56 protein-coding genes and 3 pseudogenes (1 of these 59 running past the window's edge) are annotated in these 55,670 nt (G+C 70.7%); 36 read left to right on the forward strand and 23 right to left on the reverse strand.

Annotation, left to right across the window (positions count from 1 at the left end):
- The 3 genes from ACFZDC_RS10480 to truA all read left to right on the forward strand — a co-directional run.
- A partial coding sequence (locus ACFZDC_RS10480; RefSeq protein WP_308812713.1) for a DNA-directed RNA polymerase subunit alpha C-terminal domain-containing protein occupies positions 1-314 on the forward strand: 314 nt, incomplete at its 5' end.
- Positions 315-430: 116 nt separating this feature from the next.
- Complete coding sequence (gene rplQ / locus ACFZDC_RS10485; RefSeq protein WP_391322216.1) at positions 431-931, forward strand: 50S ribosomal protein L17; 501 nt, start codon at positions 431-433, stop codon at positions 929-931.
- A gap of 108 nt (positions 932-1,039) precedes the next feature.
- On the forward strand, positions 1,040-1,879 hold the full coding sequence (gene truA, locus ACFZDC_RS10490; protein ID WP_391322218.1) for a tRNA pseudouridine(38-40) synthase TruA: 840 nt from the start codon (positions 1,040-1,042) through the stop codon (positions 1,877-1,879).
- 3 nt (positions 1,880-1,882) lie between these two features.
- On the opposite strand, the gene ACFZDC_RS10495 is transcribed toward truA, so the two are convergent.
- From ACFZDC_RS10495 to ACFZDC_RS10520, 6 genes are all read right to left on the reverse strand, one after another.
- A complete protein-coding gene (locus ACFZDC_RS10495) occupies positions 1,883-3,913 on the reverse strand; it encodes an SGNH hydrolase domain-containing protein (RefSeq protein WP_391322220.1) in 2,031 nt (676 codons plus the stop codon).
- A 39-nt stretch (positions 3,914-3,952) separates the two neighbouring features.
- Entirely contained in the window at positions 3,953-5,053 is a 1,101-nt protein-coding gene (locus ACFZDC_RS10500; RefSeq protein WP_391322222.1) for a sugar phosphate nucleotidyltransferase, read from the reverse strand.
- Positions 5,054-5,067: 14 nt separating this feature from the next.
- Positions 5,068-6,300: a glycoside hydrolase family 113 gene (locus ACFZDC_RS10505; RefSeq protein WP_391322224.1), complete on the reverse strand. Its 1,233-nt coding sequence runs from the start codon at positions 6,298-6,300 to the stop codon at positions 5,068-5,070.
- A gap of 20 nt (positions 6,301-6,320) precedes the next feature.
- Positions 6,321-7,772 carry a glycosyltransferase family 2 protein gene (locus tag ACFZDC_RS10510; protein ID WP_391322226.1) on the reverse strand — a complete coding sequence of 484 codons (1,452 nt, stop codon included), beginning with the start codon at positions 7,770-7,772 and terminating at the stop codon, positions 6,321-6,323.
- A gap of 277 nt (positions 7,773-8,049) precedes the next feature.
- Positions 8,050-9,405, reverse strand: a complete 1,356-nt coding sequence (locus ACFZDC_RS10515) for a glycosyl hydrolase (RefSeq protein ID WP_391322228.1) — start codon at positions 9,403-9,405, stop codon at positions 8,050-8,052.
- A gap of 100 nt (positions 9,406-9,505) precedes the next feature.
- Positions 9,506-10,381, reverse strand: coding sequence for a hypothetical protein (locus ACFZDC_RS10520; RefSeq protein ID WP_391322229.1), 876 nt, complete (start codon positions 10,379-10,381; stop codon positions 9,506-9,508).
- A gap of 297 nt (positions 10,382-10,678) precedes the next feature.
- Between ACFZDC_RS10520 and rplM the strand changes: the two genes are divergently transcribed.
- The 4 genes from rplM to ACFZDC_RS10540 all read left to right on the forward strand — a co-directional run bounded on the left by rplM (position 10,679) and on the right by ACFZDC_RS10540 (position 13,942).
- The gene (gene rplM / locus ACFZDC_RS10525; RefSeq protein ID WP_037680366.1) at positions 10,679-11,122 is read left to right on the forward strand and encodes a 50S ribosomal protein L13; all 444 of its coding nucleotides are present in this window, start codon (positions 10,679-10,681) and stop codon (positions 11,120-11,122) included.
- Positions 11,123-11,164: 42 nt separating this feature from the next.
- Entirely contained in the window at positions 11,165-11,677 is a 513-nt protein-coding gene (gene rpsI, locus ACFZDC_RS10530; RefSeq protein ID WP_100827765.1) for a 30S ribosomal protein S9, read from the forward strand.
- 179 nt (positions 11,678-11,856) lie between these two features.
- The gene (gene glmM / locus ACFZDC_RS10535) at positions 11,857-13,215 is read left to right on the forward strand and encodes a phosphoglucosamine mutase (RefSeq protein ID WP_391322232.1); all 1,359 of its coding nucleotides are present in this window, start codon (positions 11,857-11,859) and stop codon (positions 13,213-13,215) included.
- 202 nt (positions 13,216-13,417) lie between these two features.
- On the forward strand, positions 13,418-13,942 hold the full coding sequence (locus ACFZDC_RS10540) for a hypothetical protein (RefSeq protein WP_391322234.1): 525 nt from the start codon (positions 13,418-13,420) through the stop codon (positions 13,940-13,942).
- Here the strand turns inward: ACFZDC_RS10540 and ACFZDC_RS10545 are convergent.
- The 4 genes from ACFZDC_RS10545 to ACFZDC_RS10560 all read right to left on the reverse strand — a co-directional run bounded on the left by ACFZDC_RS10545 (position 13,939) and on the right by ACFZDC_RS10560 (position 16,989).
- On the reverse strand, positions 13,939-14,889 hold the full coding sequence (locus ACFZDC_RS10545; protein WP_391322236.1) for a DUF389 domain-containing protein: 951 nt from the start codon (positions 14,887-14,889) through the stop codon (positions 13,939-13,941). The two genes, ACFZDC_RS10540 and ACFZDC_RS10545, sit on opposite strands and share 4 nt — an antisense overlap.
- A gap of 22 nt (positions 14,890-14,911) precedes the next feature.
- A complete protein-coding gene (coaA, locus tag ACFZDC_RS10550) occupies positions 14,912-15,880 on the reverse strand; it encodes a type I pantothenate kinase (protein WP_391322238.1) in 969 nt (322 codons plus the stop codon).
- Between the two features lie 17 nt (positions 15,881-15,897).
- Complete coding sequence (locus tag ACFZDC_RS10555) at positions 15,898-16,395, reverse strand: CPCC family cysteine-rich protein (protein ID WP_391322240.1); 498 nt, start codon at positions 16,393-16,395, stop codon at positions 15,898-15,900.
- Between the two features lie 108 nt (positions 16,396-16,503).
- A complete protein-coding gene (locus ACFZDC_RS10560; RefSeq protein ID WP_391322242.1) occupies positions 16,504-16,989 on the reverse strand; it encodes a hypothetical protein in 486 nt (161 codons plus the stop codon).
- 175 nt (positions 16,990-17,164) lie between these two features.
- On the opposite strand from ACFZDC_RS10560, the gene glmS reads away from it, so the two are divergent.
- Positions 17,165-19,012 carry a glutamine--fructose-6-phosphate transaminase (isomerizing) gene (glmS, locus tag ACFZDC_RS10565; RefSeq protein WP_391322244.1) on the forward strand — a complete coding sequence of 616 codons (1,848 nt, stop codon included), beginning with the start codon at positions 17,165-17,167 and terminating at the stop codon, positions 19,010-19,012.
- Positions 19,013-19,036: 24 nt separating this feature from the next.
- Positions 19,037-19,522 carry an NUDIX domain-containing protein gene (locus ACFZDC_RS10570; RefSeq protein ID WP_391322246.1) on the forward strand — a complete coding sequence of 162 codons (486 nt, stop codon included), beginning with the start codon at positions 19,037-19,039 and terminating at the stop codon, positions 19,520-19,522.
- A gap of 1 nt (position 19,523) precedes the next feature.
- Here ACFZDC_RS10570 and ACFZDC_RS10575 read toward each other — a convergent pair whose 3' ends face one another.
- The gene (locus ACFZDC_RS10575; protein WP_391322248.1) at positions 19,524-19,709 is read right to left on the reverse strand and encodes a DUF397 domain-containing protein; all 186 of its coding nucleotides are present in this window, start codon (positions 19,707-19,709) and stop codon (positions 19,524-19,526) included.
- Positions 19,710-19,717: 8 nt separating this feature from the next.
- A pseudogene (locus ACFZDC_RS10580) lies at positions 19,718-20,083 on the reverse strand (Scr1 family TA system antitoxin-like transcriptional regulator); the annotation flags it as partial.
- Positions 20,084-20,095: 12 nt separating this feature from the next.
- Here ACFZDC_RS10580 and ACFZDC_RS10585 point away from each other — a divergent pair.
- From ACFZDC_RS10585 to ACFZDC_RS10615, 7 genes are all read left to right on the forward strand, one after another.
- On the forward strand, positions 20,096-20,437 hold the full coding sequence (locus ACFZDC_RS10585) for a hypothetical protein (RefSeq protein ID WP_391322838.1): 342 nt from the start codon (positions 20,096-20,098) through the stop codon (positions 20,435-20,437).
- A 100-nt stretch (positions 20,438-20,537) separates the two neighbouring features.
- Positions 20,538-20,909, forward strand: coding sequence for a holo-ACP synthase (locus ACFZDC_RS10590; RefSeq protein ID WP_391322249.1), 372 nt, complete (start codon positions 20,538-20,540; stop codon positions 20,907-20,909).
- Between the two features lie 45 nt (positions 20,910-20,954).
- Positions 20,955-22,388: an NAD(P)H-hydrate dehydratase gene (locus tag ACFZDC_RS10595; RefSeq protein ID WP_391322251.1), complete on the forward strand. Its 1,434-nt coding sequence runs from the start codon at positions 20,955-20,957 to the stop codon at positions 22,386-22,388.
- A 107-nt stretch (positions 22,389-22,495) separates the two neighbouring features.
- Positions 22,496-23,662, forward strand: coding sequence for an alanine racemase (gene alr / locus ACFZDC_RS10600; protein WP_391322252.1), 1,167 nt, complete (start codon positions 22,496-22,498; stop codon positions 23,660-23,662).
- A 131-nt stretch (positions 23,663-23,793) separates the two neighbouring features.
- Positions 23,794-25,062: an alpha/beta fold hydrolase gene (locus ACFZDC_RS10605; protein WP_391322254.1), complete on the forward strand. Its 1,269-nt coding sequence runs from the start codon at positions 23,794-23,796 to the stop codon at positions 25,060-25,062.
- Positions 25,019-25,540, forward strand: a complete 522-nt coding sequence (gene tsaE / locus ACFZDC_RS10610; RefSeq protein WP_391322256.1) for a tRNA (adenosine(37)-N6)-threonylcarbamoyltransferase complex ATPase subunit type 1 TsaE — start codon at positions 25,019-25,021, stop codon at positions 25,538-25,540. Before ACFZDC_RS10605 ends, tsaE begins: the two co-directional genes overlap by 44 nt.
- 141 nt (positions 25,541-25,681) lie before the next feature.
- Positions 25,682-25,852 carry a hypothetical protein gene (locus ACFZDC_RS10615; protein WP_391322257.1) on the forward strand — a complete coding sequence of 57 codons (171 nt, stop codon included), beginning with the start codon at positions 25,682-25,684 and terminating at the stop codon, positions 25,850-25,852.
- 30 nt (positions 25,853-25,882) lie between these two features.
- Here ACFZDC_RS10615 and ACFZDC_RS10620 read toward each other — a convergent pair whose 3' ends face one another.
- Positions 25,883-26,437 (reverse strand): hypothetical protein, encoded by a 555-nt coding sequence (locus ACFZDC_RS10620; protein ID WP_391322259.1) that lies wholly within the window; start codon positions 26,435-26,437, stop codon positions 25,883-25,885.
- 113 nt (positions 26,438-26,550) lie between these two features.
- On the opposite strand from ACFZDC_RS10620, the gene tsaB reads away from it, so the two are divergent.
- The 4 genes from tsaB to ACFZDC_RS10640 are packed head-to-tail and all read left to right on the forward strand — an operon-like array spanning position 26,551 to position 29,078.
- Entirely contained in the window at positions 26,551-27,207 is a 657-nt protein-coding gene (gene tsaB, locus ACFZDC_RS10625) for a tRNA (adenosine(37)-N6)-threonylcarbamoyltransferase complex dimerization subunit type 1 TsaB (protein ID WP_391322261.1), read from the forward strand.
- A complete protein-coding gene (rimI, locus tag ACFZDC_RS10630) occupies positions 27,204-27,734 on the forward strand; it encodes a ribosomal protein S18-alanine N-acetyltransferase (RefSeq protein ID WP_391322263.1) in 531 nt (176 codons plus the stop codon). The genes tsaB and rimI overlap by 4 nt, the downstream gene beginning before the upstream one ends.
- Positions 27,727-28,812 (forward strand): tRNA (adenosine(37)-N6)-threonylcarbamoyltransferase complex transferase subunit TsaD, encoded by a 1,086-nt coding sequence (gene tsaD / locus ACFZDC_RS10635; RefSeq protein WP_391322265.1) that lies wholly within the window; start codon positions 27,727-27,729, stop codon positions 28,810-28,812. Before rimI ends, tsaD begins: the two co-directional genes overlap by 8 nt.
- Entirely contained in the window at positions 28,809-29,078 is a 270-nt protein-coding gene (locus tag ACFZDC_RS10640; RefSeq protein ID WP_391322267.1) for a hypothetical protein, read from the forward strand. The genes tsaD and ACFZDC_RS10640 overlap by 4 nt, the downstream gene beginning before the upstream one ends.
- Positions 29,079-29,264: 186 nt before the next feature.
- On the opposite strand, the gene ACFZDC_RS10645 is transcribed toward ACFZDC_RS10640, so the two are convergent.
- Positions 29,265-30,143 carry a hypothetical protein gene (locus ACFZDC_RS10645; RefSeq protein WP_391322269.1) on the reverse strand — a complete coding sequence of 293 codons (879 nt, stop codon included), beginning with the start codon at positions 30,141-30,143 and terminating at the stop codon, positions 29,265-29,267.
- Positions 30,144-30,534: 391 nt separating this feature from the next.
- On the opposite strand from ACFZDC_RS10645, the pseudogene ACFZDC_RS10650 reads away from it, so the two are divergent.
- The 5 genes and pseudogenes from ACFZDC_RS10650 to ACFZDC_RS10670 all read left to right on the forward strand — a co-directional run.
- Positions 30,535-30,663, forward strand: a pseudogene (locus ACFZDC_RS10650) (endo-1,4-beta-xylanase); the annotation flags it as partial.
- Between the two features lie 79 nt (positions 30,664-30,742).
- Positions 30,743-31,069, forward strand: a pseudogene (locus ACFZDC_RS10655) (LytR family transcriptional regulator); the annotation flags it as partial.
- Between the two features lie 72 nt (positions 31,070-31,141).
- On the forward strand, positions 31,142-32,512 hold the full coding sequence (locus ACFZDC_RS10660; protein WP_391322271.1) for an FG-GAP-like repeat-containing protein: 1,371 nt from the start codon (positions 31,142-31,144) through the stop codon (positions 32,510-32,512).
- 110 nt (positions 32,513-32,622) lie between these two features.
- Positions 32,623-32,979, forward strand: a complete 357-nt coding sequence (locus ACFZDC_RS10665) for a YciI family protein (RefSeq protein WP_391322272.1) — start codon at positions 32,623-32,625, stop codon at positions 32,977-32,979.
- 45 nt (positions 32,980-33,024) lie between these two features.
- On the forward strand, positions 33,025-34,284 hold the full coding sequence (locus ACFZDC_RS10670) for a sigma-70 family RNA polymerase sigma factor (RefSeq protein WP_391322273.1): 1,260 nt from the start codon (positions 33,025-33,027) through the stop codon (positions 34,282-34,284).
- Between the two features lie 174 nt (positions 34,285-34,458).
- On the opposite strand, the gene ACFZDC_RS10675 is transcribed toward ACFZDC_RS10670, so the two are convergent.
- The gene (locus ACFZDC_RS10675) at positions 34,459-35,634 is read right to left on the reverse strand and encodes a methyltransferase domain-containing protein (protein WP_391322275.1); all 1,176 of its coding nucleotides are present in this window, start codon (positions 35,632-35,634) and stop codon (positions 34,459-34,461) included.
- 91 nt (positions 35,635-35,725) lie between these two features.
- Here ACFZDC_RS10675 and ACFZDC_RS10680 point away from each other — a divergent pair, with 91 nt between their 5' ends.
- The 5 genes from ACFZDC_RS10680 (at position 35,726) to ACFZDC_RS10700 (ending at position 40,654) form a co-directional block, all read left to right on the forward strand.
- On the forward strand, positions 35,726-36,658 hold the full coding sequence (locus ACFZDC_RS10680; RefSeq protein WP_391322276.1) for a polysaccharide deacetylase family protein: 933 nt from the start codon (positions 35,726-35,728) through the stop codon (positions 36,656-36,658).
- Between the two features lie 191 nt (positions 36,659-36,849).
- Positions 36,850-37,656 carry a polysaccharide deacetylase family protein gene (locus ACFZDC_RS10685; protein ID WP_391322278.1) on the forward strand — a complete coding sequence of 269 codons (807 nt, stop codon included), beginning with the start codon at positions 36,850-36,852 and terminating at the stop codon, positions 37,654-37,656.
- A 358-nt stretch (positions 37,657-38,014) separates the two neighbouring features.
- Positions 38,015-38,323, forward strand: coding sequence for a co-chaperone GroES (gene groES, locus ACFZDC_RS10690; protein ID WP_057584642.1), 309 nt, complete (start codon positions 38,015-38,017; stop codon positions 38,321-38,323).
- Between the two features lie 120 nt (positions 38,324-38,443).
- Positions 38,444-40,072: a chaperonin GroEL gene (groL, locus tag ACFZDC_RS10695; protein WP_391322280.1), complete on the forward strand. Its 1,629-nt coding sequence runs from the start codon at positions 38,444-38,446 to the stop codon at positions 40,070-40,072.
- Positions 40,073-40,312: 240 nt separating this feature from the next.
- Complete coding sequence (locus ACFZDC_RS10700) at positions 40,313-40,654, forward strand: hypothetical protein (RefSeq protein WP_391322281.1); 342 nt, start codon at positions 40,313-40,315, stop codon at positions 40,652-40,654.
- Positions 40,655-40,916: 262 nt separating this feature from the next.
- Here the strand turns inward: ACFZDC_RS10700 and ACFZDC_RS10705 are convergent, their stop codons facing one another.
- The 5 genes from ACFZDC_RS10705 to ACFZDC_RS10725 form a co-directional block, all read right to left on the reverse strand.
- Complete coding sequence (locus ACFZDC_RS10705; RefSeq protein ID WP_391322283.1) at positions 40,917-41,414, reverse strand: DUF3293 domain-containing protein; 498 nt, start codon at positions 41,412-41,414, stop codon at positions 40,917-40,919.
- Between the two features lie 468 nt (positions 41,415-41,882).
- Positions 41,883-42,098, reverse strand: coding sequence for a hypothetical protein (locus ACFZDC_RS10710; RefSeq protein ID WP_391322285.1), 216 nt, complete (start codon positions 42,096-42,098; stop codon positions 41,883-41,885).
- Between the two features lie 320 nt (positions 42,099-42,418).
- Positions 42,419-43,126, reverse strand: a complete 708-nt coding sequence (locus ACFZDC_RS10715; RefSeq protein WP_391322287.1) for an ester cyclase — start codon at positions 43,124-43,126, stop codon at positions 42,419-42,421.
- A 74-nt stretch (positions 43,127-43,200) separates the two neighbouring features.
- Complete coding sequence (locus tag ACFZDC_RS10720) at positions 43,201-43,974, reverse strand: SDR family NAD(P)-dependent oxidoreductase (protein ID WP_391322289.1); 774 nt, start codon at positions 43,972-43,974, stop codon at positions 43,201-43,203.
- A gap of 53 nt (positions 43,975-44,027) precedes the next feature.
- Entirely contained in the window at positions 44,028-44,696 is a 669-nt protein-coding gene (locus ACFZDC_RS10725; RefSeq protein ID WP_391322290.1) for an MOSC domain-containing protein, read from the reverse strand.
- An 80-nt stretch (positions 44,697-44,776) separates the two neighbouring features.
- On the opposite strand from ACFZDC_RS10725, the gene ACFZDC_RS10730 reads away from it, so the two are divergent.
- Positions 44,777-45,676 carry a LysR substrate-binding domain-containing protein gene (locus ACFZDC_RS10730; protein WP_391322292.1) on the forward strand — a complete coding sequence of 300 codons (900 nt, stop codon included), beginning with the start codon at positions 44,777-44,779 and terminating at the stop codon, positions 45,674-45,676.
- A 91-nt stretch (positions 45,677-45,767) separates the two neighbouring features.
- Here the strand turns inward: ACFZDC_RS10730 and ACFZDC_RS10735 are convergent, their stop codons facing one another.
- A complete protein-coding gene (locus tag ACFZDC_RS10735) occupies positions 45,768-46,097 on the reverse strand; it encodes a WhiB family transcriptional regulator (protein ID WP_391322294.1) in 330 nt (109 codons plus the stop codon).
- A gap of 381 nt (positions 46,098-46,478) precedes the next feature.
- On the opposite strand from ACFZDC_RS10735, the gene ACFZDC_RS10740 reads away from it, so the two are divergent.
- From ACFZDC_RS10740 to ACFZDC_RS10755, 4 genes are all read left to right on the forward strand, one after another.
- Positions 46,479-47,090, forward strand: a complete 612-nt coding sequence (locus ACFZDC_RS10740) for a response regulator transcription factor (RefSeq protein WP_003948568.1) — start codon at positions 46,479-46,481, stop codon at positions 47,088-47,090.
- Between the two features lie 784 nt (positions 47,091-47,874).
- The gene (locus ACFZDC_RS10745; RefSeq protein ID WP_391322296.1) at positions 47,875-48,462 is read left to right on the forward strand and encodes an RNA polymerase sigma factor ShbA; all 588 of its coding nucleotides are present in this window, start codon (positions 47,875-47,877) and stop codon (positions 48,460-48,462) included.
- A 160-nt stretch (positions 48,463-48,622) separates the two neighbouring features.
- Positions 48,623-50,128, forward strand: coding sequence for an IMP dehydrogenase (gene guaB, locus ACFZDC_RS10750; protein WP_391322298.1), 1,506 nt, complete (start codon positions 48,623-48,625; stop codon positions 50,126-50,128).
- A 115-nt stretch (positions 50,129-50,243) separates the two neighbouring features.
- Positions 50,244-51,368: a GuaB3 family IMP dehydrogenase-related protein gene (locus ACFZDC_RS10755; protein ID WP_391322300.1), complete on the forward strand. Its 1,125-nt coding sequence runs from the start codon at positions 50,244-50,246 to the stop codon at positions 51,366-51,368.
- 230 nt (positions 51,369-51,598) lie between these two features.
- Here ACFZDC_RS10755 and ACFZDC_RS10760 read toward each other — a convergent pair whose 3' ends face one another.
- Entirely contained in the window at positions 51,599-52,807 is a 1,209-nt protein-coding gene (locus tag ACFZDC_RS10760; RefSeq protein ID WP_391322302.1) for a nucleotide sugar dehydrogenase, read from the reverse strand.
- Positions 52,808-53,088: 281 nt separating this feature from the next.
- On the opposite strand from ACFZDC_RS10760, the gene ACFZDC_RS10765 reads away from it, so the two are divergent.
- On the forward strand, positions 53,089-54,798 hold the full coding sequence (locus ACFZDC_RS10765) for an FAD-dependent oxidoreductase (protein ID WP_391322304.1): 1,710 nt from the start codon (positions 53,089-53,091) through the stop codon (positions 54,796-54,798).
- 154 nt (positions 54,799-54,952) lie between these two features.
- Here the strand turns inward: ACFZDC_RS10765 and ACFZDC_RS10770 are convergent, their stop codons facing one another.
- A protein-coding gene (locus ACFZDC_RS10770) for a serine hydrolase (RefSeq protein WP_391322306.1) crosses the window boundary here: on the reverse strand, positions 54,953-55,670 show its 3' portion. It continues 344 nt past the right edge of the window; the window shows 718 of its 1,062 coding nt (coding positions 345-1,062); the start codon falls outside the window, past its right edge — the gene reads right to left on this strand; its stop codon occupies positions 54,953-54,955.

A 55,670-nucleotide genomic window follows, 5' to 3' on the forward strand; every position in this document is an offset into this window, starting at 1 on the left:
CCCCCACGGACGCCGCCCTGGCCGCCGACCTCGCGCTGCCGATCGAGGAGCTCGAGCTCACGGTCCGCTCCTACAACTGCCTCAAGCGTGAGGGCATCCACTCCGTGGGTGAGCTCGTCGCCCGCTCGGAGGCCGACCTCCTGGACATCCGCAACTTCGGTGCGAAGTCCATCGACGAGGTCAAGGCGAAGCTGGCCGGCATGGGCCTGGCCCTCAAGGACAGCCCGCCCGGATTCGACCCGACCGCCGCCGCCGACGCCTTCGGCGCCGACGACGACGCGGACGCCGGGTTCGTGGAGACCGAGCAGTACTGATCGGTTCCTTTTCCGGGGGTCTCACGCAGACCCCCGGATCTCCGACGGGCAACCGCCCGCTCGGATACTGACTCCGGTACCTGACACGGCCGGAGCAGACACACAGGAGAAGAACAATGCCGAAGCCCACCAAGGGTGCCCGTCTGGGCGGCAGCGCCGCGCACGAGAAGCTGCTCCTCGCGAACCTCGCGAAGTCGCTGTTCGAGCACGGCCGTATCACCACCACCGAGGCGAAGGCCCGCCGCCTGCGCCCGTACGCCGAGCGTCTGATCACCAAGGCGAAGAAGGGCGACCTTCACAACCGCCGTCAGGTGCTCCAGGTCATCACGGACAAGAGCATCGTCCACACGCTCTTCACCGAGATCGGCCCGCGGTACGAGAACCGTCCGGGTGGCTACACCCGCATCACCAAGATCGGTAACCGCCGTGGCGACAACGCGCCCATGGCCGTCATCGAGCTGGTCGAGGCGCTGACGGTGCAGCAGAACGCCGTGGGTGAGGCCGAGGCCGCCACCAAGCGCGCGGTCAAGGAGGCCGACGAGGCCAAGGCCGAGGAGGCCAAGGTCGAGGAGACCGAGGCCACCGAGGCTCCGGCCGAGGAGTCCAAGGACGCCTGAGGCTCTGCCTGACGCTGGAAGCGGGCTCGCCCTTCGGGGCGGGCCCGCTTTCACGCTTTTCAGAAGGCTCTGGCCTGACCGGACTCAGAGCTTTGAGAGGATCTGTTTGTGAGTGAAGTACAGCCCGGGCACGTCCGTATCCGCCTCGACCTCTCCTACGACGGCACCGACTTCCACGGCTGGGCCAAGCAGGCCGGCGGCAGGCGGACCGTGCAGGGGGAGATCGAGGACGCCCTGCGCACGGTGACGCGGTCGAAGGAGACGTACGAGCTGACCGTGGCCGGGCGGACGGACGCCGGTGTGCACGCGCGCGGCCAGGTGGCGCACGTCGATCTGCCCGAGGAGCTGTGGGCGGAGCACCGCGAGAAGCTGCTCAAGCGGCTCGCCGGGCGGCTGTCCAAGGACGTACGGGTCTGGCGGCTCACCGAGGCCCCGGAGGGGTTCAATGCCCGGTTCGCCGCGTCGTGGCGGCGGTATGTGTACCGGGTCGGGGATCGGCCCGGGGGAGTGGACCCGCTGCTCCGCAACCATGTGCTGTGGCACGACTGGGAGTTGGATGTGCCCGCGATGGACGCCGCAGCCAAGTCCCTGGTGGGCGAGCATGACTTCGCGGCGTACGCGAAGAAGCGCGAGGGGGCGACGACGATCCGGGAGATCCTCGACTTCGGGGTGCGCCGCAGCGTGGGCGGCATTGTCGAGATCGAGGTCCGCGCCGATGCCTTCTGCCACAACCAGGTGCGGTCCATGGTGGGGGCGTTGTTGTTCGTGGGCGATGGGCACCGCGGGGTGGAGTGGCCGCGGAAGGTGCTCGACGCGGGGGTGCGGGACAGCGCCGTACATGTCGTACGGCCGCACGGGCTGACCCTGGAGGAGGTCGCGTACCCGGCGGCCGACCAGCTGCTGGAGAGGCAGCGGCAGGCACGCCGGGTACGGGTGCGGACGGTCTGAGGGTCAGCCGGCGAGGGCCTTCTTGAAGGTCGGCTCCAGGAACGGTTCGAGGGACTTGGCGTAGCCGCCGGTCATGTGGCTGTTGTCCCAGTAGACGACGTGCCCGCCGATCACCGTCGGGCAGTAGCCGTTCGCGCAGAAGGCGGGGAGCGGGTTGATGACCGTGGCCCCGTACTGCTCCGCGACCTCGCGTTCCAGCTTGCGGAAGTCGGGCAGGTCCACGGCGGTCTCGGACTTCAGGGTGCACTCGGCCGGGTTGGCCGAGTGCTCCGCCAGGCAGTCCGGGACGTTGAAGGTCGGCTTCGGGGTGTCGGCCAGATAGACCAGGTTCGAGTCCATGGCCCTGAGCTTCTTGAAGGTGTCCTCGGCGCCGGCGCGCACGGTGGTGTACTGCACGCGGTTGGCCACCACGATGACGTCGGGCTTGAGCTTCTTGATGTAGGCGAGAGCGGTCTTGCGCCATGCCGGGCACTCGGTGTACTCGCGCCCCAGGTCCTCACGCGTGATCTTGTAGACCTCGGGGGAGCAACCGCTCTTGATGACCGTGACGACCTTGACGTGCAGCTTCAGGCCGAGCGTGTTGAAGGCGTTGCCCCACTGGTAGGCGTGCGAGTCGCCGAGCAGCACCATGGTCCGCTTCGACGTCTTGTCGCCGATCACGCAGTCGTCGTGCGGGGTGAAGCTGGTGACCAGCAGCTGGTCAATACAGCCGTGGTCGCCCCGGTCGTTCGGGGACTTCAGCAGAGCGCTCTCGCTGATCTTGGGGGCGCTGCGCTGGCTCACCGCCTGCTCCACGGACTTGGTGCCGTCGAACCCGGTGAGGGCAGCGGCGGTGCCCGCGGTGCCGAAGGACAGGTTGAGCGGTACCTGGAGCGCGACCACCATGGCCACGGCGGAGGTGGCCGTCAGGGTGCCGCCGGTGAGGATGCCCCGCCAGGGGCGGACGACCAGCTTCACGTTCTCCCGGAACCGCTTCTCGACGATGTAGTGCGTCGCGATGGCGATGAGGAAGGAGAGGACCGCCACCCGGAAGCGGTCGGAGTAGCCGAACTCCCAGCTGATCATGTGCGGCCAGAGGATCAGCAGCGGCCAGTGCCACAGGTACCAGCCGTAGCTGACCTTGCCGACGAAGTCGAAGACCGGGTTGTCGAGGAGCCGCTCCACACCGAGGCGGGGGTTGGCGCAGCCGCCGGCGATGATCAGCCACGCGCCGAGCACGGGACCGAGGACGGCGTACCCCGGCAGCGGGGTGTTCTCCGTGATGAGCAGGCCCGTGACCAGGGTGGTGGCCAAGCCCAGCCAGGAGACGACCGCGGCCAGTCCCCGCGGCATGCGGGAGATCACGGGGGCCCAGAGCGCGAGCAGGACCCCGAAGGCGAGTTCCCAGATGCGTGACTGGGTGCCGAAGTAGGCCAGCGGCTGGTTGGGGGTGGTCTCGGTGTAGCCCAGGTAGAACGAGCCGCCCACCACGGCCATCAGGACCACACCGACCAGGATGCGGTTGCGGCGGAACATGAGCCGGCTGAGCCAGGCCACGACGACGAGCACGATCGGGGCGGCGAGGTAGAACTGCTCCTCGATGCCCAGTGACCAGAAGTGCTGGTAGGGCGACTGGCTGCCGTCGCTGGCGAAGTAGTCGGTGCCGTTCTCGGCCAGCCGCCAGTTGATGACGCTCAGCGAGGCGGCGAGTCCGTCGTCCATGTAGCTGCGGAAGCTGAACGGGCTCGCGTAGAGCCAGGACAGGACGCCGGTGGCGACGATGGTGAGGGCGGCGCCCGGTGCCAGGCGGCGGAAACGGCGGGCCCAGAACTTGCTCAGGGACACCTTGCCGGTCTTGTCGATCTCGGCGAGCAGCTGGCTGCCGATGAGGAAGCCGCTGAGCACGAAGCTGACGTCCACACCGCCGTGGATGTCGAGGATGCCGGTGTGCATGCAGACGACCATGATGATGGCGACGGCACGCAGGCCCTGGATGTCCGGCCGGTACTTGCGAAGGCGCTCTGTCTCCGCGGCCGTTGAACGATGGCTGGTCACGTCTCTCCAGTAATCCAGTAACTGTCCGGGCCGGCGGCTTCAGTGGACCGTCGGGCAGGCGGCAGCCGTACCGCTGACGCGCACGCCCTGGGCGGGGATGCGGATGCCGCACGACAGCCGCAGCTGGGCGGGCAGTTCGTTCTGGGCGCCGACGTGGGTGTGGCAGCCCACCACGACCTCACGAAGAATCGATTCGCTGCCGATCGAGGAGTCGTGGTCCACCACGGACTCGTGCACCCGGGCGCCCTCGGCGACGGTGACGTTGGCGCCGATGATGGAGCGGTCGACGACCACGTGCGGACCGATGACGGCATGAGGGCCGACCGTCGAGCCGCCGGTCACGCGTGCGGTCGGGGCCACCACGGCGGTGGGGTCGATCAGGGCCTCGGCCGGAGGTCCCAGCAGGGGCGAGGCCGCCCTGCCGGTGATCAGGTCGGCGGAGCCGTGCACGAAGGCGAGCGGGGTGCCGAGGTCGCGCCAGTAGTCGTCGGTGGTGTGGCCGAAGACCCGCCCGCCGCCCGCGACGAGCCGGGGGAAGGTCTCCTGCTCGACGGAGACCTCCCGGTCGCCGGGGATGGCGTCCAGGACGGACCGGCGGAAGACGTAGCAGCCCGCGTTGATCTGGTCGGTGACGCACTCCTCCGGCGTCTTCGGCTTCTCCAGGAAGGAGAGCACCCGGCCCGCCTCGTCGGTGGGGACCAGGCCGAAGGCGCGCGGGTCGGCGACGCGGGTGAGGTGCAGTGTCACGTCCGCGTCCCGGGCCTCGTGGTGCGCCAGTAGGCCGCCCAGATCGACGCCGGACAGGATGTCGCCGTTGAGGACGAGGACCGGGGCGTCCGGCGCGTCGCCGCGCAGCAGCCGCCCGGCGTTGCGGATCGCCCCGCCCGTGCCGAGGGGGATCTCCTCCACGGCGTACGAGATCGCAAGGTCCTGGGAGAAGTCCTTGAACTCCTCCTCGAAGAGGCTCGCGAGGTACGAGGTGGCGAAGACCACGTGCTCGACGCCGGCTGCCGTCAGCTTGGCGATCTGGTGCCGGATGAAGGAGGCACCCGCGACCCGGAGCAGCGGCTTGGGAGTGTGGTTGGTCAGCGGTCGCAGGCGGGTTCCCTTGCCGCCCACCAGGATGATGGCTTCCTGCATGATTCCTCGCTCGGTCAGCTCGTGGTGCCGGTGCCGGGGCCCGCGTAGTCGGAGGCGAAACAGGTCTTGATGGCCTTCTCGCTGAGGGGACGGCCCGCGAAGTCGAGCCGGGAGGCGGTCTTGTCGTCCGGCGGGGTGTTCGGGTCGTCCTCGAAGTGGATCGACCACCAGTACACGCCCTGCATGTGCCGCTCCTCGACGACCTGGCAGACGGCCTTGTACCAGTTGGCCTGCACCCGGGGATTGACGGCCCGCCTGGCGTAGAAGTCGCCGGGGGCGTGGTAGGCGCCGTTCATGGCGCCGATGCCGGTCTCGGAGATGAGGATCTTCGGCAGCGGGCCCGTGGCCTTCCGGTCCAGCCACTTGTTCCAGCCCGCGACCAGCTCCGAGACGGGTGCCGTGTCCGGCACCTTGACCGGGAAGTAGGCGTCGATGCCAAGGTGGTTGACCGGCATGCTGATCCGGCCCGAGACGTAGTTGTCCCAGTTGGCGTCGTAGGAGACCTGGCCGGAGAAGCTCTGCTCGGCGTGGGAGACCAGGGTCTCCCAGCCCGGGTCGCCCTCCAGGGAGTTGAGTTCGGTGCCGATGACGAAGGTGTTCGCCTTCGCGTCCTCGGAGGCCTGGAGATACGGGGTGAGGAACTTCTTGTACGAGGCGAACCAGGCGGAGCGGAAGGCGGGATCGATGTTGCCGCGCCAGCCGTTGCCCTGCTTCAGGGTCCCCTCGTCCAGGATCGGGCGGACCGTGGTGCGGAAACCGGCGTCCCGGAACACGTTCAGCACCCGCTGGAGCCGCTCCGGGGAGGGCGTCTTGGCGCCGACCGTGAGCGCGTTGGAGGTGGAGTTCTGGATGAAGAAGGGGAAGGAGACGGACACCGAGTTGGCGCCCAGGCCGATGAGGTACTTGGCGTGCTTGCGGGCCTGGTTCTCGATGAACGTGTCGGACCGTTTCTTCTTCTCCTCCTCCCAGTAGAGCTGTACGCCCCACTGCGCCATGCCCTTCTTCCAGGGCTTGGCGACCCGGAGGGCATCGGTGGCCGAGGAGGGGGAACCGGACGGGGCGGACGCCGTACCCCCGGAGTGGCCGGACGAGGCGGAGGAGTCCTTGTCGTCGCCGGTCACGATCTTGGGCAGGGCCGAGCCCGACTCCCAGCGCACCGGGTGGTTGCCGAGGACGAAGGGGGTGCCCAGCACGAGGGTGAGAACGGTCACCGGGAAGATGGCGAGCAGGGGCAGTCGCGAACGCATGTCAGGTGTCTTCCGGAGAGTCAGGCGGGCTTGGCGATCACGACGAACTTGTTCTCCTCGCGCCGGACGAACCTCAGGAAGCCCTTGAAGCCGCCGAGTCCTTCCAGCACGGAGAAGACCGGGATGAGAGCGACCACGACGATCGGCTCCCACCACTTGCGCCGGCCGCTGACCGAGGAGAGGGCGTTCAGCCGCAGCCCCTCCCAGTACGTCCAGATGACATACGCGAAGTTGAGGGCCCACAGGATGACCACGGACTGGGTCACGGGCGAGGTGTTCATGTCGTTGATGAGCCAGCCGAAGAGCAGCACGGCCGCGATGTGCTGGAGCGGGCCGAGGATCCAGGTGGCCACGCAGATCGACAGGAACCAGCGGTAGCGCCAGGGCACGGCCTTGTTGCAGCACAGCGCCACCAGGCCCCAGGCCCACCGGTCGCGCTGCTTGACGAAGTCCTCCGCGGTGGCGGGGGAGGCGCCGTAGCAGCGGCCGTTGAACCAGTCGCTGCGCCCCGGGTACATACGGCAGAAGGTCAGGGCGAGACGGGCGTCCTCGACGATCTCCTTGGGCCCGAAGTCCCAGCCGATGGTGGCCTCGATGGACGCGCGCAGCACCAGCAGCTCGCCGTGCACGCCGGCGGCCGGGGTGCCCATGCCGGTCAGCGCGCGGAAGCGGGCGATGTCGTCGGCGGGCCGCACCGCGTCGGCGAGCCAGGTGAACAGGTTGACCGCGTTCTCGCGGGGGTACGTGAGGATGCCCTGGGCCATGTGCTTGGCCTCGTCGGGGTGGGCGCGGCGCTGCCGGTTGATGAACTGGGCGAGCGAGGAGGCCGTGTCGGGCCCCACACCCGTGTCGTCGTCCATGTGCAGCACCCACACGTGGTCGAGGGTTTCGCCTTCCTCGATGCGCAGCTCGTGGGCGTAGTGGTTGGCGCGGGCCTTGAAGCGGGTGCCGTTGGCGGGGACGTAGTCCTTGGGGACGGTGATCACCCGGATCAGCGGGTGGGAGTCGGCGAGCCGGTCGATGTCCTCCGCCGCCTCGCAGCCCTCCTCGGTGAGGATGTCGACACGCATGTACGGGAACCACTCCGGCAGGTGCTCGACGTACGAGAGGATCGAGCGCTCCAGCGCCGGGTAGGTGTCGTGCCGGCCGATGGTCGGGCACAGGACGATCAGGAAGTCCTGTTCGGCCGGTGCCGCGGGGACCATCCGGCCACTGCGGCGGATCCGGCGGCGGATCAGGAGGGCACCCTGGATGCCCACCATGACACCGGCCACCGGCAGGGACCAGACGATGGTCAGGATCCAGCTCAGCGGTGACGAGCTGGGCTGGTAGGTCCACAGCCCGAAGGCGACCAGCAGGACGAAAGGCAGCAGGAACGGGAGGATTCCCGGCTTCCACGCCGCGGTGCGCTTGGCTAGCTTCTGATGGTGCCGCGAATGCGGCACACCCCCGTCGACCAGTGTCGATGCCATGACGACTGCGGAACTCCTGTGAGAGCGGTGGTGCGTTGAGGCATCGACGGATCTCGGCCACGACAGCGCGAGCGCAGCGTGACAGCCGCAGGGTTCCGGGTCCATCCCCCTCAACGCCTTCTCGGGCGCTCGGTCACTGGCCGCTCAGATGCCCCCCCAGGCGCCCGTGCCACTGACCAATAGACCTCAAATCCTTGCATGCATGGGCCATACAGGGAACGTATGTGGGGGAGATGTGTTCAAAAGTTAATCAATTTACGGTGTCGTGTGATGCTCGTCACTTGAGGTCGGTGGCTTGGATCCGATGGCCGCCGGTGATCACTTCGGGCGATCTATAGGTCTGTCTGACGTCCGCCACCGTGTTCTTCGCCCGCGGGGCGGAGACGTTGTCGTACGTGAGTGACTGACCCCACACCGTCCACATGACCCACGGCGTCCGCGACAGGGTCCGCGGCTGGGCCGCCCCCAGCGGTACGTGGAAGGACTCGGCGACGACGCGCGGCCTGTCGTACTCCTCCAGGCCGCGGTACCAGACCTCGGTCCAGGCCCCCTTGCCGAGGGGGCGGGCGGGCGTGTCGCTGTAGGCGTCGACACCGACGACGTCGACGTAGTCACCGCCGGGGTAGTACTTCCCGGGCGTGCGGCCGTAGCCCCCGTCCCAGGAGTTCGGCGACCAGACGAAGATCAGGTTGTGCAGACCGCGCCGGTTCACGAGGAAGTCATACGTCAGCCGCCACAGCCTGTGGTACGCGGCCGGGTCCTGCCCCGCCCACCAGAATCCGTGCCCCGGCGCGGCGTTCATCTCGTGGTACGGCCGCAACAGCACAGGCACCCCGCAGTCGGCGAGGTAGCCGAGGTGGTCCGCGAGGAAGCCGAGGTCGTGCAGGAGGGCCTGGTGCTCGGTGGTGCCCTCGGTGGCCACCCGGCCGAACCAGCCGGAGTCCTTCGCGCCGGGCGAGTTGCGGTGCAGCGTCTGCGCGAAGCCCTTGACCGGGCTGCCGGGGTAGGGCTGGTGGAAGGAGAAGCCGACCAGGCCCGCGGGCCCGCCGCCGTTGTGCGGCAGGGACACCTCGGTGCCGGTGACGCACTCCGTGTGCGTGCCGGAGGGCCGGTAGGAACCGTCGGCCGCCCGGGGCAGCCCCGCCCACACGCCGACGGCCAGGTCCACGGCGTCCTCTGTGTACCCCCAGTAGGGGCGGCAGGCGGGCCAGGCCCTGTTGTACGAGCGCGCCGCGCCCACCGCCCAGCCCGACCGTCTGTATCCGGGACCCAGGTCCAGCTCCACGAAGCCGGGCAGCCGGCCGGTGATGTCCTGGACCTTCTTGTAGTAGTAGCCGGGCTGCTTGGTGCCCCGGTAGTCGCCATACGACGGGTTGTACCGCTCGTTGTGCAGCTCGACGTGCTGGCCGATGACCGTCCGGGACGGCCGGCCGCGCCTCGCCCGGTTCTCCAGGTCGGCCAGCAGTGCGTACACCCGGCGGGCGGCGGGCGTCGCGTGCGGGTCTCGCTCGCGCAGGTCCGTGGGGACCGGGCGCGGGCCGCTCCCGGCCTCGGGCCGGGCCGCCCACCACGCCAGGGGCGCGAGCAGTGCGGCCGACACCCCGGCCCCGATGAGCGGAAGCCGCCCGCGCATCCGCATGATCCCCGACCCCTCCCGGCAAACTCTGTGCCGATTCTGCCCTGGAACGGCCGAGGCCTGGCGAGCTGTGCTCGGAGGCGAAGGGCGCGGCGCGCTACTGCTGGGCCGCCGCGGAGGCCTGGGCCTGGCCGCGGCGGTAGATCTGGTTCGCGGCGAACTGCTGGAGGTCGTCGCCGGTGCGGAAGACCTTGGTGTCCTTGTTGGTGACGTTCTTGCCGTTGGTGAAGCCGCTGATCGTGAAGTAGGCGTAGCGGCCGTAGGCGTTGCGGGTCGAGCGGCAGATCGCGGCGTTGCAGAAGGGCTTGACGCCCTTGCCGGACAGTGAGTGCACCATGCTCTGGTCGTCGGTCAGGCTCTTGGCCTTCTCCGCCTGGGCCGCCGTGTCGAAGACGGCGACACCGACGGTGACCCCGATGCCACCGTTCGCGTAGCTGACCCGCATCAGCCGGGTGCAGCCGTTGGCCGTGAGGATCTTGGGCAGCGTGCCGTCGGCGGCGGAGGCGCAGTTCTTCGTGTCGGCCGTGGCGCCCTTCTTGTACACCGTGTCGCCCACGGTCAGCTGGGTGCCCGGGAAGAGCGTCTGGGGGCTCAGCGGCGCGGTGTCCTTCTTGGCGCTGGATATGAAGTCCTTCGGATCCAGCGGGGGTGGAGCGCTGGTCGGCGCGAAGGACGGCGCCGTGGCGGACCCGCTCGGCAGTGAGGCACTGGGGGGCAGGTTGGTGGGGTTGCCCGAGGCGTGGTTGTCGCCGTTCGCGGACACGACGGCCATCGCCACGGCGGTGCCGACCCCGATCGTGGCGAGCACGCCGCCGCCGACGAACAGCAGTCTGCGGCGCTTGTTCCGCGTCTCCGAGGCCTCGGCGAGCGCGGCCCAGTCCGGAGTCCCGTCGTCGTCGCTGCCCCAGGGCTGCTGGGAATGCGGTTTCCAGGGATCCCACGGAGACTGAGGTCCCCCTTGCCCGTAACTCATGGGGCGCATCTTAGACGGGGGGCCCGTGGTGCTGGAGCGCGTCGGTCGGCATGCGTCGTTTGTCCGGCGGGCGTCTGTCGGCATGCCTCGTTTTGACCCGTCCGGGGGCCTACCGGTAACCTGCTTCTTCGTTGTGTATTGGCTTGCTCATTCTCACGGGACGGGCCCTTACACCGGTCCACCGGGCCGATGACCAGCGATCAGCACGCGGTTGCGTCACCGCGGTGCGGTCAAGGCTGTCGTGATCGTTTCGGTGACCTGTTCAGGACCATTCACTCGAAGCGAAGGCTACGAACCGTGCGTACGTACAGCCCCAAGCCCGGCGATGTGACGCGCCAGTGGCACGTCATCGACGCTCAGGACGTCGTCCTGGGCCGTCTGGCCTCCACTGCGGCCTCCATCCTGCGTGGCAAGCACAAGCCGATCTACGCGCCCCACGTTGACACGGGTGACTTCGTCATCATCATCAACGCCGACAAGGTGCACCTGTCCGGCAACAAGCGGACCCAGAAGATGGCGTACCGCCACTCCGGCTACCCGGGTGGTCTGCGCTCCGTCCGCTACGACGAGCTGCTCGACAAGAACCCCGAGAAGGCCATCGAGAAGGCCGTCAAGGGCATGCTCCCCAAGAACACTCTGGGCCGTCAGATGCTCTCGAAGCTGAAGGTCTACAAGGGTGACCAGCACCCGCACGCTGCCCAGCAGCCGGTGCCGTTCGAGATCACCCAGGTCGCGCAGTAAGTCCGGCCACCCCCTAAGACTGAAGAGAATCTGAGGAGAATCGTGGCCGAGACCACTGCCGAGCAGCCGATCGAAGAGATCGACATCGAGAGCTACACCACCGAGTCCGAGGTTCCCGTCGAGGGCGAGTACACCTCCGAGTCCCTCGCGTCCCGCTTCGGCGAGCCCCAGCCGGCCGCCGGCCTGGGCCGCCGCAAGAACGCCATCGCCCGCGTCCGGATCGTTCCGGGCACCGGCAAGTGGAAGATCAACGGTCGCACCCTCGAGGACTACTTCCCGAACAAGGTGCACCAGCAGGAAGTCAACGAGCCCTTCAAGGTGCTCGAGCTCGAGGGCCGCTACGACGTCATCGCCCGCATCGCGGGTGGCGGCGTCTCCGGCCAGGCCGGTGCGCTCCGTCTCGGTGTCGCCCGTGCGCTGAACGAGGCCGACGTCGACAACAACCGCGGCCCGCTCAAGAAGGCCGGCTTCCTCAAGCGCGACGACCGTGCGGTCGAGCGCAAGAAGGCCGGTCTGAAGAAGGCCCGCAAGGCCCCGCAGTACAGCAAGCGCTAATCTTCGTCGCCTGCTCGTACTCCGAACGCCCCGGCGGCACGCCACATGTGCCGTCGGGGCGTTCGTTTATCCCCGCCAAGGGCGTATAACGACACAAGACGCTCAAAGGCTTGTGTGATCGGATGTCACGGCGCCTGCCATCATTCTCGGCAAGCAAGGACGCTTCCTCAGGAGGACAAGTGGGACGACTCTTCGGCACGGACGGCGTGCGCGGTGTCGCCAACGCGGACCTGACGGCCGAGATGGCGCTCGGCCTGTCCGTCGCGGCGGCGCACGTGCTGGCCGAGGCGGGCACCTTCGCGGGCCACAGGCCGACGGCGGTGGTCGGACGGGACCCGCGCGCGTCCGGGGAGTTCCTGGAGGCCGCTGTGATGGCGGGCCTGGCGAGCGCCGGTGTCGACGTGCTGAGCGTGGGCGTCCTGCCGACGCCCGCGGTGGCCCACCTGACCGGCGCGCTCGGCGCCGACCTCGGCGTGATGCTCTCCGCCAGCCACAACGCCATGCCCGACAACGGCATCAAGTTCTTCGCACGTGGCGGTCACAAACTCGCCGACGAGCTCGAGGACAAGATCGAGGCCGTGTACGACTCCCACCGCCACGGCGAGCCCTGGGAGCGGCCCACCGGTGCCGGGGTCGGGCGCGTGCGGTCGTACGACGAGGGCTTCGAGCGGTACGTCGGTCATCTGCTGTCGGTGCTCCCGAACCGCCTCGACGGCCTGAAGATCGTGCTGGACGAGGCGCACGGCGCGGCCGCGGGGGTCTCGCCGGAGGCGTTCTCGCGGGCCGGCGCCCAGATCGTCGCGATCGGCGCCGAGCCGGACGGGCTCAACATCAACGACGGCTGCGGCTCCACCCACCTGGACAAGCTGAAGGCGGCGGTCGTCGAGCACGGTGCGGACTTCGGCATCGCGCACGACGGGGACGCCGACCGCTGCCTGGCCGTGGACCACACCGGCCAGGAGGTCGACGGCGACCAGATCCTGGCCGTGCTCGCCCTGGCGCTCCGTGAGCGCGGCGAGCTGCGCTCCGACACCGTCGTCGCCACGGTCATGTCCAACCTGGGCTTCAAGCTGGCCATGGAGCGGGCCGGGATCCGGCTCGTGCAGACGGCCGTGGGCGACCGGTACGTCCTGGAGGAGATGAAGGAGCACGGCTTCGCCCTCGGCGGCGAGCAGTCCGGGCACGTGATCATCCTCGACCACGCGACGACCGGTGACGGCACGCTGACCGGGCTTCTGCTGGCGGCGCGGGTCGCGCAGTCCGGCCGTACGCTGCGGGAACTGGCGTCCGTGATGGAGCGGCTGCCGCAGGTGCTGATCAATGTGCCGGACGTGGACAAGTCCCGGGTGAAGACCTCGGCCGACCTTGCCGCTGCCGTCGCCGAGGCGGAGCGGGAGCTGGGGGAGACGGGCCGGGTGCTGCTTCGGTCGTCCGGCACCGAGCCGTTGGTGCGGGTGATGGTCGAGGCCGCCGACATCGATCAGGCCCGGTCGGTCGCCGGGCGGCTGGCCGACGCGGTGAAGTCGGCACTGGGTTAGCTCCGCGGGACACCGTGCGGGGCAGGTCCCTGGTTCTTTCCTGCCCCCGTGGTGCCCGGACCCACCAGGACGCACGAGGTGCGTCACTCGAATGAACGTGACAGAGAGTGCAGATACGATCACCAGCTGTTTCATTGACGTCGAGACGGCGCCCCTTTACGGCGTCTCCTTCGACGGAAGTGAGAGACACAGCATGAAGATCGTGAGCAGCATCCTGAAGCGAGCGGCCGGTCCGGCCGTGGTCGCGGGTCTCCTCGTCACCTCGTTCGCCACGCCGGCCGCCGCCCAGACGCCCGGCTCCGTCGCGCTCCGCCACGGCGGCAGCGTCGTGCTCAGCGCAGGTATCGGCGTGCAGAACCATGTGACGGCCAGTGTCTCGGGCGGCCGTCTGATCCTCACGGACCTGGCCGGCATCGCGGCGGGCCCCGGTTGCTCGCAGGTCTCCACGACCAGTGCCGACTGCGGCAACGCCGACACGGTGAGCAGGCTCACGGTTTCGCTGGGCGATCAGAACGACAGCGCTCAGATCAATGCCGCGGTCAACACCTCCGTCTACGCCGGTTCGGGCGCCGACACCGTGGCGACCGGCGGTGGCAGCGACACCGTCTTCGTGAGCGACGGCGTCTCCGGGAACGACACGGTCACCTGCGGCGACGGTTCCGACACGGTGTTCGGCGACCCCGGTGACCACATCGCCACCAACTGCGAAGTGCGCTTCCCCTTCTAGAGGTTGGCCGCTTCCGCCGGCCGACGCTCACGCTGCCTGGCCCACCACCATTTCTGGGCCAGCAGCGTGAGGGTGCCGGCCAGGACGATGCCCAGCAGGTTCAGCAGCAGCTGTTCCGCCGAGCCCCAGGCCTGACGGTACTCGGTGTAGGCGAAGGCCACCGCCGCGTTGGCCGCCGCCGGGACGGTCGTCACGGAGATCGCCACGCCGACCAGCGCACCCGACTTCGCCGCGGTCAGTGAGAGCGTGCCCGCTATGCCGGCCAGGACCGCCACGACGAAGGAGAAGGCGTCGGGACGGTAGATGAAGTTGGTGTTGGGGCGCTCCGCCTCCAGCCGGACCCTGGTGAACAGATCGACGCCGTCCATGAAGTAGGTGAAGGCGACCGTCACCAGCATCGCCACCGCGAAACCCACCAGCAGCGCGGTCAGCGAGCGCAGGGCCAGGCGTGGACGGCGCTGCACCAAGGCCGTGCAGAAGCCGGCCAGCGGACCGAACTCCGGGCCGACGGCCATCGCGCCGACGATCAGGATCGCGTTGTCCAGGACGACTCCGCAGGCCGCGATCATCATGGCGAGGGTGAGGAAGGCGACGTAGGTGATCGACAGGGTCGACTCCTCGTGCATGGCCCCGGCCAGGTGCTCCCACAGCACCGCGTCCGCGCCCTCGCCCGGAGCCTCCTCCTCCGCCTTGTCGGCCCGCCGGGACAGCGAGAGGTCGATGTTCTCCACGGCGATCGAGCCGGTGTCGTCCAGTCCGAGCCGCCGTAGCCCCGCGATGAGTTCGTCAGCCGCCTCGCGGGCCACATCGCACATCACGAGGTCCCCGGCGGGGTCGCGGGCGGCACCCGGCACGACAGCGAGGTGGGTGGTGCCGACGGTTCTCTCGATCAGTCGGACCACCTCGTCCGTGCGGTCGGCCGGGGTGATCAGGCGCAGATGCAGCATGGCGCCTTTCTAACAGGCGGCCCTACAGCTTGCGGAGGCGCAGTCGCTGCACCGTGTGGTCCGGGCCCTTGCGCAGGATGAGGGTGGCGCGGCCGCGGGTGGGGGCGATGTTCTCGACCAGGTTGGGCTTGTTGATCGTCCGCCAAAGCGTGCGGGCGTAGTCGAGGGCCTCCTCCTCGGAGACCTGGGTGTACTTGCGGAAGTACGAGTCCTGCTTCTGGAAGGCCGTATGGCGCAGTTTCTTGAAGCGGTTGAGATACCAGCGTTCGATGTCCTCGCCGCTCGCGTCGACGTACACGCTGAAGTCGAAGTAGTCGGCGAGACCGACCCGGGTGCGGCCGTCCTTGCCGGGCAGGGCGGGCTGCAGGACGTTCAGCCCCTCGACGATCAGGATGTCCGGCCGGCGGACCGTGAGCCGCCGGTCGGGGACGATGTCGTAGATCAGGTGGGAGTAGACGGGGGCGGTGACCTCGTCCTTGCCGGCCTTGATGTCGGCGACGAAGCGGGTCAGCGCCCGGCGGTCGTACGACTCCGGGAAGCCCTTCCTGGACATCAGGCCGCGGGCCTCCAGCTCCTTGGTGGGCAGCAGGAAGCCGTCGGTGGTGACCAGTTCGACGCGGGGGTGCTCGGGCCAGCGGGACAGCAGGGCCTGCAGCAGACGGGCGACGGTGGATTTCCCGACCGCTACCGACCCGGCGACGCCTATGACGAAGGGGGTCCCGGACTGGGAGCCCTTCTCGCCGAGGAAGGTGTTCAGGGCGCCTCTGAGGCCGTCCGTGGCGCCGACGTAGAGGTTGAGCAGCCGGGAGAGCGGGAGGTAGATGTCCCGCACCTCGTCGAGGTCGATGACGTCACCGAGGCCGCGCAGCTTCTCGACCTCCTCGGCGGTGAGCGGCAGCGGCGTCTTGTCGCGCAGCGCGCTCCACTCCGTGCGGGTGAGGTCGACGTAGGGAGTCGCCTCCGGCCTGGACCGGTGGGCGCTCCGGGGCATCGGGGAGACCGGAGAGATCACAGTCCATTGTTAACGGAGTTTGAACGGGGGTGGGGGTGGGGTGCGTCACGCCAGTACCCGGACTCCGTCTTCCCGTCCGGACCACCGCCCCGGCCGACCTCGAACGGCCTCCAGCCAGGTTCCCGCCTGTCGGCTTCCCGAGGGGCGGAGGCCCGGGCCAGGCGGCGCGGATCACTTGCGCCGGTCTCAGCGAACGAGCGCTGGGCATCGGTGAGCGACGTCTTGTTCGCTCCGTCGGACAGCCGGGGCGAGCGAAGCTGCCCCGGATCGTCCTCCCAGCGGCAGATCCGGCAGATCTCGTAGCGTCCGGGCCCGTCGTCGAGGACGAGATACCCGCAGCACGGGCAGGGATATACGGTTCTTACCTCCACGGCCGCCCGTTCGCCGGCGGATACATGTCCGCGAACGTCTCCGACGGAAACAGCGCACCCCGATGCTGGGCCAAAAACGCGAACACGCGTCCCGCCGGGAGCAACCCCGGGCAGGTCTCCCACACGTCCGGCCCGACCGTTTCCCCGGCCCGTTCCCCCATCACCACAAGGACACGTCTGGCCCCACCGCTCACGCGACAGGGCCAGAACGCCAAGATCTTCATGAGGCTTCTAGTCTGGTTCAACCAGGTAGCTGACGAAGTCCACGACGAACTCGCCGTACTGGAGAGCCGATCCGATGGCCTCCAGCCTCGTGTACTGATCCGAGGACAGCGAGGCATCCGGGGCGCAGCCGCTCGCTCTCAGCAGTATCCGGAAAGCCACGTCTGGAGTGCAGCGGCGCGCGCAGTCGGTGAGTGCCGCCCGCACTTCAGCATCCAGGAACCGTGCCCCCTCGATCTCGGCAACGACCGTGTCGAGACAGGCCATGCCGTCCTCAGCGTCGACGCCGGCGAGCGGGCGTACGTCCGTCGTCGCCGACAGCCGAGCGTCACACAGGTCGACGACCGTCCGTGTCCACTCCGCTCCCGTGATCCCTGGCGGTACGCCGTGACGCCCAGATCCTCGGCAATCTCCCTTCTGAGACGCTGGAGGGTCCTGATGGAAGAAGCCCATCACCCACGACACACCGAAGTCGAACTCCGTAAAGCGCGGCATCGTGTTTCACCTCCCTCACTTCGGATAGCAGGTCTGCACGTTGAAGATGGGTGATTTTCGACCGTGCGGTGTGGGTGCGCCCGATCGCTGGAGGCCTTCGTACCCCAGTGGGAATTTCCGATTTCGGGCACGCGGCAGCCCTTTCGGAAGCCTTTCGGGTCGTAGGCTGCCGCGCATGTGCGGAATCGTGGGATACGTGGGGTCGCAGTCGGCGCTCGATGTCGTGATGGCCGGGCTGAAGCGGCTGGAGTACCGGGGATACGACTCGGCCGGTGTCGCCGTGCTGGCGGACGGCGGACTGGCCGCGGCGAAGAAGGCCGGCAAGCTGGTCAACCTGGAGAAGGAACTGGTCGACCGGCCGCTGCCGGCGGGTTCGACGGGTATCGGCCACACCCGGTGGGCCACGCACGGCGGCCCGACGGACGCGAACGCGCACCCGCACCTCGACAACGCCGGCCGGGTCGCGGTCGTCCACAACGGCATCATCGAGAACTTCGCGGTGCTGCGCGCCGAGCTGGCCGAGCGGGGTCACGAGCTGAACTCCGACACGGACACCGAGGTCGTCGCCCACCTCCTCGCCGAGGAGTTCTCCTCCTGCGCCGACCTGGCGGAGGCCATGCGGCTGGTGTGCCGGCGCCTGGAGGGCGCGTTCACGCTGGTCGCCGTGCACGCGGACGCGCCGGACGTGGTCGTGGGCGCACGCCGGAACTCCCCGCTCGTGGTGGGCGTCGGAGAGGGCGAGGCGTTCCTGGCATCCGATGTCGCCGCGTTCATCGAGCACACCCGCTCGGCGATCGAGCTGGGCCAGGACCAGGTGGTGGAGCTGCGCCGGGACGGCGTCACGGTGACGGGCTTCGACGGCCGTGAGGCGGACGTGCGCTCCTACCACGTGGACTGGGACGCCTCGGCCGCCGAAAAGGGCGGCTACGACTACTTCATGCTCAAGGAGATCGCCGAGCAGCCGAGGGCCGTCGCCGACACCATGCTGGGCCGCATCGACGCGGCCGGCTCACTGACCCTGGACGAGGTGCGGATCTCGCCCTCCGAGCTGCGCGAGGTGGACAAGGTCGTCATCGTCGCCTGCGGTACGGCCTTCCACGCCGGCCTGATCGCCAAGTACGCCATCGAGCACTGGACGCGCATCCCGTGCGAGGTGGAGCTGGCGAGCGAGTTCCGGTACCGGGACCCGATCCTGGACGGCCGCTCGCTGGTGATCGCCATCTCCCAGTCCGGCGAGACGATGGACACCCTGATGGCGCTGCGGCACGCCCGCGAGCAGGGTTCCAAGGTGCTGGCGATCTGCAACACCAACGGCTCGACCATTCCGCGCGAGTCGGACGCGGTGCTGTACACGCACGCCGGGCCGGAGGTGGCCGTCGCCTCCACCAAGGCGTTCCTGACCCAGCTGGTGGCGTGCTACCTGGTGGCGTTGTACCTCGGCCAGGTCCGGGGCACCAAGTGGGGCGACGAGATCCGCGCCGTCGTCCGGGACCTGTCGCAGATCTCGGGCGAGGTCGAGCGCGTCCTGGAGACGATGGAGCCGGTACGCAAGCTCGCGCGCTCACTGGCCGACAAGAACACGGTGCTGTTCCTGGGGCGGCACGTGGGCTATCCGGTCGCCCTGGAAGGCGCCCTGAAGCTGAAGGAACTCGCCTACATGCACGCCGAGGGCTTCGCGGCGGGCGAGCTGAAGCACGGGCCGATCGCGCTGATCGAGGAGGACCTGCCGGTGGTCGTGGTCGTGCCCTCGCCGCGCGGGCGGTCGGTGCTCCACGACAAGATCGTGTCGAACATCCAGGAGATCCGGGCGCGCGGGGCGCGGACGATCGTGATCGCCGAGGAGGGGGACGAGGCGGTGGTCCCGTACGCGGACCACCTGATCCGGATCCCGGTGACCCCCACCTTGCTGCAGCCGTTGGTGGCGACCGTCCCCCTGCAGGTGTTCGCCTGCGAGCTGGCCACGGCCCGGGGCAACGAGGTGGACCAGCCGCGCAACCTCGCGAAGTCCGTGACGGTGGAGTGAGGCGCCCGGCCTACGCTGTCGTGCATGGCCGCACATGACGAGTCGTTCAGGGTGGACCCCGACGTCGAGGTGCCCGTCCCCGCACCCGGCGAGCTCTGGACCGTCGGGGCTGTCATCCTCAGCCGCGACGGTGAGGCCTTCGCGCAGAAGCGAGGCCCGCAGCGCCGGCTGTTCCCCGACACCTGGGACATCGTGGGCGGCCATGTCGAGGCCGGCGAAACGCTTCTGGAGGCTCTCGCACGAGAGATCGAGGAGGAGACGGGGTGGCGTCTCAGCCGGGTGCGGCGTTGCCTCGGCACCACCACCTGGAACGGAGACGACGGCCTCGGACTCCGTCACGAGGCCGACTATCTCGTGGAAGTCGAAGGGGACTTGAACAACCCGGCCCTGGAGTGGTCGAAGCACTCCGCCTACGGCTGGTTCGGCCCCGGCGACCTCGAAGGCCTCAAGGAGAACCGTCGCCCGGGCGAGTTCCTGATCCACGACGTCATCGCCCGGGCCGTCCAGTAGCTCACGCTCGCTTCAGGGCCTCGATGAAGGGGGCGAAGGCCTCGGCCGGGAAGGTGAGGGTCGCTCTGGCCGGGACATTTGAGTCGCGGACGGCTATGTGGGTGGGTGAGGTTGCGATCTCTACGCAGTTGTTGCCATCGCCGCCGCCTGAATGAGACGACTTCCGCCAGTTGTCAGGGGTGGTCACGGTGGATCTCACAACTCCTTGGCCACTCTGTGGATGAGGTCACGCGAACGAGTGGGGTCGAGTGGCACGGCTTCTACTCTACGGAAGAGCGTTCGAAAGAGTGCGAGTTGAGTCTCGGAGTCGATGAAGCCGGTGCCGTGAGGCGCGTCGCGCACCGCTGTGTCCAGCTTGGGGACCGCACCGCCCGCCAGCATCATGGGGCTCCAGGCCCCGCCGAAGCCGTCCAGGTCGAAGGGGATGACACGCACGGTGATGTGGTCGGCCGCGGAGAGCTCCAGTACGCGGAAGAGCTGGGCCCGCGAGTCGGCTCGATCGCTGACCCTGATGCGCAGCGCTGCCTCGTGAATGACGGCCTCGTACGGAGTGGGATCGGGCCCCCCACCGCCATGTACTGGTCGGAATTGCTGGAAGTCGGTCTGGAGAACACTCCGGCCCGGGAGACGTGGAGGGAGTTGGAGAAAATGGTCGTCACCTACTTCCCGGGCAGGGGCACGCTCTTCGAAGAGACGTACCTGGAAGGCGAGGCCAAGGGGAAGGCGGAAGGGGTCCTGCGGGTTCTGGAGGTGCGCGGCCTCGCGGTCTCCGACGACGTGCGTGACCGCATCACCAACTGCAGGGAACTCTCCCTCATCGACGACTGGCTCGAACGGGCCGGCTCGGTCGAGTGCGCGGAGGAGCTGTTCGGCGGGGAGCCGGACGGTTGCCCGGAGCAGGCCGAGCGGGGTTGAGGTTCGGCCGGCGGAAGCACGGCACCGGCCACGTGTTCGGCCGTTCAACCGGCACCGTGCCGGCCACGGTCGGCCGGCTTCTCGCCGTAGGCTGCCCCGTATGAGCATCATCGGGGTCGGAATCGACGTCGCCGAGATCGACCGGTTCCGGGCGTCGCTGGATCGGACGCCCGGGCTGGCCGACCGGCTGTTCGTCGAGAGCGAGTTGCTGCTGCCCAGTGGGGAGCGGCGCGGCATCGCCTCGCTCGCTGCCCGGTTCGCCGCCAAGGAGGCCCTCGCCAAGGCGCTGGGCGCACCGCCGGGCCTGCACTGGACCGACGCCGAGGTGTACGTCGAGGACAGTGGGCAGCCCCGGCTGCGGGTGAAGGGAACCGTGGCCGCGAAGGCGGCGGAGCTCGGTGTGCGGTCGTGGCATGTGTCGCTCAGCCATGACGCGGGGGTCGCGTCGGCCGTGGTGGTCGCGGAGGGCTGAGGCCCCGAGTGTGGCGGCCCGTGTTTCCGGGGCAGACTCGATGCCATGCGTACTGCGTACAGCGTGGAGACGGTAAGGGCGGCCGAGCGGGAGTTGATGGCGCGGCTGCCGGAGGGTGCGCTGATGCAGCGGGCCGCCGCCGGGCTGGCCGCTGCCTGTGCGGAGTTGCTCGGGCGGGTGTACGGCAGCCGGGTGGTGCTGCTCGTCGGGAGCGGGGACAACGGCGGGGACGCCTTGTACGCGGGGGCCCGGCTGGCACGGCGCGGGGCGGGAGTCGCGGCCGTCCTGTTGGCGCGGCCCGAGCGCACCCATCCGGGTGGCCTTGCGGCTCTGCTCCGGGCGGGGGGTTCCGTGGTGACTCCGGACGCCGCCCCGCAGGTGATCGAGCGGGCCGACCTCGTCCTGGACGGCATCGTCGGAATCGGCGGGAAGGGCGGACTGCGACCGGACGCCGAGGCGTTGGCCGGGGTAGTGGAGCGGTCGCGGGCGGCCGTCGTCGCCGTGGATCTGCCGAGCGGGGTCGAAGCGGACACCGGGGAGGTGCGGGGCGCGGCGATCCGGGCCGACCTCACCGCCACCTTCGGGACGCACAAGCCGGGGCTGCTGATCGACCCGGGGCGGGAGTACGCCGGCACGGTCCGGTTGGTCGACATCGGTCTCGAACTGCCGCCCAGCGCCGAGCTGGAGGCGTTGCAGCACGCCGACGTGGCGCGGCTGTTGCCCCGGCCGGCGGCGGAGAGCGACAAGTACCGGCGGGGCGTCGTCGGGATCGCCGCGGGGTCGGCGCGGTATCCGGGGGCCGCTGTGCTCGCCGTCTCCGGGGCGCTGCGAGGCGGCGCGGGTGCCGTGCGGTACGTCGGGCCCGCGGGGGACGCCGTCATCGCCCGGTTCCCGGAGACCCTCGTGTCCGACCGGGGGCCGGCCAAGGCGGGACGGGTGCAGGCGTGGGTCGTCGGGCCCGGCGCCGGGGACGACGCGACGACCGTGGCGGAGGCGCTGACCGCCGACGTGCCGGTGCTGATCGACGCGGACGGGTTGCGGCTGGCCGAGCGGGACGCCGTGCGCGGGCGTACGGCGCCGACGCTGATGACCCCTCACGCCGGGGAGGCGGCCGCACTGCTCGGGGTGCGGCGGGAGGAGGTCGAGGGAGCTCGGCTGGCCGCGGTGCGGGAACTGGCGGCCGTGTACCGGGCGACCGTGTTGCTGAAGGGGTCCACGACGCTGGTCGCCGACTCCCGTGGCGGGGCCGTGCGGGTGAACCCCACGGGCACGGGGTGGCTGGCCACGGCCGGGAGCGGAGACGTGCTGTCGGGGCTCGCCGGGTCGCTGCTGGCGGCGGGGCTGTCCACGCTGGACGCGGGGAGTGTGGCCGCGTATCTGCACGGGCTCGCGGGGCGGTTCGCGGCGCAGGGGGCCCCCGTGGGGGCACACGACGTCGCGGCGCGGATTCCCGAGGCGTGGAGGGACGTACGAAGCTAGGGCACGGTGTCCCCGAGAAGGGCACCACGTCCCTGTGCGGGCACGGTGGCCGGGTACCTGACACCGCGCCCGGGGCCGGCACGGCCCTCTGAGAGACTGGGGGCGCCATGAGTGAGACTTCAGCTGTGCCGACCGCGCCCCTGCGCGCCCGGGCCGAGATCGATCTGGCCGCCCTGCGCGCCAATGTGCGGGCCCTGCGTGCCCGGGCGGCGGGCGCGGCCCTGATGGCCGTCGTCAAGTCCGACGCGTACGGCCACGGGGCGCTGCCGTGCGCCCGCGCGGCCGTCGAGGCGGGGGCCACCTGGCTCGGCACGGCCACGCCGGAGGAGGCCCTCGCGCTGCGCGCCGCCGGTCTGGACACGCGCGTCCTGTGCTGGCTTTGGGTGCCGGGCGGGCCCTGGCGGCAGGCGATCGAGGCGGACATCGACGTCTCGCTCAGCGGGCTGTGGGCTCTGCGCGAGGTGACGGAAGCCGCCCGGCAGGCGGGGCAGCCCGCACGGGTGCAGCTGAAGGCCGACACCGGGCTGGGGCGGGGCGGCTGTCAGCCCGCCGACTGGCCGGAACTGGTCGGCGAGGCCCTGCGCGCCGAGCGTGAGGGGCTGGTCCGGATCACCGGCCTGTGGTCCCACTTCGCGTGCGCCGACGAACCCGGGCATCCGTCCATCGCCGCCCAGCTCACCCGGTTCCGGGAGATGCTGGCGTACGCGGAGGAGCAGGGCGTGCGGCCCGAGGTGCGGCACATCGCCAACTCCCCGGCCACCCTGACCCTCCCGGAGACCCACTTCGACCTCGTCCGGACCGGCATCGCCATGTACGGCGTCTCGCCCAGCCCGGAGCTCGGCACCCCGGCCGACTTCGGGCTGCGGCCGGTGATGACGCTGAGCGCGTCGCTGGCGCTGGTCAAGCGCGTTCCGGGCGGCCACGGCATCAGCTACGGCCACCACTACGTCACCCCCGGCGAGACCACGGTCGGCCTCGTTCCCGTCGGCTACGCGGACGGCATTCCACGGCACGCCTCCGGCACCGGTCCGGTGCTGGTCGACGGCAAGTGGCGGACGGTCGCCGGGCGGGTGGCGATGGACCAGTTCGTGGTCGACCTCGGCGGGGACGAGCCCCCGGTGGGCACGGAGGCGGTGCTGTTCGGGCCCGGCGACCGCGGTGAGCCGACCGCCGAGGACTGGGCGCAGGCCTGCGGGACGATCGCGTACGAAATCGTCACACGGATCGGAACGCGCGTTCCTCGCGTCTATGTGAACGGGGAACAAGAGGGGTAACCCCTTCAGTGGCCGGGCGCGACCCGCCCTGGTTCCTCCTGTCACGGTCGGCACCACGGACCACATCGGCACCACAACGGCACCTGTTTCATTCACCCAGCGAACTGCAGTACGGCGAAGAGGAGCGGTACGTGAGCGAGAGCAGTGCGGAGGCGGTGGCGGACGTCGTCGCCTCGGCGGCCGTCGCCTCCGCCGCGGGGGCGGCCGGTAACTGGCGCAGGGCGACCGGCATCGCCGGTGCCGCGATAGGCGTCCTCGCCGCGGGCGCGGCCGCCGGGGTGGCCGTCGAGCGGATGACGGTGGGGCGCGGGATACGACGCAAGGCCCGCCTCGCCCTGGACGCGACGGGCCCCTACGGCACCCTGCGCGGCACCCCCGGCAAGGCCTACGCCGACGACGGCACCGAGCTGTACTACGAGGTCGACGACGTCGAGCCCGACCCGGGCCCCAGCGTCTCGCCGCGCCGCCGGCGGCTCTTCGGCCGCAAGGCACCCGCCCCGGTCAGCGTCGTCTTCTGCCACGGCTACTGCCTCAGCCAGGACTCCTGGCACTTCCAGCGCGCGGCCCTGCGCGGTGTCGTCCGGACCGTCCACTGGGACCAGCGCAGTCACGGCCGGTCCGCCCGGGGTGTCGCCCAGACCCAGGACGGCGTGGACCTCACCATGGACCAGCTCGGCCGCGACCTGAAGGCGGTCATAGACGCGGCCGCACCGGACGGTCCGCTCGTGCTGGTCGGTCACTCCATGGGCGGGATGACGACCATGGCGCTGGCCGCCCAGTACCCGGAGCTGATCCGGGACCGGGTGGTCGCCACCGCCTTCGTCGGTACGTCGTCCGGGCGGCTCGGCGAGGTCAACTTCGGACTGCCCGTCGCCGGCGTCAACGCGGTGCGCCGGATCCTCCCCGGAGTGCTGAAGGCGCTCGGGCAGCAGGCGGAACTGGTGGAGAAGGGGCGCCGGGCCACCGCCGACCTCTTCGCCGGCATCATCAAGCGGTACTCGTTCGCCGGGCGGGACATCGACCCGGCGGTCGCGCGGTTCGCCGAGCGGATGATCGAGGCCACGCCGATCGACGTGGTCGCCGAGTTCTACCCGGCCTTCACCGACCACGACAAGACCGAGGCCCTCGGCTGCTTCCGGGACATCCCGGTGCTCGTGCTGGCCGGCGTGCAGGACCTGGTCACGCCCAGCGAGCACAGCGAGGCCATCGCCGACCTCCTCCCGGAAGCCGAGCTGGTGCTCGTGCCGGACGCCGGGCACCTGGTCATGCTGGAACACCCGGAAGTGGTCACCGACCGCCTCGCCGACCTGCTCACCCGCGCGGGCGCCGTGCCCGCAGGAGCTACCGTAAGTGGCTATGGAACGACCAGCAGCTCCAGCAGCACCGCACAACCCCGTTGAGACCCGGCTGACCATCACCTCTCCCGAGCAGATGCGGGAGCTGGGCCGCCGCCTTGCCAAGCTGCTGCGCGCGGGCGACCTGGTGATGCTCACCGGGGAGCTGGGCGCGGGCAAGACCACGCTGGCCCGCGGGCTCGGTGAGGGGCTCGGCGTGCGCGGCGCGGTCACCTCGCCGACCTTCGTGATCGCCCGTGTGCACCCCTCCCTCGGTGACGGCCCGCCGCTCGTCCACGTCGACGCCTACCGGCTCTCCGGCGGCCTCGACGAGATGGAGGACCTCGACCTCGACGTGTCCCTGGCCGACTCGGTGATCGTCGTGGAATGGGGCGAGGGCAAGGTCGAGGAGCTGACCGAGGACCGGCTGCAGGTGGTCATCCACCGGGCCGTCGGGGACACGACCGACGAGGTACGGCACGTGACGGTGACCGCCCTCGGGCAGCGGTGGGCGGAGGCCGGCCTGGAGACGCTCGCTGCCTGAGCGGCTCGTATCACCCCGCGGCCTTTCCGACAGGCCGTCGGCAACATATTGCGCAGGACGTCCCGGGCGTGGTCACATGGTAGCCAGCCCGTGGTTAGGTGTGCCTAACCACGCCCCGCCCCCGCACTTCAGGAGGCGACTATGCCCACTTCTCGACCCACGGTGCCGGCCGGCCTGCCGGTGCTCACCGGGTTGTCCATGCGCGATCTGCTGGCGTCGTGCGCGGCCGCGGACGTGATCTCCACACCACCGCGCGACCCCGAACCGGCCAGGCCGGAGCCACCGGCGCGCGCGCACCGCGAGGCCGCGTAGCGCAGGCCCAGGGCCTGTTGCGAAACGGCCCTAGCGGATCACCACGACCGGTACGCCGACCGTGGCGAACTTCCACATCGCGTCTCCGTCCTCGCGCCGCTCCCGGATGCCGCCCGTCTTCACCTCGGTGGTGGTGTCCGAGCCGGCCCCCGCCGCGGCGCTGAAGCCGATGGCCACCCCGTCCACGCTGGTGAAACGGACGACGTGCTCGATGGGGGTGCCGTCCGTCCCGGTGGCCGTGTTGGAGCGGGACGTGACCCAGTAGGTGCCGACCGGCGGGTCGACGGTGCCGGGGTGCACCCCGAAACCGCGCTGCACCCGGTTGCTCGCGTCGACCAGCCAGACCCGGTCGTCGTCCACCGAGTACACCACCCGTTCACCCGTACCGGAGCCGCTCGGCAGGGCCCCCGGATTGCCCCGGTCGCGCGGTGCCTTGCTCGCGGCGACCGAGGGCGACGCGTTCGCGCCGGGCCTGCCGCCCAGGCCCGGCGGGACGGTCGCCGATGCCTGGTAGGCGAGGAATCCCACGGTACCGACGGCCGCGGCGGTGAGGCCGGCCACGACCCCGGAGCTGGTCCCTGCCACGTGCGTCCACCTCTGCTTCGGGTCATATGTCGTACTTCGTACAGACCGTAGCAGTCGGTGACCGTCCCTCCCGGACGGCCATGCACGAGCGTCGGGCGCCGTAGGCTGTTCGCGTGCTCTTGCTCGCTCTGGATACCGCCACCCCCTCCGTCACCGTCGCGCTGCACGACGGCACGGACGTCATCGCCTCGTCGAGTCAGGTGGACGCGCGCCGGCACGGAGAGCTGCTGCTGCCGGCCGTCGACCGTGTGCTCGCCGAGGCAGGACTCAAGCTGGAGGCCGTCACCGGGATCGTCGTCGGCATCGGCCCCGGCCCCTACACCGGCCTGCGCGTCGGCCTGATGACCGCCGACACCTTCGGCCTCGCGCTCGGTGTCCCGGTGCACGGCGTGTGCACGCTGGACGGCCTCGCCTACGCCGCCGACATCGAGAAGGGCCCCTTCGTCGTGGCGACCGACGCCCGGCGCAAGGAGGTCTACTGGGCGAAGTACGCCGACTCGCGCACCCGCCTGACCGACCCGGCCGTCCACCGCCCCGCCGACATCGCCGAGCAGGTCGCCGGCCTCCCCGCGGTCGGTGCGGGCGCGCTGCTCTACCCCGACACGTTCCCGAGCGCCCACGAGCCGGAGCACGTGTCCGCCGCCGCCCTCGCCTCGCTGGCCGCCGAGAAACTGGCCGCCGGCGAGGAACTGCCGGCGCCGCGCCCGCTGTACCTGCGCCGTCCCGACGCCCAGGTCCCCAAGAACTACAAGGTGGTCACCCCCAAGTGACGGAACCGGCAACCCCCCGACTGCGCGAGATGCGCTGGTGGGACATCGACCCGGTCCTGGAGCTGGAGAGGGACCTCTTCCCCGAGGACGCCTGGTCCCGGGGCATGTTCTGGTCCGAGCTGGCCCACGCCCGGGGCCCCGGGGCGACCCGGCGCTACGTCGTGGCCGAGGACGACGACCGGATCGTCGGGTACGCGGGTCTCACCGCCTCCGGCGACCTCGGCGACGTCCAGACCATCGCCGTCGCCCGCGACCACCAGGGCACCGGCCTCGGCGGCCGGCTGCTCACCGAACTGCTGAAGGCGGCCACCGCCTTCGAGTGCGCCGAGGTCATGCTCGAGTGCCGGGTCGACAACGTGCGCGCCCAGAAGCTCTACGAGCGCTTCGGCTTCGTGCCGATCGGCTTCAGACGCGGTTACTACCAGCCGGGGAACGTGGACGCCCTGGTGATGCGCCTGACCACAGCATCCGACAGCGGCCCCGCCGCGGATTCTTCCTCAGTACAAGGAACCGAGATCAATGGCTGACGAACCTCTCGTCCTCGGCATCGAGACCTCCTGCGACGAGACCGGCGTCGGCATCGTCCGCGGCACCACCCTGCTGGCGGACGCCGTCGCCTCCAGCGTCGACGAGCACGCCCGCTTCGGTGGCGTCGTACCCGAGGTGGCCTCCCGGGCCCACCTGGAGGCGATGATCCCCACCATCGAGCGCGCCCTGAAGGAGGCGGGGATCTCCGCGAGGGACCTCGACGGCGTCGCGGTCACCGCGGGACCCGGCCTCGCCGGCGCCCTGCTGGTCGGCGTCTCGGCGGCCAAGGCGTACGCCTACGCGCTCGGCAAGCCCCTGTACGGCGTCAACCACCTCGCCTCCCACATCTGTGTGGACCAGCTGGAGCACGGCCCGCTGCCCGAGCCGACCATGGCCCTGCTGGTTTCCGGCGGCCACTCCTCCCTGCTCCTGTCCGAGGACATCACCTCCGACGTCCGGCCGATGGGCTCGACCATCGACGACGCGGCCGGCGAGGCCTTCGACAAGATCGCCCGAGTGCTCGACCTGGGCTTCCCCGGCGGCCCCGTCATCGACCGCTACGCGCGCGAGGGCGACCCGGCGGCGATCGCCTTCCCGCGCGGCCTGACCGGCCCGCGCGACCCCGCGTACGACTTCTCCTTCTCCGGCCTGAAGACGGCCGTGGCCCGCTGGATCGAGGCCAAGCGGGCGGCGGGCGAGGAGGTGCCGGTGCGGGACGTCGCCGCCTCCTTCCAGGAGGCCGTGGTGGACGTGCTGACCCGCAAGGCGGTCCGCGCCTGCAAGGACCAGGGCGTCGACCACCTGATGATCGGTGGCGGCGTCGCCGCCAACTCCCGTCTGCGCGCCCTCGCCCAGGAGCGCTGCGAGGCAGCCGGCATCCGGCTGCGCGTCCCGCGCCCCAAGCTGTGCACGGACAACGGCGCGATGGTCGCGGCCCTCGGCGCCGAGATGATCGCCCGCAACCGGGCCGCCTCCAGCTGGGACCTGTCCGCCGACTCCTCCCTGCCGGTGACCGACCCGCACGTCCCGGGCCACGACCATGTGCACGAGGTCAGCAAGGAGAACCTGTACCCGTGACCGTCGCGCTGATGTGGGAGGCCCGGGCCGCCGAGGGCCGGGGCGGGGAGCTGCTGGCCTGGGCCCGCGCCCAGCGGCTCGGCGCGCGGCCACTGCGCCGCGAGACCTTCCGCGCTCCGCAGGACCGGGTGCTGGTCATCACGTGGTGGGACGCGCCCTACGACGCCGAACTGCCGGAACTGCCCGAGCCCGACGGGCCGTTGGTGACGCGGGCGGTGCACCGGTGGCGGTTCGAGTCGGTGGACGGGGAGCAGCCGGACGGCTGAGTGGTGCGCGAACCCGTTCACCGGCTATGAACATCTCACGCGAACGGCCGGAACACCGGTTTGGACGCAGTGCGTTGGTGGTCCAAGGAAAGACGTCCCGCTTCCTGCGGGGAGATGCAGGTGCAAGGCCTGCCCGGCGCTCCACAGGCACCCCGCTCCCGGTTCCCCGGGGGCGGGGTGTTCCCGTCAGGGGCGGCTGGCGTTCTGCGGGCGGGCCGCCTCCGCCTCGGGGCCCTCGGTCTCCAGGCCGGGAGCGGAGGCCGTCCGCCGTTCCTGCAGGTGGGCGTACGCCATCAGGCCGAACAGGATCGCGAGCAGTACCGCCGACGAACCGGCCGTACCCAGGTCCAGGCCGCCCATGGCGACCGGCTTGGTGAGGAAGTCGCCCGCCGTGGCGCCCAGCGGGCGGGTCAGGACGAAGGCGATCCAGAAGAGCAGGACGTTCGGGACCGCCGGGACCTTCATCAGCGCGACCAGGACCAGCAGCACGCCGGTCACCAGCGCCGCGCCGCCCAGATAGCCGAGGCCGGAGCTGTCGGAGAGGAAGTCGCCCATCGAGGTGCCGAGCGTGTTGGAGACCAGGATGGCCGACCAGAACAGGGCCTCGCCCTTGAAGGAGACGATCTCGGTGATCTGGAAGGTCATCCCGCTCAGCTTCCAGCCGAGGAAGATCAGCAGCAGGATCGAGACCAGGATCGCCGCGCCTTCCGGGTAGCCGAGGCCGAGGCCCTGCGGGCCCCAGCCCAGCTTCGTGGCGCCGCCCGAGAGGTACTTGGCGCTGGCGTCCCGGTTCATGAAGTCGGACATCGTGGTGCCGGCCATGGAGGTCGACAGGATCACGGTCCAGTAGAAGAACGGGTTGTAGTGCGACGAGCGCAGCTGGACCACCAGCGTCACCACGAAGACCAGGAACAGGGCGATGGTGGTGAGGAAGTAGCCGAGCTTCAGCGTCTGCGCGAACAGGTCGCCCGCCGTCTCGCCCAGGGTCGTGGCGGCGACCTTCATGATCCAGAACGCCAGTGTGACCTCGGGCAGCTTCTTCATCACGGACTTCGTCGTCGTCAAGGGTGCTCCTGTCGGTTTGGGGGACCGTGATCAGACCCTGACAGCGGCAACCTGAACGCATCCTGAACGCATGGGTCCTGAGGTCTTGCGGAAGCGGCCTTTCTGTGGTTTCGCCGTGGCTCAATTCCGTTCCCTCGGTCACCGCCGCCACCTCCACCTCGCACCGCAGCAGCCGCTCGGGCCCCACGGCCCGCACCGGGCCCGTCAGCCGCAGCCTGGCCGTGTGCCGCACCTCGGCGCTCGACGGGCCCACCCGCAGTTCCAGGGACCCCGGCTCCACCACCCGCGCGCCCGTGCGGTCGGGTGCCCGGAGCCGCCCCCGCACTGCTCCGAAGCCGGTCGGTCATCCAACCGAAACTTTCGGGGACACCCGCGATGAGATCTCCGAGAAGCCAAGCTCACAGGCACCTACGGCGACCTCGCCGGGGCGCAGTTCGGCTCGCTCACCCCCGGCAACGCCATGAAGTGGGGCACGGTCGAGCTCACGCAGGGCACCTTCAACTGGAGCGAGGCCGACCAGGAACGCCACCTCCACCCGGTCGGGCACGGCGGTGTCGTGCGCGAACGCCTCGTACAACGGCTCGGTACCGGACGGCGGTCACGGCATAGGTGACGGCAGCGGCCTCGGCCGCATAGAGCTCCCGCAAAAGCTCGTCAAAGCCCTGCTGGAACAGATGGCGCAGACCAGCCTCCTCACCGATCCCACCAGGCTCTACCAGGTCGCCGACGCGGCCACCGCCGGCCTCGCCACGGACACCGGCCTGGACTCCCTGGGCGAGCTGATGGAGCTCGGCCAGAGCCTGAAGGGCCTCACGGCCGACCGGGTCAGGACGGTGATGATGCCGGTTGTCGCGGCGCCCTCCGACCACAACCGGGTGGTGGCGAAGGAACCGGCGGCGAGCGAACTGTGGGCGTCGCTGCGCTGAGCGGTACAACCATCGCGCGGGCACGAGAGTCAGCTTCGGTGATCGAATCGCCGTACATCAGGGGGCTTTCCGTTGTTCTCGCTGCGTTCGCACGCCCGTTGGGCGCTGCCGCTGACCCTGGGCCTGACCGCCGTCGGGCTCGCCGTCCCGACCGCGTCCGCGACGAAGACCGTCGCGCCCGTCCGTGACGACTTCAACGGCGACGGATACGCCGACCTGGCCGTCGGCGCCCCGAACGGGACGGTCGGCGGACAGTCCAGGGCGGGCTACGTCACCGTGATGTACGGCGGCCCGCACGGGCTGTCCACCGGCCACCGCACGATCATCAGCCGCGCCACGGCCGGCATTCCCGGCAGCCCGGCCAAGAACCAGGAGTTCGGCCTTCAGCTGTCCAAGGGCGACCTGGACGGCGACGGCTACGCGGACCTCGTCGTCGGCACCGGTTCCTCGTCCGCCGACGCGGCCGTGGTCTGGGGTGGCCCGCACGGGCCGGCCGGCGGCACGTCGATCCACGCCACCGACACCCAGACCGGCGACTTCGACGGCGACGGGCGTCTCGACCTCGCCGTGTTCCGCAGCGGCTTCGCCACCGGCGACGACCCGATCGGCACCACCGCCGCCCTCTGGAAGGGCCCGCTCAAGCGCACCGGCGCCCCGGCCGCGAAGACCCCGCTCGACCCCGACCACCTCCAGTACCTCGACGTCCACGACGGCGTCACCGGTGACCTCAACGGCGACGGCCGCACCGACCTGGCCCTGACCGCCTACTGCGGCGACGGCAGCCACTGCGTCCAGCTGTACGTCAGCGGCCCCTCCGGGCTCACCCGGGTCACCGACTTCCCCGGCGGAGACGGCACGGCCGCGATCGGCGACCTCAACGGCGACGGCTGCGACGACCTGGTCACCGCCTTCTCGGACGACGAGCGGATCACGGTGGCGTACGGCTCGCCCTCCGGGCTGGGCGGCCATGACACCTGGCAGACGTACACGCAGAACACCCCCGGCGTCCCCGGTGCCACGGAGGAGGGTGACAGGTTCGGCGCCTCGATCGCCGTCGGTGACATCACCGGTGACGGCATCGACGACGTTGCGGTCGGTGCGCCCGGCGAGAACACGTCCGAGGGCGTCGTCGACGTGCTGCGCGGCAGCGGCTCCGGGCTGACCGGCACCGGCGCCCAGGCCTTCACCCAGAACACCGCGGGGGTTCCCGGTACCGCCGAGCCGTACGACGCCTTCGGGTACACCGTCCAACTGCTCGACATCAACGGCAACGGACACGCCGACCTGGCCGCCGCCGCACCCTTCGAGGACGGCGGGAACGGCACGGTCTGGGTGCTGCGCGGACAGTCGTCGGGCCTGGTGACCGACGCGGCGCTCGCCTTCGGCGGGAAGGCCGTGGGGGCGCCGTACGCGAAGGCGGGGTTCGGGTTCGAGCTGAAGTAGTCCCGGACGCCGGAAAAAATTTCCGGTGGGCGTGTCGATCCGGGTGTCTCCTGTTCGACGCATGGGTGAGCGGCGGGGAAAGGCCCCGCCGCCCGACCGAAGGAGCCACCATGCCCCGTTACCTGTCGCTCGTGCGGATCGACGAGGCCGCCGCCCCCGCCGAAGGTCCCAGCGAGGAGCTGATGCAGCGGATGGGCGAGCTGATCGAGGAGATCACCAAGGCCGGGGTCATGCTCGACACCGCCGGTCTGACCCCCTCCGCCCAGGGCTCCCGGGTGCGCTGGGAGGGCGGGAAGATCTCCGTCACCGACGGGCCCTTCACCGAGTCCAAGGAGGTCGTCGGCGGCTACGCGATCATGCAGTGCAAGGACAAGGCCGAGGCCCTGGAGTGGACCAAGCGGTTCCTGCAGGTCCACGAGGAGTTCTGGACCGTCACCTGCGAGGTCCGGGAGATCGCGGAGGGCTGAGCCTTCCTTGGCGCACGGCCGCCGGGGGGTGTTGCATGGTGGGCTGTGGAACCACAGCCCACCGCGGCGCACGCGATCGAGACCGTCTTCCGCCTGGAGTCCCCGCGGGTCGTCGCCGGCGTCGCCCGGATCGTGCGGGACGTCGGCATCGCCGAGGAGCTGGCGCAGGACGCGCTGGTCGCGGCGCTGGAGCGGTGGCCCAGGGACGGTGTGCCCCACAACCCCGGCGCCTGGCTCATGGCCACCGCCCGGCACCGCGCCGTCGACCTGGTCCGGCGCCGCGAGACCTACGCCCGCAAGCTCACCGAGATCGGCCGGGACCTGGAGACGGTCGCCCCGCCCGAGGAGCCGGCCGATCCGGACGACATCGACGACGACCTGCTGCGGCTCGTCTTCACCACCTGCCATCCCGTGCTCTCCCCGGAAGCCCGCACCGCGCTCACCCTGCGGCTGCTCGGCGGCCTGACCACGGCCGAGATCGCCCGCGCCTACCTGGTCCCGGAGCCGACGATCGCCCAGCGCATCGTCCGTGCCAAGCGCACCCTGGCGACCCGGAACGTCGCCTTCGAGGTGCCGTACGGCCCCGACCGCGAGGCCCGCCTCGGCTCCGTCCTGGACGTCATCTACCTGATCTTCAACGAGGGGTACGCGGCCACCGCCGGTGACGACCTGCTGCGTCCCGGGCTGTGCGAGGACGCCCTGCGCCTGGCCCGTGTCCTGTCCTCCCTGATGCCCAAGGAGCCCGAGGTGCACGGGCTGACCGCGCTCCTGGAGTTCCAGGCCGCCCGCACCGCCGCCCGCACCGGGCCCGACGGCACCCCGGTGCTCCTGAAGGACCAGAACCGCCGCCGCTGGAACCGCATGCTCATCGCCCGCGGCATCCGGGCCCTCGCCCGCGCCGACGCCACCTCCCCCGGCGCCCCCGGCCCCTACGCCCTCCAGGCGGCCATCGCCGCCTGCCACGCGCACGCGTACTCCTACGAGGAGACCGACTGGCGGACCATCGCCACCCTGTACGGTCTGCTCGCGGCCCGCTCCCCGTCCCCGGTCGTCGAGCTGAACCGCGCCGTCGCCGTCTCGATGGCCGACGGCCCGGCAAAGGCACTGGAGCTGGTGGAGGCCCTGGCCGCCGAACCCACCCTGCGGGACTACCACCTGCTGCCCAGCGTCCGGGGCGACCTGCTGACACGGCTGGGACGCACGGCCGAGGCCCGCGAGGAGTTCACCCGGGCGGCGACGCTGACGCGCAACGAACGCGAGCGGCAGATGTTGCTGGGAAGAGTGGATTCCCTTCCTGCGCAGTGAGGGTTCACAGGTGCGCGGCCGCCACGCAACCGCGTGACACCTTCCGGGGGCGCGCCGGCACCACCGATGCTTCCGTCAGGGCGAGCTCACGGCCGCGGTTCCGGGCTCCGGCGCCCGCCCCGGCCCCGGCCCCGCCCCCGGCCCCGGCGCGGTGCGGTGCGGTGCGGACGACGGTCACCCGGTGGTCGGCCGCGCGGGGGAGCCGATCAGCATCGTCGGCGCCCCCGCGACCCGGGTGAGGAACACGGTGGCCGAGTTGGGTCCCTGCGGCTTGACCTTTCTGCGCAGTTCTTCCGGCTCCACCGCCGACCCGCGCTTCTTCACGGTCAGCGTGCCGATCTTCCGCTCGCGCAGCAGGGCCTTCAACTTCTTTACGTTGAAGGGGAGTTGGTCGGTGATCTCGTAGGCGGAGGCGTACGGCACGGGGCGCAGTTCGTCGGCGGTGACGTACGCGATGGTCTCGTCGACAAGCCCGCCGCCGACCTCCTCGGCCACCTCCGCGACCAGATGGGCCCGGATGACGGCGCCGTCCGGCTCGTACAAGTACCGTCCCACGGGCCTGACTCGGGGGTCGGGCAGCCCGCGGGAGAGCAGGGCGCGTGGTCCGGGCAGGAGGGTGGCCCGGAACAGACCCGGAGCGGTCCCGAACCAGAGCACCGCCTCCTTCACGTCCCCGCCGTCCGAGATCCATTCGGCCTCGGCCTGCGCGGGGATCGCCTCGTGCGGGATGCCGGGGGCGATCTTCAGGGCCGCGTGGGGTGCCCCGAGAGCCGTCTCGACCGCCCACGACAGGGGCGGCGAGTACGCCTCCGGGTCGAAGATCCTGCCCCGTCCGCCCCGCCGCGCGGGATCCACGAACACGGCGTCGTAGTCCTGCGTGCTCACCTCCGTGACGTCCGCCTCGCGCACCTCGATCAGCTCGGCGAGCCCCAGCGCCTCGGCGTTCGCCCGCGCCACGGCCGCCGTCAGCGGATCCCGGTCCACGGCCAGTACCCGGATCCCGGCCCGGGCCAGCGCGATCGCGTCACCGCCGATCCCGCAGCACAGGTCGGCGACCGAGGTCACCCCCAGCTCCTTCATCCGGCCCGCCCGGTACGCCGCCACGCTCGCCCGGGTCGACTGCTCGACCCCGTTCGGCGTGAAGAACATCCGCCGCGCGTCCTCGGCCCCGAACTTCGCCGCCGCCCGCTGCCGCAGCCGTGCCTGCCCGAGCGCCGCCGAGACCAGCTCGGCGGGGTGCTCGCGGCGCAGCCGGGTGGCGACGGCCAGCTCCTGTGCGGGGTCGGTGTCGCGGACCTCGTCGAGGAGGGCGCGGCCTTCGGGGGTGAGGAGGGGAGCGAGGTCGTTCACCGGGTCATTGTGGGCCAGTCGGTGGATGGTGCGCCTCCGGGCGGCGTTGTCGGACCGGGTTGGGGGCCGGGGCCTGCGAGGATCCGGCACCATGCGAGTCGTACTACAAAATGACAAATTTCGGGCACGACTTCAGAAGGTCGCCCTCCGCTGCGGGGTGGCCGCACTGGCCTCCGCCGCCGTCGTCTCCGGCTGTGCCGGCCCGGGCACGGACTCCGGCGCCAGGGGCGCCCCCGGCCGGCAACCCGGCCAGGGCGGCCCCGCCCGGACGGCGGACCCCCAGGCCCGCCGCGCCGCCGAACGCGAGCGCCTGGTCGCCGCGGCCAGGCACTGGGAACTGGACCAGGTGCCGCTCGCGCCCCCGGCTCCGCCGGCCACGAAGCCGAAGATCACCCCACGCGACGGCTTCGAGGTGGACGGCCAGGAGGAGGAGAACCTGCCGCCGGTCTTCACCACCGTCCCGACCAAGCAGAAGGTCGTCTTCCTCACCATCGACGACGGCGCCGAGAAGGACCCGGCCTTCCTGCGCATGATGAGCGACCTGAAGGTCCCCTACACGGCCTTCCTCAGCAACTACCTGGTCAAGGACGACTACGGCTACTTCCGCACGATGCAGTCCGAGGGCCACACCCTCAACAACCACACCCTGACCCACCCCTACCTGCCCGGTCTGTCCTACGAGGAGCAGAAGGACGAGATCTGCGGCATGCAGGCCATCATGAAGAAGCAGTTCGGCAAGGCGCCGACCGTCTTCCGCCCGCCCTACGGCAACTACAACGGCGACACCCTGCGCGCGGCCAAGACCTGCGGGATCAAGTACGCGCCGATCTGGGACGAGGAGGTCTTCGTCGACCACTGGGAGTACCGCGAGGACGACCGCAGCCTGCACCCCGGCGACATCGTGCTCACCCACTTCCGCGGCCGTGACGACTGGGACGGCACGATGGTCGACGACATGCGCCGGTTCCTGAACAAGGTCACGCGCGAGGGGTACGCCGTGGCACGCCTGGAGGACTACCTGTGAGGCGCGGGGGGCAGCCGGGGGGCGGCTCGGGGCGCAGGGGGGGCGCTTCGGCGCGTCCATGGCTCGCTTCGGGAGGCGTGCGCCGTGGTTCGGCACGTCCGCGGCTCGCTTCGGCGCGTCCTAGGGGCGGTTCGGCGCGTCCGCGGCTCGCTTCGGGAGGCGTGCGCGGTGGTTCGGGAGGGCGGGGAGGTGTGCGGGCCGGGCTGGCGGCCGTCCTGGCCTCGGCCCTCCTCCTCGCCGGCTGCGCCCAGTCCGTCGACCCCATCGAACGCCTGGGCAAGCGGGCGGCCCAGGGGGTACGGCCGTCGAGCCCGGCCGCACACCAGGCCTACCGCCGCTGGGGCCTGGCCGCCCCGCTCGCCGCGCCGCCCAGCCACCCGGTCCGGCCGCTGACGTCCCAGCGGCCGGACACCGCGCTGCCCCAGGTCGTGCACCACGTCGCCACCACCGACAAGGTCGTCTTCCTCACCTACGACGACGGCGCCGAGCGCGACCCGCGGTTCGTCGACATGGTCCGCGACCTCCATCTGCCGGTCAGCTTCTTCCTCACCAACAGCGTCGTGGGACCCGGGTACGGCCACTTCGCCCGCCTGCGCGCGGTGGGTGCCGGCATCGAGAACCACACCCTCGACCACCCGGCGATGCCCGGACTGCCGTTCGCCGGCCAGCGCGCCGAGATCTGCGGGCAGCAGGAGAAACTCAGGTCCCGCTTCGGCGTCCGCCCCCGCCTCTTCCGCCCGCCGTACGGCACGTACGACACCACGACCCTGCGCGCCGCCGCCGACTGCGGCATCTCCGCGCTCGTCCTGTGGCGCGCCGCCATGACCTCCGACGGCATCACCTACGCGAGGGGCGCAAGACGCCTGCTCCCGGGCGACATCGTCCTCGTCGGCCCCGACGAGGCCACCGGGCCGGCCCTCAAGGAGCGCACGCGCCGCTTGCTGCGCCGGGTACAGGCACAGGGACTGACGGTGGGGCGCCTCGAGGACTACCTCTGATCGACCTGACCGACAGTCCGCCCGGCGTTCCGTCAGTCCGGCGTGCCGTCCGTCCGGCGTTCGAGGGACGGGGACCGATCAGGGCCGCAGCAGGAGTCCGAGGGCAACAGCCCCGGCCAGAGGGCCGACTCGGAGCGCGCACCGGACTCCGCGCACCCGGATCCCGGCCGACGCGCCGCACGGAATTGGCACTCCGCTTGACCGAGTGCTAACCCCGGTCATAGTCTCGGCTTTGGCACTCCCCCCTGGAGAGTGCCAAACACGCGACGGGCAGGTCCGGCACCCGCGACGACGGATCCACCTGGTCGCCACCTCAGACAGTTAACCCCGTGAGATCTCCGAAGGGGGAGGTCGGATCGTGACGACCACCAGCTCCAAGGTTGCCATCAAGCCGCTCGAGGACCGCATCGTGGTCCAGCCGCTCGACGCCGAGCAGACCACCGCCTCTGGCCTGGTCATCCCGGACACCGCGAAGGAGAAGCCCCAGGAGGGCGCCGTCCTCGCCGTGGGCCCGGGTCGCTTCGAGAACGGCGAGCGCCTTCCGCTCGACGTCAAGGTCGGCGACGTCGTCCTGTACAGCAAGTACGGCGGCACCGAGGTGAAGTACAACGGCGAGGAGTTCCTCGTCCTCTCGGCTCGCGACGTCCTCGCGATCATCGAGAAGTAATCGCCTCGAGCACTCAGTTGCTCACAGCTGCGCCCCTGGCCCCCGCGACCACTCAAGAAGCCGGGCGCCCGGGGCGCAGTGCATTTTCCACCTACAGATTCCGAGAGGGCTCCCGCTGTCATGGCGAAGATCCTGAAGTTCGACGAGGACGCCCGTCGCGCCCTCGAGCGCGGCGTCAACAAGCTGGCCGACACGGTGAAGGTGACGATCGGCCCCAAGGGCCGCAACGTCGTCATCGACAAGAAGTTCGGCGCACCCACCATCACCAACGACGGTGTCACGATCGCCCGCGAGGTAGAGATCGACGACCCGTACGAGAACCTCGGCGCCCAGCTGGTGAAGGAGGTGGCGACCAAGACCAACGACGTCGCTGGTGACGGCACCACCACCGCCACGGTTCTCGCCCAGGCGCTGGTCCGCGAGGGCCTGAAGAACGTCGCCGCCGGTGCCTCCCCGGCCGCTCTGAAGAAGGGCATCGACGCCGCGGTCAAGGCCGTCTCCGACGACCTGCTCGCCTCGGCCCGCCCGATCGACGAGAAGTCCGACATCGCCGCCGTGGCCGCGCTGTCCGCCCAGGACCAGCAGGTCGGCGAGCTGATCGCCGAGGCGATGGACAAGGTCGGCAAGGACGGTGTCATCACCGTCGAGGAGTCCAACACCTTCGGTCTGGAGCTGGACTTCACCGAGGGCATGGCCTTCGACAAGGGCTACCTGTCTCCGTACTTCGTGACGGACCAGGAGCGCATGGAGGCCGTCCTCGACGACCCGTACATCCTCATCAACCAGGGCAAGATCAGCTCCATCCAGGACCTGCTGCCGCTGCTGGAGAAGATCATCCAGTCGGGCGCCTCCAAGCCGCTGCTGATCATCGCCGAGGACGTCGAGGGCGAGGCCCTGTCGACCCTGGTCGTCAACAAGATCCGCGGCACCTTCAACGCCGTCGCGGTGAAGGCCCCCGGCTTCGGCGACCGCCGCAAGGCGATGCTGCAGGACATCGCCGTCCTCACCGGCGGCACCGTGGTCTCCGAGGAGGTCGGCCTCAAGCTCGACCAGGTCGGTCTGGACGTGCTCGGCTCCGCCCGCCGCGTCACCGTCACCAAGGACGACACCACGATCGTCGACGGCGGCGGCAAGTCCGAGGAGGTGCAGGGCCGCATCGCGCAGATCAAGGCCGAGATCGAGAACACCGACTCCGACTGGGACCGCGAGAAGCTCCAGGAGCGCCTCGCGAAGCTGGCCGGCGGCGTGTGCGTGATCAAGGTCGGCGCCGCCACCGAGGTCGAGCTCAAGGAGAAGAAGCACCGTCTGGAGGACGCCATCTCCGCGACCCGTGCCGCGGTCGAGGAGGGCATCGTCTCCGGTGGTGGCTCCGCGCTGGTCCACGCCGTCAAGGTCCTCGAGGGCAACCTCGACAAGACCGGCGACGAGGCCACGGGTGTCTCGGTCGTCCGCAAGGCCGCCGTCGAGCCGCTGCGCTGGATCGCCGAGAACGCCGGCCTCGAGGGCTACGTCATCGTCTCCAAGGTGGCCGAGCTCGAGAAGGGCAACGGCTACAACGCCGCCACCGGCGAGTACGGCGACCTGGTCAAGGCCGGCGTCATCGACCCGGTCAAGGTCACCCGCTCCGCCCTGGAGAACGCCGCCTCCATCGCCTCCCTGCTGCTCACGACCGAGACCCTGGTCGTCGAGAAGAAGGAAGAGGAGTCGGCCGAGGCGGGCCACGGCCACGGTCACGGCCACTCCCACTGAGCCTTGCGCTGAACGCAGCTGAACAGGCGGTGCCCAGTGCCCCTCGGGGTGCTGGGCACCGCCTGTTGTGTCGGGTGGGCGGGTTCACGTCTGCCGCGCCCGTTTCCGAGTACGGGTCGACGGTGGCTGGTCGCGCTCGCGCGCGGTGGCCGCTCGTCGCGTCAGCCTGGCGCCTGCTGGGGGAGCCTCACCGGACTCGTCTTCGGTGGCGTCCTGCACCGGTGGCCCACGCTGCGGATCGTGTTCGCCGAGTTCGACGCCGGTTGGGTACCCCATCTCGTGCAACGCCTGGACCACTACTTCCACCGGCACCACCGCTGGCTGAAGCTCGACGGGCGGATTCGCCGCCCACCATCCGAGTACATCGCCCGTGCCGTCCACTTCACCTTCCAGGACGACCCGACGGCCCTGCGGCTTGCGCTCCCTTCACAGACCAACCTCCTGTGGGCAAGCGACTTTCCGCACGCCGAGTCCACCTGGCCGGCCTCCAGGTCGCTCGGCTCGGCCGGCTCCGAACTCCTGTCGGCGCGGTTGTACGACGAGTTCTTCTCGGCTCGGACACTTTCCCTGTACGGCATCTGAGGTGACGCCGGCCGGGTAACGCACATCGTGACGTCAGCCCGTGCCCTCCACATAAGGGCATGCCAGACGCCGCAGCGGAGACGTCCTGTCCCACACGTGCCAGCGCGCACCGCACACCGGATCGGTCGCGTAGGTCACCTCGGCCGGAAAACCGTCGGCCCTGACCCGCTCGGCCGGTGGACCGGCGAGACGCCTGCCGCAGCTCGGACAGTGATCCGGCGTACGCATGGGATACATGCCCATGGCTCTCCTCCTGACTGCCTCAATGCCCGTCCGGGCCTGAGGACCGCCCCTTCCCGGACGCTGACCATCCACTGACCGTGGCCGCGTCGGAGTCGCACGCCAGGATCCGCCAGGCGTCGGGAGTCCAGGCGAAGATCGCGTCCTGACCGAAGCGGCGGCCCAGGTCCCGCGCGGCGGTATCGCTCAGGCCGACGACGGCCACGCTCTCCTCGCTGTGCCTGCCGCACACGTCACCGCCCACCGCGGACCACCAGCTGAGGCCGCGGCGGTGGACCTCGTCGAGCAACAAGGACTGGGCGCGGGCGTTGGCGTCGGCCGACGCCGTACAGCCCAGGGGGTTCCAGGCGGTGATCACATGGACGGTGGCGCCGCCGGCCACCTCCGGAAAGGAACCCTCGGCCGTGTCCGAAGGACGTGGTGCGATGTGAACGGTCCGGTCCGGGAACCGGATGTCGACGACCGCGGTCCGGTAGTGCTCCCAGTTGCGGGGGATGACGGCTGCGCCGATGGCGTGCACAAGGGCCTCCTGCGGAAAGAAGACCCCCTTGCAGGTCGTGCAGGGAGATCAAAACTTCAGCCCGGTCCGGCCACGCTCGACCGGTCGGTCAGGCCGCAAGATTTCATGATCGCGGCATCGAAGCAAGGGGTTCGTGAAGATCTTGCGGAAGATCGGCACGGGTGTCAGCTTCCCTTCGGCCGTGTGATCCGGCGCCAAGCCTTGGCTTGATGGACGGCATCACGCCCGGCGCGAAAAGCCGACGGGGGGGCGGCCGGCTCGCGCGAGGTGCGCGGGAAAGCGCAGATCACCGGGGCGCGGCAGTGCGCTACCGGGGTCCTTCGACTCCGGGAGGCCGTTCGTCATGCCCGTACCCTCCGAGACACGGCGAAACCGCGTCGGCCTGCCGGTCGTCGACCTCGCTGCCGCGCGGGAACTGTTCCGCACGGCCGAGTCGAGCGGCCTCGGCCGGCCGCGCGCCTCGGAAAATCACCGGCCAAGGGCGGAGCCAAGACGAACGCAGCCGCCAAGCGCGCACAGGCCCGATGGCCGCTCGGCCGCCGGACGCGTATAGGAGGCGAGCGCCGCGCTCAGCGTGCCGGTCGCCGCGAACTTGGCGTCCGCCTTCAGCAGGGCCTGCCAGCGCACCGACTGCTCCTCGGTCAGCCCCTTGAGGGCGTCCAGGAACAGCGCGTTCAGCGGCACGGCGGTGGCGCCGAACCGCTTCGCCAGTGCGTCGGCGACACCCGGCAGCTCCGCACCCTAGGGGGGCGACGGTCGGCCCTCCGCCCGGCTCCGGGGCCGCGGCGTCCGCCTCCGCCGCGCCGAGCAGTTCCAGGAACTCGTCGACCGACGCCAGCCTGTCCCGTACATCGGCGGACGTGGCCCGGAAGACAAGGGCGTCGAAGGCTGCCGAGATGGAGTCGGATCGGCCCGTGGCAGGCGAGAGCAGGACCATGCCCCCGCCCTGCCGCCAGGAAGCCCCCGCACCTCGGCAGGGCGCGGGGGCTTCCGCTGTGCGCCTCCTAGTTCTCCAGTGCGTCCAGCGCCCCCAACTGGCTCATCAGCCCGAGCCGGTCGTACTGCCACCAGCCCTCGCGGATCCTGCCGTCGGCGTCGAACCGGAAGATGGTCGTACCGGTCATCGACACCTGACGGCCGGTGTTGGGTATGCCCAGGAACTCGCCCTGCTGGATGCCGTACCAGCTCCAGCGGGTGCAAACCCGGTCCCCCTGGGTGATCTGGTCCTCGACCGTGAACGTGAAGCTGAAGGCGTCCCGCCACATCTCGATCTCGCGGCGCATGTTCTCCAGCCCGAGGTTGTCCTGCTCGTTGGCCGGATCGTGGTCGTGGTAGTTCTCCGCCATCAGGTCGTTCAGCGGTGGCAGCGGCCCTTCCAACCCGACCCTGTCGAAGAACCGGCGCGCCTGGGCCGCGTACAACTGGTCGTCGCGCACCACGTCCAGGTCCGTGAACGTCGGCATCTCGTCACACAGGGCGACCATGTCCCGGAAAATCCGGTCGGTCTCCGGCAGGTTCGAGTTCCGCACCGCCTCCTCGTACGACGGGAACTCCACGATCTCGACGACGTGGGTCGCGTCCGAGCGGTCCTTGCCGACCACCGCGTGCGTCGCCGTCCGCTTCCCCTTGGTCTGTTCGACCCACTGGTCCAGCAGCCGGTTCATCTCGTCGAGCCGGCTGGTCTTGCAGTCGATGAGCTGTACGAACGTCATGGCGCCGCCTCCCGGCCCCCTGGGTCCGGATCCGTCAGGCCCATTTTCCCACCGGAACGCGGCCGCCACCCGTCCTACTGGGGCCCGTACTTGCGCCCCGTCCTGGAGCTGACACCGCCCAGCAGCCCGCGCGGGGTGACCTTCACCAGTCCCATCAGCGCCTTGTACCGGGGGTCCGGGATGGACAGCGTCTTCCCGCGCGCGAGGTCGGCCAGGGCCGCCGAGACCAGCTTGTCCGCGTCCAGCCACATCCAGCCCGGGATGTTGTCCGTGCCCATCCCGGCCCGCTGGTGGAACTCGGTGCGCACGAAGCCGGGGCACAGCGCCATCAGCCGCACCCCGCTGCCGGCCAGGTCCTTGGCCGCGCCCTGGGTGAACTGCACGACCCAGGCCTTCGAGGCGCCGTACGTGCCACGCGGCACGAAGGCCGCCACGGAGGCGACGTTCACCACCCCGCCGCGCCCGCGTTCCCGCATCGCCTCGGACGCCGCCGACGTCAGCCGCAGCACCGCCTCGCAGTGCACCTTCAGCATCCGCAGCTCGTCGGCCATCGGCACTTCGAGGTAGCGGCCCTTGTTGCCGAAGCCGGCGTTGTTGACCAGCAGGTCGACCGGGTTCTTCCGGTCGCCGAGCCGGCCGGCCACCGCCTCGATACCCTCGTCCTCGGCGAGGTCGGCCGTCAGCACCTTTGCCTCGATGCCGTGGCGGTCGTGCAGCTCGGTCGCCTGCTCGCGCAGCCGTTTGGTGTCCCGCGCCACCAGGACGAGGTCATGCCCGTCAGCCGCCAGCCGCCGCGCGAACGCGGCACCGATTCCCGCGGTCGATCCCGTAATCAGAGCCGTTGTCATGGCCCAAGGTTAGTGACCCGGACCGACAGCGTCCGCTGCCCGATGACGGCGCCTCAGCGGGTCTGCGCGGCGGCGTACTTGCGGGCCGCGGCCAGCGTCTCGCCGTGCAGCGCGTCGCCCGCCACGAGCAGCCTCGGCAGCAGTTCCCGCTCGGTGGTGACCGCGCGGAACTGCAGCGCCGCCGTCACTGCGTGGTCCGGCCGGTGCACGATCTCGATCGGATCGCCCGCCCGTATCTCACCCGGTTCGATCACCCGCAGGTAGGCACCGGTCACGCCCTTCCGGGTGAACCTCTTCACCCATCCCCGCTCGCCCAAATGGCCCTGGAACGTCCGGCAGGGAATCCGCCCCGAGGTCACCTCCAGAACCAGCCCGGAGCCGATCCGCCAGCGCTCGCCGATCAGCGCCCCGGAGACGTCCAGACCCGCGGTCGTGAGGTTCTCGCCGAAGCAACCGTTGGTGAGCGGTCGGCCCAGTTCGCGCTCCCAGTCGTCGAGGTCCTCACGCGCGTAGGCGTACACCGCCTGGTCGTCGCCGCCGTGATGGCGCGTGTCGCACACCGCGTCCCCCGCGACGCCGCTCGCGCCGACCCCCTTGGGTCCGGGAGCCGCCACCCGCACCGCTTCCTCGACCGGCTGTTTGCCGATGCCCGTCACGCCCTCCGGCTGGTCCGTGTACGGCACCGGCCGCGGGCGGCCGAGATTGAGGGAGAGAAGCTTCATGCCCGCACCGTAGGGGACCGCACCTCAAAGCGTCGACGCAATATTCGGCGCCGGTCCCAAGCCGGGCTTATGCTCGGAGGGTGATCGAGGCCCGTCATCTCCGCGTCCTGCGCGCCGTCGCGACCACCGGCTCCTTCTCGGCGGCGGGCCGGGAGCTGGGCTGCACCCAGCCCGCCGTCAGCCAGCAGATGAAGGCCCTGGAAGCCTCTGTCGGCACCCCGCTGCTGGTGCGCACCGGCCGCGAGATGCGCCTCACCCAGGCCGGCGAGGCCCTCGTCCGGCACGCCTCCGGGATCCTCGCCGGGCTCACGGCCGCCGAGGAGGAGGTCGCCGCCATCGCGGGCCTGCGGGCCGGCCGGGTCCGGCTGGTCTCCTTCCCGAGCGGCAGCTCCACCCTGGTCCCCACCGCCCTGGCCGCCCTGCGCGCCGCCCACCCCGGCACCCGGGTCTTCCTGGAGGAGGCCGAACCCCCGAAGTCCGTCGAACTGCTGCGCGAGGGCGACTGCGACCTGGCCCTGGCCTTCCGCTACGAGGGCGCCGCGTTGGCCGAGGAGTGGGACGACCTGGTCGTACGGCCCCTGTTGATGGACCGTCTCGTGGCCCTCGTACCGGAACGGCACCCGCTCGCGAGCGGGGAGTCCGTCGCCATCGGCGAGCTGGCCCGGGAGCCCTGGATCGCGGGCTGCCCGCGCTGCCGGGGCCAGCTGGTGGAGGTGTGCGAGAGCGCCGGCTTCACGCCCCGCATCGACTTCGCCACCGACGACTATCCGGCGGTGGTCGGGCTGGTCGGCGCCGGTCTCGGGGTCGCCGTACTGCCGCAGCTCGCGGTGGAGTCGGTACGGCCGAGGGGAGTGCGCACGGTGGCGCTGGAACCGGTGGTGCGGCGCCAGATCGTCGCCCTCACCCTGCCCGACCTGGCACAGGTGCCGGCCGTGGCGGCGACGTTGGAGCAGCTGGCCCGGGCGGCCGGGCGCGCATAAGGGGTACGTCGGCAGAGTCACGGGCACGCGCATGGCGTGCCCGGTGGTGAAAATGGCTGCACCCGTGGGCCGTGGGTGCAGAAACGTTCCTTCAGCGGTGTGAGGCGGTGTCCCCGCTGGTGGTGGATGCCGCCACCAAGCGGTTGCGTGCCCGCCCCATCAACTCCTCACGCTCGTCCTCGGTCAGGCCGCCCCAGACGCCGTACGGCTCGCGCACAGCCAGCGCGTGCGCCGCGCATTCCGCACGGACCGGGCACCTCATGCAAACCTCCTTGGCCGAGTTCTCGCGAGCGCTCCGAGCCGCCCCGCGCTCGCCCTCCGGGTGAAAGAAGAGCGAGCTGTCCACGCCGCGGCAGGCAGCCAGCAGCTGCCAGTCCCACAGGTCCGCGTTCGGTCCGGGAAGGCGGGAGAAATCTGCCATTACGTGACCCCTTGTAGCCGTTCTGGGCGGATACGGTGCCGACGACCGTACATCTCCGGTCTAAGAAGATGAAAATATGACTCATTGCGAATCTAGCTCCAGACACCGAGAAACGGGAGCAAAAACGGCTAAATGGGGCACAGGTTGTGGTGAAAAGTTGGGGGTCCGTCGGCCATGTCTGCACCGTGTCGGCACCCTCACGTAGAGTGCCGAAGACGGCACGCAGCCCCGTAACTCTTTCGAGTGACCGTCGTTGAGAGTGCGGAGGCGGTTGAAAACACAAGTGCTCGGGCAGGCGTCCGAGACGGTCGACCGCACAGGTGACGATTCCGTACCAGCCTGGAGGCTCAAGGTGACGCGCATCAGCTGCGGAGGGCGGTCATGACATCCGTCCTCGTCTGCGACGACTCCCCGCTTGCCCGAGAGGCGCTCCGCCGCGCGGTCGCGACCGTGCCCGGCGTCGAGCGCGTGACGACGGCGGCCAACGGCGAGGAAGTCCTCCGCCGCTGGGGCGCCGACCGCTCCGACCTCATCCTGATGGACGTACGCATGCCCGGCCTGGGCGGCGTCGAGACCGTGCGCCGGCTGCTGTCCGCCGACCCGGGCGCGCGCATCATCATGCTGACGGTCGCCGAGGACCTGGACGGCGTGGCCCTCGCGGTCGCCGCCGGCGCCCGGGGCTACCTGCACAAGGACGCCTCGCGCGCGGAGCTGCGGGCCACCGTGACCCAGGCCCTCGCCGACCCGACCTGGCGTCTGGCCCCGCGCCGCCTCCGCTCGGCCGAGATGGGCGCCGCGCCCACGCTCACCGCGCGCGAGATCCAGGTACTGGAGGGCATGAGCCACGGCCGCTCCAACGCCGAGATCGGCCGCGAGCTGTTCCTCTCCGAGGACACCGTCAAGACCCACGCCCGCCGCCTGTTCAAGAAGCTCGGCGCCTCGGACCGGGCCCACGCGGTGGCCCTCGGCTTCCGCTGGGGACTGGTCCGGTAGCCAGTGCGCGTCCCTGCCGGGCAGGCGGGGCGATCCGGCCCCGGACATCCATTCCGGAGCCGGACGCCGATGCGCCTCCTCCGGCAGGAGCGGGCGGTTCGGGCGTCCAGCGCGCTCCCAGGCATGGGCGCGGGGTGCCTCACGCGGTGCCCTGGCAGCCTGCCGGGCTGGACGCGAAGCACCCCTCGTGTCGTCCTGGCCGCTCCCGGGGGCGCGGCACCTGGCTGCCTGCGGAAGCCGACATGAGGTGCTTTCGCGGGGCCGGCCCAGCCGCCCCGGGGAGGCCTGAGACAGGCCGCTCGCCGGTTCACCGCCCCGGGCGGGAACGTAACTGCTGCGTGCCGGTGCCAGGTCCGCCGCCGCGGAGGACCGGATCCTCCCTCGACGGGTCCGGGCCGCGCCTGGGCTTGTGCGGGACGCGCCACGGAACGGCGCGGACTGCGCGTACGGTCGTTCGCGGTGGTGGCCGCGTCGCGCGTCCGCCACCGGCGGCGATACCGCGGTCCCGGGCCGCTCGGCGGCGGCGTGCCGGGAGTGTGCGGCCCGCGTGTACGGCACCGTCATGTACCTCGGCAGGCGTCGCGCACGACGGGCCGCCGGACACCCGCTGCTCGTTTCGCCGCGGATGCCGCATCCTTGAGATGTGGAGTCTCTCGGGGACGAGTCGGTCGAGCGGAAGGGGAGGGCGCAGGGAATGAGTGCCGGCGCACCTGCTCATAACGCTTCGGTGCACAACCACGAGCACAATGCGACGGACCGGACGGCCACAGGGCACCATGGACCGATGCGCGACGACGAGGCGGGCACGGCCCATGGGGCGTTCGGTGCGCTCGTGCATCGTGCCGTCGAGGGGGACGAGCAGGCCACGCACGATCTGCTCGCGCATGTCCACCCCCTGGCGCTGCGCTACTGCCGCACCCGCCTGTCCCGGCTCCCCGGCGACGCGCGCCACTTCGTGGAGGACCTCGCCCAGGAGGTCTGCGTGGCGGTCCTGCTCGCCCTGCCGCGCTACCGCGACACCGGCCGCCCCTTCGAGGCCTTCGTCTTCGCCATCGCCTCGCACAAGGTCGCCGATCTGCAGCGCGCCGCGATGCGCCACCCCGGCTCCACGGCCGTCCCCTCGGACGAGATGCCGGAACGCCCCGACGACTCCCTCGGCCCCGAGGAGCGCGCCCTGCTCAGCAGCGATGCCGAGTGGGCCAAGAAGCTGCTGGCCAACCTGCCGGAGAACCAGCGCGAACTGCTCCTGCTGCGCATCGCCGTGGGCTTGACCGCGGAGGAGACGGGGCAGATGTTGGGAATGTCACCCGGCGCCGTACGGGTGGCCCAGCATCGGGCGCTGAGCCGTCTGCGCGCGCTCGCCGAGCAGTAACACCCTTGGGCGGAGCCCTCGCAGCTCCCTCTTCTGAACAGCTGCGCACTCGCTTCCGTACATACGAGGCCTGAAGCGACCCCGTACCGTGGAATTTGCTAGCGACGCTTCCCGTTAGCATGGACATCCGCACCGATCAAGGCCATTTGGGGAAGGTGTCATGACTGCAAACGTCGACGGAGTGCCCGGTAAATTCGCGACACTCGGGCTGACCTACGACGACGTGCTGCTGCTGCCGGGCGCATCCGAGGTGCTCCCCAACGCGGTCGACACCTCGTCCCGCATCTCCCGCAACGTCCGGGTCAACATCCCGCTGCTCTCGGCGGCGATGGACAAGGTGACCGAGTCCCGCATGGCGATCGCGATGGCCCGGCTGGGCGGCGTCGGCGTGCTGCACCGCAACCTCTCCGTCGAGGACCAGGTCAACCAGGTCGACCTGGTGAAGCGCTCCGAGTCCGGCATGGTCACCGACCCGATCACGGTGCACCCGGAGGCCACGCTCGCCGAGGCGGACGCCCTGTGCGCCAAGTTCCGCATCAGCGGTGTCCCGGTCACCGACCCGGCCGGCAAGCTGCTCGGCATCGTCACCAACCGCGACATGGCCTTCGAAAGCGACCGCACGCGCCAGGTGCGCGAGGTCATGACCCCGATGCCGCTGGTCACCGGCAAGGTCGGCATCTCCGGGCCCGAGGCCATGGAGCTGCTGCGCAAGCACAAGATCGAGAAGCTTCCGCTGGTCGACGACGAGGGCGTCCTCAAGGGCCTGATCACCGTCAAGGACTTCGTCAAGGCCGAGAAGTACCCGAACGCCGCCAAGGACGCCGAGGGCCGCCTGCTCGTCGGTGCCGCCGTCGGCGCCAGCCCCGAGGCGCTGGAGCGCGCCCAGGCGCTCGCCGAGGCCGGTGTGGACTTCCTGGTCGTCGACACCTCGCACGGCCACAACAGCAACGCCCTCAGCTGGATGTCGAAGATCAAGTCCAGCGTGAACGTCGACGTGATCGGCGGCAACGTCGCCACCCGCGACGGCGCCCAGGCGCTCATCGACGCCGGTGTCGACGGCATCAAGGTGGGCGTCGGCCCGGGCTCGATCTGCACCACCCGCGTGGTCGCCGGCATCGGAGTCCCGCAGGTCACCGCCATCTACGAGGCCGCCCTCGCCGCCCGTCCGGCAGGCATCCCGCTGATCGGCGACGGCGGTCTGCAGTACTCCGGCGACATCGGCAAGGCGCTCGCCGCCGGTGCCGACACGGTGATGCTGGGCAGTCTCCTCGCCGGCTGCGAGGAGTCGCCGGGCGAGCTGCTGTTCATCAACGGCAAGCAGTTCAAGTCGTACCGCGGCATGGGCTCGCTGGGGGCCATGCAGTCCCGCGGCCAGGGCAGGTCGTACTCGAAGGACCGCTACTTCCAGGCCGAGGTGGCGTCCGACGACAAGCTCGTGCCCGAGGGCGTCGAGGGCCAGGTGCCCTACCGCGGCCCGCTGTCCAACGTGCTGCACCAGCTCGTCGGCGGCCTGCGCCAGACCATGGGCTACGTGGGCGCCGCCACCATCGAGGAGATGGAATCCAAGGGCCGCTTCGTGCGGATCACCTCGGCGGGCCTCAAGGAGAGCCACCCGCACGACATCCAGATGACGGTCGAGGCCCCGAACTACAGCAACAAGAAGTGACGTACGCGCAGGCGTGACGGCAGCGAAAGGGCGGTCCCGGGGCATCCGGGGCCGCCCTTGTCGTACCCGTCGGCGATACTGGAAGACGCTGCACGCATCAGGGAAAGGCCAAGACGTGACTGAGATCGAGATCGGGCGCGGCAAGCGCGGCCGCCGGGCGTACGCCTTCGACGACATCGCCGTCGTCCCCAGCCGCCGTACGCGAGACCCGAAGGAGGTCTCGATCGCCTGGCAGATCGACGCCTACCGCTTCGAGCTGCCCTTCCTGGCCGCCCCCATGGACTCGGTCGTCTCCCCGGCCACCGCGATCCGCATCGGCGAGCTGGGCGGCCTGGGCGTCCTCAACCTCGAGGGCCTGTGGACGCGGCACGAGGACCCCCAGCCGCTGCTCGACGAGATCGCCGAGCTGCCCGCCGACCAGGCGACCCGGCGCCTCCAGGAGATCTACGCGGCGCCCGTCAAGGAAGAGCTGATCGGTGCCCGCATCAAGGAGGTGCGCGACTCCGGCGTGGTCACGGCGGCCGCGCTCTCCCCGCAGCGCACCGCCCAGTTCTCCAAGGCGGTCGTGGACGCGGGCGTGGACATCTTCGTCATCCGCGGTACGACGGTCTCCGCGGAGCACGTGTCGTCCTCGCACGAGCCGCTGAACCTGAAGCAGTTCATCTACGAGCTGGACGTCCCGGTGATCGTCGGCGGCTGCGCCACCTACACCGCCGCCCTGCACCTGATGCGCACCGGCGCGGCCGGCGTCCTGGTCGGCTTCGGCGGCGGCGCCGCGCACACCACGCGCAACGTGCTCGGCATCCAGGTCCCGATGGCCACCGCGGTCGCCGACGTGGCCGCGGCCCGCCGCGACTACATGGACGAGTCCGGCGGCCGGTACGTGCACGTGATCGCGGACGGCGGTGTCGGCTGGTCCGGCGACCTCCCGAAGGCGATCGCCTGCGGCGCCGACTCCGTGATGATGGGCTCCCCGCTGGCGCGCGCCACGGACGCGCCCGGCAAGGGCCACCACTGGGGCATGGAGGCGGTCAACGAGGAGCTGCCGCGCGGCAAGAAGGTCGACCTGGGCACGGTCGGCACGATCGAGGAGATCCTCACGGGTCCCTCTCACACGCCGGACGGCTCGATGAACTTCTTCGGCGCGCTGCGCCGGGCCATGGCCACGACCGGGTACAGCGAGCTGAAGGAGTTCCAGCGGGTCGAGGTCACGGTGGCGGACGCGCAGCACAAGCGGTAGTCCGTACGACGTGAGGGGGGGCGGTCGCCTGGCGGAGGTGACCGGCCCCCTTTCGCATGTCCGGCCGGGCCGGTGGGGGCGCATGGGGTGGTGCGGGGGCGTGCGGTGGTGCGGTGGTGCGGGGGCGTGCGGCTTCAGGGGAAATGCGGCCAGGGCGACGGGCCTGCGGGGGGTGCCGTCCGCCCCGCGTGCCACCAGAGCCGGTGCCCGCCCGCCCACGCGCCTCGTCTTCACAACCGATGCGCCGCCCCCATAGGCGTGGCCCCCCGCGTGTCGAGCAGCAGCTGTGCCTTCACCGACAGCCCCTGCAGGTCGTACGTCCGGTGCTGCTGGAGCAGGATCGTCAGGTCGGCGTCGGCGGCGGCCTCGTACAGGGAGTCCGCGCGCGGAACCGGGCGGTCCAGGACACTCCACGCGGGCACGTGAGGATCGTGGTAGCTCACAGTGGCGCCGAACTCCATCAGCCGGACGGCGATCTCCTGGGCGGGCGTGCCCTGCAGGTCGGCGAGGTCCGGCTTGTACGTGACACCGAGGAGCAGGACGCGCGCGCCGCGCGCGGACTTGCCGTGCTCGTTGAGCAGGGCGGCGGCGCGCTGGACGACGTACCGGGGCATGCGGTGGTTGACCTGCTGGGCCAGCTCCACCATGCGCAGGGTGCGGGTCGCGTGGCCGGTCAGGTCGTGCGGGACGCCGTGGCCGCCGACCCCCGGGCCCGGCCGGAACGCCTGGAAGCCGAACGGCTTGGTCTCCGCGCACCGGATGACGTCCCACAGGTCGACGCCCAGTTCGTGGCACAGGACCGCCATCTCGTTGACGAGCGCGATGTTGACGTGCCGGTAGTTGGTCTCCAGCAGCTGCACGGTCTCCGCCTCGCGCAGCCCACGCGCGCGTACGACCTTGTCGGTGATACGGCCGTAGAACGCGGCGGCCGACTCCGTGCAGGCGGGGGTGAGGCCGCCGATGACCTTGGGCGTGCCGGCGGGGGGGTGGTCGCGGTTGCCGGGGTCGACGCGGCTGGGCGAGTAGGCCAGGTGGAAGTCGCGGCCCGCGCGCAGGCCGGAGCCCTGCTCCAGCAGCGGACGCAGGAACTCCTCCGTCGTCCCCGGAAGCACCGGTGACTCCAGGATGACCGTGGTGTGCGGCCGGAGCCGTTCGGCGAGCGTGCGGGCGGCCGCCTCCACCTGGACGAGGTCGAGCCCGCCGTCGGCACCGCGCGGGGTGGGCGCACAGATCACCGCGGTGCGCACCCGGCCGAGCTGGGCCGGGTCGGTGGCCGGCCGGAAGCCGGCCGTGTGCATCCGGCGCAGCTCGGCGGGGCTGAGCGAGCCCGCCTCGGGGCCGGTGGCATACCCGATGGTCGGGATGCCGGCGGCGACGGCGGCCTGGGCGAGCGGCAGGCCGTAGGGACCGAGTCCGATGACGGCGAGGTCTGCGGGCATGGCGTGGGCCGTCCTTCCCAGTAACCGAAGCGGGACAGAGGGGCAACCGCTGTGGACAGCATGAGCGGGAGCACTGTCACACTAGGAGTAAATATGACCGTTATGTGGGATTGTGTTCGTGTGTCTTCCGGGGGTTGTGCGCGTGTTGTCCACAGGTTGGAAGCGCGTGGTGGCTGAAGTCGGGCAGGCCGGTCAGAATTTGGGCATGAGGAGGGGGTGAACCGGGCTTCGCCCACCGGGTGCGGCCGACGCGGCGAGTTCTTCGACAGCGGGAGGCAGCGGTGAGGACAGCGACTCTGGGCCCGGCACAGCGTGCCGAGGCACTGGCGGCGATGGCGGAGCGCGAGCTGGACGTGCTGGTGGTCGGCGCCGGAGTGGTCGGCGCCGGTACCGCGCTGGACGCCGTGACCCGCGGCCTGTCCACCGGCCTGGTCGAGGCCCGCGACTGGGCCTCCGGCACCTCCAGCAGGTCGAGCAAGCTCATCCACGGTGGCCTGCGCTATCTGGAGATGCTCGACTTCGCCCTGGTCCGTGAGGCCCTGAAGGAGCGCGGCCTGCTCCTGGAGCGGCTCGCCCCGCACCTCGTGAAACCCGTCCCGTTCCTCTACCCGCTCCAGCACAAGGGCTGGGAGCGCCTGTACGCAGGCGCGGGCGTGGCCCTGTACGACGCGATGTCCATGGCCCCTGGGCACGGCCGGGGCCTGCCCATACACCGCCACCTCACCCGACGTCACGCCCTGAGCGTGGCCCCCTGCCTCAAGAAGGACTCCCTGGTCGGCGCCCTGCAGTACTACGACGCGCAGGTGGACGACGCGCGGTTCGTGGCCACCCTGGTGCGCACGGCGGTGTCGTACGGCGCGCAGGCCGCCAACCGGGCCCGCGTGACCGGGTTCCTGCGCGAGGGCGAGCGGGTCGTCGGCGCCCGGGTGCAGGACGTGGACGGTGGCGGGGAGTACGAGATCCGGGCCAAGCAGATCGTCAACGCCACCGGAGTGTGGACCGACGACACGCAGGCCATGGTGGGCGAGCGCGGCCAGTTCCACGTCCGGGCCTCCAAGGGCGTCCACCTGGTCGTGCCCAAGGACCGCATCCACTCCACCACCGGTCTGATCCTGCGCACCGAGAAGTCGGTCCTGTTCGTCATCCCCTGGGGCCGGCACTGGATCATCGGCACCACCGACACCGAGTGGGACCTCGACAAGGCCCATCCGGCCGCCTCCAGCGCCGACATCGACTACCTGCTGGAGCGCGTCAACTCGGTGCTCTCCGTCCCGCTCAGCCGCGATGACGTGCAGGGCGTGTACGCGGGCCTGCGCCCGCTGCTGGCCGGCGAGTCGGACGCCACCAGCAAGCTGTCCCGCGAGCACACCGTGGCGCATCCGGCACCGGGCCTGGTGGTCGTGGCGGGCGGCAAGTACACGACGTACCGGGTGATGGCCAAGGACGCCGTCGACGAGGCGGTGCACGGGCTCGACATGCGCGTCGCCGACTGCGTCACCGAGGAGATCCCACTGCTCGGCGCGGAGGGTTACCGGGCGATGTGGAACGCACGGGCGCGGATCGCCGCCCGCACCGGACTGCACGTCGTCCGTGTGGAACATTTGTTGAATCGGTACGGCTCGACGGCCGAGGAGATCCTGGACCTCATCGCCGCCGACCCCGCCCTGGGCGAGCCGCTGCAGGCCGCCGACGACTATCTGCGCGCCGAGGTCGTGTACGCCGCCTCGCACGAGGGCGCCCGGCACCTGGACGACGTGCTCACCCGCCGTACCCGTATCTCCATCGAGACCTTCGACCGGGGCACCCGCAGCGCACGTGAGGCCGCGCAGCTGATGGCGCCCGTACTCGGCTGGGACAAGGACCAGATCGAGCGCGAGGTGGAGCACTACGAGAAGCGGGTCGAGGCGGAGCGGGAGTCCCAGCTCCAGCCGGACGACCAGACGGCGGACGCGGCGCGACTGGGCGCGCCGGACATCGTGCCGCTCCAGTGACGTTCCTTCCCGCCGCAACGGCGCCCGGCGCCCGGCGCTCGGCCTCGCCGGCGGTGGCTGCCGGGACGAACGGTCCGCAGCCGGTGGGGACGATCAGCCGATATCACCCGAACGAGTGACCAGGGCAGGGATCTCCGCTCGGCCCCCGCGCGTTCTACCGGGTGCGAGGGCAGAACTCGGCGGCGAGCAGCCGGGGTTCGAGGCCGGGATCTGCAATCGCCGTCGTGTTCACACGGAACGTGAGGACGCGACGGCCGTCGACCGTGGCCGCGGTGCGCACGTAGCTGCCGGAGATGCGGCCGTTGTGTCCCCAGACCGTGACGCCACACGGGAGCTTTGCCGGAAATATACCCATGCCGTACGAGCCCTGTGCGGCACGGGTGTTGAGCATCTCGCGCAGTCGGCGCGAGGGCAGCAGCTCGCCGTCCAGCAGGGCCGCGTAGAAGCGGTCCAGGTCGTCGAGCGTGGTCACCAGCTCACCCGCCGCGCCGGCCACGCGCGGGTCGAGCTCGGTGACGTCGGAGCCGTCGGCGGCGTAGGCGCGGCCGTGCGGCAGCGGCAGAGATCTGCGGGAGCCGGGAAAGGAGGTGCCCGTAAGGCCCAGCGGAGCGATGATCCGGCGCCGGACCTCGGTGGCGTACGAGTGGCCGGTGACCTGGCGGACGACCATGCCGAGCAGGACGTAGCCGGTGCTGGAGTAGGAATAGCGGCCCGGTGGGGTCGGAGGGAGGGCGAGAGCGATGCGCACGGCCTGAAGGGCAGTCAGGGGCACGGTCCCGTGGGTGGCGCGGGTGAAGTCGGCGAGCCCGCTGGTGTGGGTGAGCAGGGCGCGCAGGGTGATGTGCCGTCCGTCGGCGCAGGCTCCACGGAGC

This window comes from Streptomyces sp. NPDC007905 (genome assembly GCF_042959345.1).
In the GTDB taxonomy this organism is placed as follows: Bacteria; Actinomycetota; Actinomycetes; order Streptomycetales; family Streptomycetaceae; genus Streptomyces.

What these genes read in the sequence shown, in the direction of transcription:
- rplQ (WP_391322216.1), top strand. Translation starts at nt 431, where the DNA reads ATGCCGAAGCCCACCAAGGGTGCCCGTCTGGGCGGCAGCGCCGCGCAC.
- ACFZDC_RS10500 (WP_391322222.1), bottom strand. Translation starts at nt 5,053, where the DNA reads ATGCAGGAAGCCATCATCCTGGTGGGCGGCAAGGGAACCCGCCTGCGA.
- ACFZDC_RS10505 (WP_391322224.1), bottom strand. Translation starts at nt 6,300, where the DNA reads ATGCGTTCGCGACTGCCCCTGCTCGCCATCTTCCCGGTGACCGTTCTC.
- ACFZDC_RS10510 (WP_391322226.1), bottom strand. Translation starts at nt 7,772, where the DNA reads ATGGCATCGACACTGGTCGACGGGGGTGTGCCGCATTCGCGGCACCAT.
- ACFZDC_RS10515 (WP_391322228.1), bottom strand. Translation starts at nt 9,405, where the DNA reads ATGCGCGGGCGGCTTCCGCTCATCGGGGCCGGGGTGTCGGCCGCACTG.
- ACFZDC_RS10520 (WP_391322229.1), bottom strand. Translation starts at nt 10,381, where the DNA reads ATGAGTTACGGGCAAGGGGGACCTCAGTCTCCGTGGGATCCCTGGAAA.
- ACFZDC_RS10545 (WP_391322236.1), bottom strand. Translation starts at nt 14,889, where the DNA reads ATGCTGCATCTGCGCCTGATCACCCCGGCCGACCGCACGGACGAGGTG.
- coaA (WP_391322238.1), bottom strand. Translation starts at nt 15,880, where the DNA reads ATGCCCCGGAGCGCCCACCGGTCCAGGCCGGAGGCGACTCCCTACGTC.
- ACFZDC_RS10560 (WP_391322242.1), bottom strand. Translation starts at nt 16,989, where the DNA reads ATGCCGCGCTTTACGGAGTTCGACTTCGGTGTGTCGTGGGTGATGGGC.
- glmS (WP_391322244.1), top strand. Translation starts at nt 17,165, where the DNA reads ATGTGCGGAATCGTGGGATACGTGGGGTCGCAGTCGGCGCTCGATGTC.
- ACFZDC_RS10570 (WP_391322246.1), top strand. Translation starts at nt 19,037, where the DNA reads ATGGCCGCACATGACGAGTCGTTCAGGGTGGACCCCGACGTCGAGGTG.
- ACFZDC_RS10585 (WP_391322838.1), top strand. Translation starts at nt 20,096, where the DNA reads ATGTACTGGTCGGAATTGCTGGAAGTCGGTCTGGAGAACACTCCGGCC.
- ACFZDC_RS10590 (WP_391322249.1), top strand. Translation starts at nt 20,538, where the DNA reads ATGAGCATCATCGGGGTCGGAATCGACGTCGCCGAGATCGACCGGTTC.
- ACFZDC_RS10595 (WP_391322251.1), top strand. Translation starts at nt 20,955, where the DNA reads ATGCGTACTGCGTACAGCGTGGAGACGGTAAGGGCGGCCGAGCGGGAG.
- alr (WP_391322252.1), top strand. Translation starts at nt 22,496, where the DNA reads ATGAGTGAGACTTCAGCTGTGCCGACCGCGCCCCTGCGCGCCCGGGCC.
- tsaE (WP_391322256.1), top strand. Translation starts at nt 25,019, where the DNA reads ATGGAACGACCAGCAGCTCCAGCAGCACCGCACAACCCCGTTGAGACC.
- ACFZDC_RS10615 (WP_391322257.1), top strand. Translation starts at nt 25,682, where the DNA reads ATGCCCACTTCTCGACCCACGGTGCCGGCCGGCCTGCCGGTGCTCACC.
- tsaD (WP_391322265.1), top strand. Translation starts at nt 27,727, where the DNA reads ATGGCTGACGAACCTCTCGTCCTCGGCATCGAGACCTCCTGCGACGAG.
- ACFZDC_RS10665 (WP_391322272.1), top strand. Translation starts at nt 32,623, where the DNA reads ATGCCCCGTTACCTGTCGCTCGTGCGGATCGACGAGGCCGCCGCCCCC.
- ACFZDC_RS10680 (WP_391322276.1), top strand. Translation starts at nt 35,726, where the DNA reads ATGCGAGTCGTACTACAAAATGACAAATTTCGGGCACGACTTCAGAAG.
- groL (WP_391322280.1), top strand. Translation starts at nt 38,444, where the DNA reads ATGGCGAAGATCCTGAAGTTCGACGAGGACGCCCGTCGCGCCCTCGAG.
- ACFZDC_RS10715 (WP_391322287.1), bottom strand. Translation starts at nt 43,126, where the DNA reads ATGACGTTCGTACAGCTCATCGACTGCAAGACCAGCCGGCTCGACGAG.
- ACFZDC_RS10720 (WP_391322289.1), bottom strand. Translation starts at nt 43,974, where the DNA reads ATGACAACGGCTCTGATTACGGGATCGACCGCGGGAATCGGTGCCGCG.
- ACFZDC_RS10725 (WP_391322290.1), bottom strand. Translation starts at nt 44,696, where the DNA reads ATGAAGCTTCTCTCCCTCAATCTCGGCCGCCCGCGGCCGGTGCCGTAC.
- ACFZDC_RS10735 (WP_391322294.1), bottom strand. Translation starts at nt 46,097, where the DNA reads ATGGCAGATTTCTCCCGCCTTCCCGGACCGAACGCGGACCTGTGGGAC.
- ACFZDC_RS10740 (WP_003948568.1), top strand. Translation starts at nt 46,479, where the DNA reads ATGACATCCGTCCTCGTCTGCGACGACTCCCCGCTTGCCCGAGAGGCG.
- ACFZDC_RS10745 (WP_391322296.1), top strand. Translation starts at nt 47,875, where the DNA reads ATGCGCGACGACGAGGCGGGCACGGCCCATGGGGCGTTCGGTGCGCTC.
- guaB (WP_391322298.1), top strand. Translation starts at nt 48,623, where the DNA reads ATGACTGCAAACGTCGACGGAGTGCCCGGTAAATTCGCGACACTCGGG.
- ACFZDC_RS10760 (WP_391322302.1), bottom strand. Translation starts at nt 52,807, where the DNA reads ATGCCCGCAGACCTCGCCGTCATCGGACTCGGTCCCTACGGCCTGCCG.